General features: G+C 72.3%; 51 protein-coding genes (2 of these 51 cut by a window edge). 38 read left to right on the forward strand and 13 right to left on the reverse strand.

Annotated elements, in window-relative coordinates; all coding sequences use genetic code 11:
• The 21 genes from WMF45_RS09255 to dnaJ form a co-directional block, all read left to right on the forward strand.
• Positions 1–555, forward strand: the end of a protein-coding gene (locus tag WMF45_RS09255) for a sigma-54-dependent transcriptional regulator (protein WP_437716571.1). The gene continues 801 nt to the left of window position 1, outside the view; 555 of the gene's 1,356 nt are visible here — the last part of the coding sequence; the start codon falls outside the window, past its left edge; it ends in the stop codon at positions 553–555.
• Positions 556–950: 395 nt separating this feature from the next.
• Positions 951–1,358 carry a response regulator gene (locus tag WMF45_RS09260; protein WP_437716572.1) on the forward strand — a complete coding sequence of 136 codons (408 nt, stop codon included), beginning with the start codon at positions 951–953 and terminating at the stop codon, positions 1,356–1,358.
• A 9-nt stretch (positions 1,359–1,367) separates the two neighbouring features.
• Complete coding sequence (gene queA, locus WMF45_RS09265) at positions 1,368–2,492, forward strand: tRNA preQ1(34) S-adenosylmethionine ribosyltransferase-isomerase QueA (protein ID WP_437716573.1); 1,125 nt, start codon at positions 1,368–1,370, stop codon at positions 2,490–2,492.
• Positions 2,489–3,664: a tRNA guanosine(34) transglycosylase Tgt gene (gene tgt / locus WMF45_RS09270; protein ID WP_437716574.1), complete on the forward strand. Its 1,176-nt coding sequence runs from the start codon at positions 2,489–2,491 to the stop codon at positions 3,662–3,664. Before queA ends, tgt begins: the two co-directional genes overlap by 4 nt.
• A 325-nt stretch (positions 3,665–3,989) precedes the next feature.
• A complete protein-coding gene (locus WMF45_RS09275; RefSeq protein WP_437716575.1) occupies positions 3,990–5,672 on the forward strand; it encodes a response regulator in 1,683 nt (560 codons plus the stop codon).
• Positions 5,673–5,743: 71 nt separating this feature from the next.
• Positions 5,744–7,897 (forward strand): GYF domain-containing protein, encoded by a 2,154-nt coding sequence (locus tag WMF45_RS09280; protein ID WP_437716576.1) that lies wholly within the window; start codon positions 5,744–5,746, stop codon positions 7,895–7,897.
• Positions 7,898–7,995: 98 nt separating this feature from the next.
• The gene (locus WMF45_RS09285) at positions 7,996–8,400 is read left to right on the forward strand and encodes a cobalamin B12-binding domain-containing protein (protein WP_012234290.1); all 405 of its coding nucleotides are present in this window, start codon (positions 7,996–7,998) and stop codon (positions 8,398–8,400) included.
• Positions 8,401–8,937: 537 nt separating this feature from the next.
• Positions 8,938–9,396 carry a division/cell wall cluster transcriptional repressor MraZ gene (gene mraZ / locus WMF45_RS09290; protein ID WP_012234291.1) on the forward strand — a complete coding sequence of 153 codons (459 nt, stop codon included), beginning with the start codon at positions 8,938–8,940 and terminating at the stop codon, positions 9,394–9,396.
• 20 nt (positions 9,397–9,416) lie between these two features.
• Complete coding sequence (gene rsmH, locus WMF45_RS09295; protein ID WP_437555344.1) at positions 9,417–10,340, forward strand: 16S rRNA (cytosine(1402)-N(4))-methyltransferase RsmH; 924 nt, start codon at positions 9,417–9,419, stop codon at positions 10,338–10,340.
• Positions 10,337–10,690: a hypothetical protein gene (locus WMF45_RS09300; protein ID WP_437716577.1), complete on the forward strand. Its 354-nt coding sequence runs from the start codon at positions 10,337–10,339 to the stop codon at positions 10,688–10,690. The genes rsmH and WMF45_RS09300 overlap by 4 nt, the downstream gene beginning before the upstream one ends.
• Entirely contained in the window at positions 10,687–12,774 is a 2,088-nt protein-coding gene (locus WMF45_RS09305) for a penicillin-binding protein (protein ID WP_437716578.1), read from the forward strand. Before WMF45_RS09300 ends, WMF45_RS09305 begins: the two co-directional genes overlap by 4 nt.
• The gene (locus WMF45_RS09310; RefSeq protein ID WP_437716579.1) at positions 12,771–14,375 is read left to right on the forward strand and encodes a UDP-N-acetylmuramoyl-L-alanyl-D-glutamate--2,6-diaminopimelate ligase; all 1,605 of its coding nucleotides are present in this window, start codon (positions 12,771–12,773) and stop codon (positions 14,373–14,375) included. Before WMF45_RS09305 ends, WMF45_RS09310 begins: the two co-directional genes overlap by 4 nt.
• Positions 14,372–15,502: a phospho-N-acetylmuramoyl-pentapeptide-transferase gene (gene mraY / locus WMF45_RS09315; protein WP_012234296.1), complete on the forward strand. Its 1,131-nt coding sequence runs from the start codon at positions 14,372–14,374 to the stop codon at positions 15,500–15,502. The genes WMF45_RS09310 and mraY overlap by 4 nt, the downstream gene beginning before the upstream one ends.
• A 4-nt stretch (positions 15,503–15,506) precedes the next feature.
• Positions 15,507–16,877, forward strand: a complete 1,371-nt coding sequence (murD, locus tag WMF45_RS09320; protein ID WP_437716580.1) for a UDP-N-acetylmuramoyl-L-alanine--D-glutamate ligase — start codon at positions 15,507–15,509, stop codon at positions 16,875–16,877.
• Complete coding sequence (ftsW, locus tag WMF45_RS09325; protein WP_437716581.1) at positions 16,874–18,199, forward strand: putative lipid II flippase FtsW; 1,326 nt, start codon at positions 16,874–16,876, stop codon at positions 18,197–18,199. The genes murD and ftsW overlap by 4 nt, the downstream gene beginning before the upstream one ends.
• On the forward strand, positions 18,193–19,410 hold the full coding sequence (gene murG, locus WMF45_RS09330; protein ID WP_437716582.1) for an undecaprenyldiphospho-muramoylpentapeptide beta-N-acetylglucosaminyltransferase: 1,218 nt from the start codon (positions 18,193–18,195) through the stop codon (positions 19,408–19,410). The genes ftsW and murG overlap by 7 nt, the downstream gene beginning before the upstream one ends.
• Complete coding sequence (gene murC / locus WMF45_RS09335; protein ID WP_437716583.1) at positions 19,410–20,819, forward strand: UDP-N-acetylmuramate--L-alanine ligase; 1,410 nt, start codon at positions 19,410–19,412, stop codon at positions 20,817–20,819. The genes murG and murC overlap by 1 nt, the downstream gene beginning before the upstream one ends.
• Positions 20,816–21,832, forward strand: a complete 1,017-nt coding sequence (locus WMF45_RS09340) for an FtsQ-type POTRA domain-containing protein (protein ID WP_437716584.1) — start codon at positions 20,816–20,818, stop codon at positions 21,830–21,832. Before murC ends, WMF45_RS09340 begins: the two co-directional genes overlap by 4 nt.
• A gap of 129 nt (positions 21,833–21,961) precedes the next feature.
• Entirely contained in the window at positions 21,962–23,284 is a 1,323-nt protein-coding gene (gene ftsA / locus WMF45_RS09345) for a cell division protein FtsA (RefSeq protein ID WP_437298720.1), read from the forward strand.
• A gap of 245 nt (positions 23,285–23,529) precedes the next feature.
• A complete protein-coding gene (gene ftsZ / locus WMF45_RS09350) occupies positions 23,530–24,798 on the forward strand; it encodes a cell division protein FtsZ (protein WP_437298721.1) in 1,269 nt (422 codons plus the stop codon).
• A gap of 151 nt (positions 24,799–24,949) precedes the next feature.
• Entirely contained in the window at positions 24,950–26,035 is a 1,086-nt protein-coding gene (gene dnaJ / locus WMF45_RS09355; protein ID WP_437716585.1) for a molecular chaperone DnaJ, read from the forward strand.
• 130 nt (positions 26,036–26,165) lie between these two features.
• On the opposite strand, the gene WMF45_RS09360 is transcribed toward dnaJ, so the two are convergent.
• The 5 genes from WMF45_RS09360 to WMF45_RS09380 all read right to left on the reverse strand — a co-directional run bounded on the left by WMF45_RS09360 (position 26,166) and on the right by WMF45_RS09380 (position 31,250).
• Complete coding sequence (locus WMF45_RS09360) at positions 26,166–27,332, reverse strand: PrsW family intramembrane metalloprotease (protein WP_437716586.1); 1,167 nt, start codon at positions 27,330–27,332, stop codon at positions 26,166–26,168.
• 40 nt (positions 27,333–27,372) lie between these two features.
• Positions 27,373–28,251 carry a hypothetical protein gene (locus WMF45_RS09365; protein WP_012234306.1) on the reverse strand — a complete coding sequence of 293 codons (879 nt, stop codon included), beginning with the start codon at positions 28,249–28,251 and terminating at the stop codon, positions 27,373–27,375.
• Positions 28,248–28,487, reverse strand: a complete 240-nt coding sequence (locus WMF45_RS09370; RefSeq protein WP_437716587.1) for a DNA gyrase inhibitor YacG — start codon at positions 28,485–28,487, stop codon at positions 28,248–28,250. The genes WMF45_RS09365 and WMF45_RS09370 overlap by 4 nt, the downstream gene beginning before the upstream one ends.
• Before the next feature lie 212 nt (positions 28,488–28,699).
• On the reverse strand, positions 28,700–30,124 hold the full coding sequence (locus WMF45_RS09375) for a trypsin-like peptidase domain-containing protein (RefSeq protein ID WP_437716588.1): 1,425 nt from the start codon (positions 30,122–30,124) through the stop codon (positions 28,700–28,702).
• 127 nt (positions 30,125–30,251) lie between these two features.
• Positions 30,252–31,250: a hypothetical protein gene (locus tag WMF45_RS09380; protein ID WP_437716589.1), complete on the reverse strand. Its 999-nt coding sequence runs from the start codon at positions 31,248–31,250 to the stop codon at positions 30,252–30,254.
• Positions 31,251–31,375: 125 nt separating this feature from the next.
• Between WMF45_RS09380 and tsaB the strand changes: the two genes are divergently transcribed.
• From tsaB to recO, 5 genes are all read left to right on the forward strand, one after another.
• On the forward strand, positions 31,376–32,197 hold the full coding sequence (gene tsaB / locus WMF45_RS09385) for a tRNA (adenosine(37)-N6)-threonylcarbamoyltransferase complex dimerization subunit type 1 TsaB (protein WP_437716590.1): 822 nt from the start codon (positions 31,376–31,378) through the stop codon (positions 32,195–32,197).
• Positions 32,194–33,042 (forward strand): Crp/Fnr family transcriptional regulator, encoded by an 849-nt coding sequence (locus tag WMF45_RS09390; protein ID WP_437716591.1) that lies wholly within the window; start codon positions 32,194–32,196, stop codon positions 33,040–33,042. Before tsaB ends, WMF45_RS09390 begins: the two co-directional genes overlap by 4 nt.
• A gap of 216 nt (positions 33,043–33,258) precedes the next feature.
• Positions 33,259–34,128 carry a tetratricopeptide repeat protein gene (locus tag WMF45_RS09395; protein WP_437716592.1) on the forward strand — a complete coding sequence of 290 codons (870 nt, stop codon included), beginning with the start codon at positions 33,259–33,261 and terminating at the stop codon, positions 34,126–34,128.
• Between the two features lie 108 nt (positions 34,129–34,236).
• A complete protein-coding gene (locus tag WMF45_RS09400) occupies positions 34,237–34,671 on the forward strand; it encodes a helix-turn-helix domain-containing protein (RefSeq protein ID WP_044964367.1) in 435 nt (144 codons plus the stop codon).
• Positions 34,672–34,730: 59 nt separating this feature from the next.
• Complete coding sequence (gene recO, locus WMF45_RS09405) at positions 34,731–35,450, forward strand: DNA repair protein RecO (protein WP_437716593.1); 720 nt, start codon at positions 34,731–34,733, stop codon at positions 35,448–35,450.
• 32 nt (positions 35,451–35,482) lie between these two features.
• Here recO and WMF45_RS09410 read toward each other — a convergent pair whose 3' ends face one another.
• Complete coding sequence (locus tag WMF45_RS09410; protein ID WP_437716594.1) at positions 35,483–36,655, reverse strand: UDP-2,3-diacylglucosamine diphosphatase; 1,173 nt, start codon at positions 36,653–36,655, stop codon at positions 35,483–35,485.
• 245 nt (positions 36,656–36,900) lie between these two features.
• Here WMF45_RS09410 and WMF45_RS09415 point away from each other — a divergent pair, with 245 nt between their 5' ends.
• Together WMF45_RS09415 and hemH are read left to right on the forward strand one after the other, a co-directional pair.
• A complete protein-coding gene (locus tag WMF45_RS09415) occupies positions 36,901–37,332 on the forward strand; it encodes a hypothetical protein (RefSeq protein ID WP_437551164.1) in 432 nt (143 codons plus the stop codon).
• Positions 37,333–37,412: 80 nt separating this feature from the next.
• Positions 37,413–38,315, forward strand: coding sequence for a ferrochelatase (hemH, locus tag WMF45_RS09420; RefSeq protein ID WP_437716595.1), 903 nt, complete (start codon positions 37,413–37,415; stop codon positions 38,313–38,315).
• Positions 38,316–38,331: 16 nt separating this feature from the next.
• Here the strand turns inward: hemH and WMF45_RS09425 are convergent, their stop codons facing one another.
• Positions 38,332–39,147, reverse strand: coding sequence for an SDR family oxidoreductase (locus WMF45_RS09425; RefSeq protein WP_437716596.1), 816 nt, complete (start codon positions 39,145–39,147; stop codon positions 38,332–38,334).
• Between the two features lie 259 nt (positions 39,148–39,406).
• Here WMF45_RS09425 and WMF45_RS09430 point away from each other — a divergent pair, with 259 nt between their 5' ends.
• Positions 39,407–42,220, forward strand: coding sequence for a tetratricopeptide repeat protein (locus tag WMF45_RS09430; RefSeq protein WP_437716597.1), 2,814 nt, complete (start codon positions 39,407–39,409; stop codon positions 42,218–42,220).
• A gap of 609 nt (positions 42,221–42,829) precedes the next feature.
• Here the strand turns inward: WMF45_RS09430 and WMF45_RS09435 are convergent.
• From WMF45_RS09435 to WMF45_RS09445, 3 genes are all read right to left on the reverse strand, one after another.
• The gene (locus tag WMF45_RS09435; RefSeq protein ID WP_437716598.1) at positions 42,830–43,420 is read right to left on the reverse strand and encodes a hypothetical protein; all 591 of its coding nucleotides are present in this window, start codon (positions 43,418–43,420) and stop codon (positions 42,830–42,832) included.
• A gap of 44 nt (positions 43,421–43,464) precedes the next feature.
• Complete coding sequence (locus WMF45_RS09440; RefSeq protein WP_437716599.1) at positions 43,465–44,805, reverse strand: AAA family ATPase; 1,341 nt, start codon at positions 44,803–44,805, stop codon at positions 43,465–43,467.
• A 353-nt stretch (positions 44,806–45,158) separates the two neighbouring features.
• Positions 45,159–46,541, reverse strand: coding sequence for a sigma-54-dependent transcriptional regulator (locus WMF45_RS09445; RefSeq protein WP_437716600.1), 1,383 nt, complete (start codon positions 46,539–46,541; stop codon positions 45,159–45,161).
• Between the two features lie 151 nt (positions 46,542–46,692).
• On the opposite strand from WMF45_RS09445, the gene WMF45_RS09450 reads away from it, so the two are divergent.
• The 4 genes from WMF45_RS09450 to WMF45_RS09465 all read left to right on the forward strand — a co-directional run bounded on the left by WMF45_RS09450 (position 46,693) and on the right by WMF45_RS09465 (position 50,990).
• Positions 46,693–47,823 carry a hypothetical protein gene (locus WMF45_RS09450; protein WP_437716601.1) on the forward strand — a complete coding sequence of 377 codons (1,131 nt, stop codon included), beginning with the start codon at positions 46,693–46,695 and terminating at the stop codon, positions 47,821–47,823.
• Positions 47,824–47,853: 30 nt separating this feature from the next.
• Positions 47,854–49,248 (forward strand): metallopeptidase family protein, encoded by a 1,395-nt coding sequence (locus WMF45_RS09455; protein ID WP_437716602.1) that lies wholly within the window; start codon positions 47,854–47,856, stop codon positions 49,246–49,248.
• Between the two features lie 146 nt (positions 49,249–49,394).
• A complete protein-coding gene (locus WMF45_RS09460) occupies positions 49,395–49,928 on the forward strand; it encodes a hypothetical protein (protein WP_437716603.1) in 534 nt (177 codons plus the stop codon).
• A 33-nt stretch (positions 49,929–49,961) separates the two neighbouring features.
• Positions 49,962–50,990: a peptidyl-prolyl cis-trans isomerase gene (locus WMF45_RS09465; protein ID WP_437716604.1), complete on the forward strand. Its 1,029-nt coding sequence runs from the start codon at positions 49,962–49,964 to the stop codon at positions 50,988–50,990.
• Positions 50,991–51,076: 86 nt separating this feature from the next.
• On the opposite strand, the gene WMF45_RS09470 is transcribed toward WMF45_RS09465, so the two are convergent.
• Complete coding sequence (locus WMF45_RS09470) at positions 51,077–51,883, reverse strand: hypothetical protein (protein ID WP_437716605.1); 807 nt, start codon at positions 51,881–51,883, stop codon at positions 51,077–51,079.
• A gap of 103 nt (positions 51,884–51,986) precedes the next feature.
• Positions 51,987–52,616 carry a hypothetical protein gene (locus tag WMF45_RS09475; RefSeq protein WP_437551186.1) on the reverse strand — a complete coding sequence of 210 codons (630 nt, stop codon included), beginning with the start codon at positions 52,614–52,616 and terminating at the stop codon, positions 51,987–51,989.
• A gap of 111 nt (positions 52,617–52,727) precedes the next feature.
• Here WMF45_RS09475 and WMF45_RS09480 point away from each other — a divergent pair, with 111 nt between their 5' ends.
• Genes WMF45_RS09480 through WMF45_RS09490 form a run of 3 tightly spaced genes read left to right on the forward strand, consistent with a single transcriptional unit; the run spans position 52,728 to position 54,291 of the window.
• The gene (locus WMF45_RS09480) at positions 52,728–53,021 is read left to right on the forward strand and encodes a 4a-hydroxytetrahydrobiopterin dehydratase (RefSeq protein WP_437716606.1); all 294 of its coding nucleotides are present in this window, start codon (positions 52,728–52,730) and stop codon (positions 53,019–53,021) included.
• Positions 53,022–53,047: 26 nt separating this feature from the next.
• Positions 53,048–53,875: a ribonuclease III gene (rnc, locus tag WMF45_RS09485; protein WP_437716607.1), complete on the forward strand. Its 828-nt coding sequence runs from the start codon at positions 53,048–53,050 to the stop codon at positions 53,873–53,875.
• Positions 53,872–54,291 (forward strand): hypothetical protein, encoded by a 420-nt coding sequence (locus WMF45_RS09490; RefSeq protein ID WP_437716608.1) that lies wholly within the window; start codon positions 53,872–53,874, stop codon positions 54,289–54,291. Before rnc ends, WMF45_RS09490 begins: the two co-directional genes overlap by 4 nt.
• A 78-nt stretch (positions 54,292–54,369) precedes the next feature.
• On the opposite strand, the gene WMF45_RS09495 is transcribed toward WMF45_RS09490, so the two are convergent.
• The gene (locus tag WMF45_RS09495) at positions 54,370–55,467 is read right to left on the reverse strand and encodes a hypothetical protein (protein WP_437716609.1); all 1,098 of its coding nucleotides are present in this window, start codon (positions 55,465–55,467) and stop codon (positions 54,370–54,372) included.
• A gap of 246 nt (positions 55,468–55,713) precedes the next feature.
• On the opposite strand from WMF45_RS09495, the gene WMF45_RS09500 reads away from it, so the two are divergent.
• Positions 55,714–56,232, forward strand: coding sequence for a tRNA (cytidine(34)-2'-O)-methyltransferase (locus WMF45_RS09500; protein WP_437716610.1), 519 nt, complete (start codon positions 55,714–55,716; stop codon positions 56,230–56,232).
• Positions 56,233–56,354: 122 nt separating this feature from the next.
• A protein-coding gene (locus WMF45_RS09505; RefSeq protein WP_437716611.1) for a hypothetical protein crosses the window boundary here: on the forward strand, positions 56,355–56,455 show its beginning. Its footprint extends 415 nt past the window's final position; the window shows 101 of its 516 coding nt (coding positions 1–101); its start codon is at positions 56,355–56,357; the stop codon falls past the right edge of the window.

Consider the following 56,455-nt stretch of genomic DNA (forward strand, 5'->3'; position numbering starts at 1 on the left):
GAGAACAAACCCATCAACGTCGACGTGCGCATCATCGCCGCGACGAACCAGGAGCTCCTGACAGCGGTGTCGGAGAAGCGGTTCCGCCAGGACCTCTACTACCGGCTGAACGTCGCGCGCTTCGTGCTCCCGCCGCTCCGCTCGCGTCGCGAGGACATCCCGATCCTCTGGGAGTTCTTCCTGGAGAAGTACAACCGCAAGATGAGCTGCCGCGCCCGCGCCGCGGACGGCGTCGTCGAGGCGCTGACGCAGTACGATTTCCCCGGCAACATCCGCGAGCTCGAGAACATGGTCGAGCAAGCGGTGGCCCTCTCCGGCGGCGGCCTCATCAGCGTCGACGACGTGCTGCCCGCCGCGGTGCAGCCGAAGCGCGCGCCCGAGGCCGGTGGCAGGCTGCTCGCCGACGTCGTCGACTGCGCCGAGCGCCAGGCGATCGAGGCCGCGCTGCGGGAGTGCGACGGCAGCCGGGAGCGCGCCGCCGAGGTGCTCGGGATCAGCGCGACCACGCTGTGGCGCAAGATGACCCGCCTGACGATCACGTATCCCCCGGGCTGAAACGGCGCCCAGATGCCGGGCGCCTGCCATCGCCCACCGGCCGGGCTCAGCAGCTCGCTCCCATGGCACACAGCGACCTCAGGCGGACCGCGCTCGACGGGCGCTGCTCCCCGCGCACCGCGACCTGCTGCCCGTCGAGCTCAGCCTGCATTCCTCCGTTGGGGTCATATGGATGCGGCCGCTCGATCCGAGCAAACCATCTGACTCAGCAGTAAATCGAGGGAGCTAGCCTACGCGAGATTGCATCTTTGCAATGATGCAGCGTCGGGATTTGCCTTAGTGCAATGAGGCGTCTGATGTAGACTGTGCTCTTCTGTTTCACTTTAGCGTCGGCAACCGCAACGCGTCGATTCGGGAACTTGGCCCGGTGATTGCTAGACAGGTAGGCGTATTGGATGGCGGCGATCGCCGCAGGAGGACGCTTAATGGCCCGCATGCTGATCGTGGACGGTGAGAATTCCCAGCGTCGCGCTCTTTCGGCAGGGCTAAGCGTCGAGGGGTTCGAGGTCGTGTTCGCCGCCTCGTTCCAGGATGCGCTTTTCACCCTCGGCTCGTCCCCGATCGATGTGGCGATGATCGATCTGATGATGCCGGACCTGAACGGCCTCGAGCTCGCGCGCCACATCCGGCATGCGTTCCCGAGGGTGCGGGTCGTGCTCTCCAGCGCGTATCACCTCTCCGCGCGCCAGGTCGAGCGCGCCGACTGCGGCGCGGTGGCCTTCGTCCCCAAGCCTTACCAGGTGGGCGAGATCTGTCGCTTCCTCCGCGCCAAGACGAACGTGCTCACGCCCGCGTCGTGCTAGTAGCGCGGCGTGCGCTGCGAGCTGCTCGACTACGAACTCCCTGAGGCGCTGATCGCCTCGCGGCCCCCCGAGGAGCGCGACGGAGCGAGGCTCCTCCTGGTCGATCGCGGCCGCAGAGCGGGCGAGGTGGAGCACGCGGCGATCCGCGAGCTCGACCGGTACATCGAGCGCGGCGCGCTCGTCATCGTCAACGACACGAAGGTCGTCCCCGCTCGTCTGTTCGGAAGGAAGCGCGGCACAGGCGGGCAGGTCGAGCTCTTCCTGCTGCACCGGCTGGACGGGCCGCCGGCCGGCGCGGAGGACCTCGGCGGATTGCCGCAGGAGAGCGCGCCGCGGTCCGAGCGCTGGCGGGCGATGGGGCGCGCCTCCAAGCCGATACGCCCGGGATCGGTGCTCGATATCGAGCGCGACGGCGCGCTGGTCGCGGAGGTGCTGGAGCGCGCCGAGGACGGCGTGCTCACGGTGCAGCTCTCCTCGCCCGCGGGGCTGTCCGTCGCCGCTGCGATCGATGCGTACGGGCACGTCCCGCTCCCGCCCTACCTCGGCCGCGGCGACGACGCGTCCGATCGCGAGCGGTACCAGACCATCTTCGCCCGGGTCCCAGGAGCGGTCGCCGCGCCCACGGCGGGCCTCCACCTCTCTGCCGGCCTCGTCGAGCGGCTCCGCGCGAACGGGGTCGAGATCGCGAGCGTCACGCTGCACGTCGGCCTCGGCACCTTCCAGCCGGTCACGGTCGACGATCTCGACCTGCACCCGATGCACGCGGAGGTTTACTCGATCCCGGACGCGACCGCGGGCGCGATCGCGGGGGCGCGCGAGCGCGGCGCGCCGGTGTTCGCGATCGGCACCACCGTGGTTCGCGCGCTGGAGTCGGCCGCCGATCCGGCCCGCGCAGGCCTCGTGCGGGCGCAGTCCGGGGAGACGCGCCTCCTCATCCAGCCGGGCTATCGGTTCCGCGTGGTCGACGCCCTGCTGACCAACTTCCACCTGCCGCGCTCGACGCTGCTCGCGCTGGTGTTCGCCTTCGCCGGCCGCGAGCGCACGCTCCTCGCGTACCGCGCGGCGATCGACGCCGGCTACCGCTTCTACTCGTATGGTGACGCCATGTTGATCCGTGGGGTGGACGCGCCATGAGCCGGACGCCTGGCTTCTCCTTCTCCGAGCTCGCGAGGGACGGGCATGCCCGGACGGGCGTGCTGTCCACGCCGCACGGCGACGTGCTGACCCCGACGTTCATGCCCGTCGGCACCCAGGGCAGCGTGAAGACGTTGACCCCCGGCGAGGTCGCCGCGACCGGCGCGAGGATCGTCCTCGGCAACACGTACCACCTGTGGCTCCGCCCTGGCCCCGAGCTCGTCGCGCAGCTCGGCGGCCTGCACGCGTTCACCCGCTGGCCGCACGCGATGCTCACGGACTCCGGGGGCTTCCAGGCCTTCTCGCTCGCCGAGCGGCGCACCCTCGTCGAGGACGGCTTCGTGTTCCGATCGCACCTCGACGGCGCTCGCAAGGCGCTCACGCCCGAGGTCGCGATGGAGGTGCAGGGGCTGCTCGGGGCCGACATCGCGATGCAGCTCGACGTGTGCCCGCCGGGCGGCGCGCCGCGCCCGGAGGTCGAGGAGGCGTGTCGCCTGACGACGCGCTGGGGGAAGCGCTGCCTCGCCGCGAAGCACCCGAGCCAGGCGCTCTTCGGCATCGTGCAGGGCGGCACCTCGGTCGCGCTGCGCATGGCGCACGCCGATGAGCTCGGCGCCTTGCCGTTCGACGGGCTCGCCCTGGGCGGCTTCTCCGTGGGCGAGCCGATCGCGATGATGCACGAGGTCGTCGCTCAGATCGGGCCGCACCTCGACCCGACGCGCCCCCGCTACCTCATGGGCGTGGGGACGCCGCTCGACCTCGTGCACGCCATCGGCGCCGGGGTCGACATGTTCGACTGCGTGCTCCCCACCCGGAACGCGCGGAACGGGCAGGCGCTCACGCAGTACGGCAAGATCGTCATCAAGCAGGCCCGCTACAAAGAAGATCGTTCGCCGCTCGATCCGACCTGCGCTTGCCCGACCTGCGCCGGCGGATACAGCCGCGCGTACCTGAGGCACCTCTACATGGCCGGCGAGATCCTGGTGCTGCGCCTGCTGACGGAGCACAACCTCCACCTCTATGGCCGCCTGATGCGAGAAGCGCGCGCGGCGATCGCCGAGGGGAGGTACGCGGCGTTCGCTCGCGCGTGGCTCGGCGCGAGCGGCGCCGGTAATGCCAACGACGCGAACGACGCGAACGAGACGGTGGCCGCTACCGAGTCGACCGAGTGACCCTACATCGTCGCCATGGCCTCTTCGATGCGTTCGCGGAGCGCGTGCAGCGGGCGCCGTCGTGCCGCCGGCGCATCGCCTGCGCTGCCCGGAGGGTTCCGGAGTACCATGGGCGGATGGTGAGCTCTCGCCTCTGGCGTCGGGACGCGCGCTCGGATCCGCGCGCATCGGGCGGCGTCCTGGCCGCGCTCGACCCGGCCGTATGCCCGAGCCGCCGGCGCACGAGCCCGAGCCGGTCGTGTAGGTCGGATGGCCGCCTTCGCGCGCGGGTCGCGTGCTTGCCCGCGCATTCCTCGTCCATTAGCCTTCGAACTCGGCCCGCGGAATGACGCAAGACGCCAACAAGAAGCCGCTCGGACGCATCCTCCTGCAGCAACGGGCGGTCACCCAGCCCCAGCTCGAACAGGCGCTCCTCGACGCGCGCGCGAAGGGGGTGCCCCTCGCCACGAACCTCATCGAGAGCGGCACGGTCTCCGAGGTCGCTGCGCTGAAGGCCCTCTCCGAGCAGAGCGGCGTTCCTGGCATCGATCTCAACCAGGTCTGCATCAAGCTGAGCGATCTCTCCATCCTCCCCCGCGAGATCGCCGCCAAGCACAAGCTCCTTCCCGTGCTCGTGCGCGAGGATCGCATCCTCGTGGCCATGGCCGCGCCCGCCGACAAGAAGGTGATCGACGAGCTCGAGTTCGTGACCGGCAAGCGCGTCTTCCCGTACATCGCGCTCGCGGGCCCCCTCGTGCGGACCATCGCGGCCGCCTACGACATGAAGGAGCAGGGCGAGCCGTTCTACGTGGGCGCCAAGTGCCCGCCCGAGGTGCTGAAGCGGGCCGGGCTCGGCTCCACGGCGTCGTCCGCCTCCGAGGCGCCGCCCGCGCCACCGCCAGCCCCTGCGCAGCCCGCGCCGCGCCGGCCCGCGTCCGCCGTGCCCCCGGCGACGGCGGCCCAGGCCCCGGTGGCCCAGGCCCCTGCGGCGCCTGCTCCCAGCGCCGCCCCGCCGCCGCCGCGGCCCGCGCCGGAGCGCCCGCGCGACGACGCGGAGATCTCGTTCGCCGATCTCACCGACGAGCCGAGCCCGCCTGCTGCCCCGTCGCCGGCCCGCCTCTCCTCGGCGGGGCCGCCGCTCGTCGTCGACGACGCCATGCGGAGGGCGGCGGCGGCCGACGAGCTCACGGACACGGATTTCGGCACCGCAGACCGCGATCTCTCCGTCGTCGAGTCGCTCCCGGGCGCAGGCAAGGCGCCGCAGGGCGATCAGACGACGATCCTGGTCGTCGACGACGAGCCGGAGATCCGGAAGCTGCTCCGTCGCATCTTCGAGGAGCGCGGGTACCGCGTGGAGGAGGCCGATCGCGGGCTCCTCGCGCTGCGCATGGTCAAGGAGAATCCGCCCGACGTGATGATCCTCGACGCCATGCTGCCGGAGGTGCACGGCTTCGACATCGCCCGCCGCATGAAGGGCACCCAGCGCTACGGCCACATCCCGATCATCATGATCTCGGCCGTCTACCGCGGGTGGCGGTTCGCTGAGGACCTGAAGTCGAGCTACGGCGTGGAGGCCTACATCGAGAAGCCCTTCCGCGTCGCCGACGTCGTTGCCGCCGTGGAGAACGCGCTCCAGGCGCGCTCGATCCGCGGCGATCAGGACCGGATCTCGGCGGAGGCGGAGCGCCTCCTCGCCGCGGGGATCGCGGCGTATCGCGCGGGCGATTTCGACAAGGCCGTGCGGCACCTCCGCGAGGGCACGGCGATCGACCCGCTCGCGTACCGGCTGCACTTCCACCTCGGCCTGCTCTACGGCAAGCAGGGGCAGCTCTACGACGCCATCCAGGAGCTGGAGACGGCGCTGCACATCAACGGCAAGCACTTCCCCGCGCTGAAGAACCTCGCCGTGCTCTATCAGAAGGCCGGGTTTCGCAACAAAGCCATCGAGACCTGGGAGCGCGCGCTGGGCGTCGCCCCCGATGACCCGACGCGGCAATCGATCAAGGAGCACCTGCTCGGGCTGCTCTGACCGCCTACCCCATGTCGTCTGGGGCCAAGCTGTCGTAGACTGCGCCATTCCACCGGCAGGCGCGTCCTTGGATGAAATTCATCTGCGATAACTGCAAGGCCAAGTACCAGATCGGTGACGAGAAGGTCGCCGGCAAGATGGTGCGGATGCAGTGCCGGCGATGCGGGCACCTCATCCAGGTCAGCGCGAGCGTCACCGAGAGCTCCGTGGCGCGTGCTCTCCCGGTCGAGCCGCCGCGCGAGGCGGGCGACGATGCGCACGTCGCCCCTCCGAGCGACGAGGCGCCGGCGGCGAACGGGGGCGCGGCGAGCCCGTTGAAGCCGCCGCTGGCTTCGTCTCTGGGTCACGGCGCCGCGCCTGCGCCGCCCCGGCCGGCATCGCAGGCCCTGCCGCGCCCGGCGGGCGCTCCTCGACCTCCGGTCGCGCCGCGCGCCGTCCCCGGACCGGCGTCGAGCCCGCGTCCGGCGACCGCACCGCAGGCCTCCCCGGCAGCCCGGGCTGTCCAGCCGGCGCCCGCGGCGCCGGCTCGTTCCCCTGCGCCTGCCGCCAGGGCGGCGGAGCCCACGCCGCCGGCGGGGGCCGCCGGCGCGTTCACGCGCGCGATGTCCAATGACCGCCCGCTCGGGAAGGCGCCGGCCGTGCGCACCACGGCGAGCGAGGACTGGTACGTCGGGGTCGGCGGCGTCCCGCTCGGCCCGGTGCGGCTCTCGGTCATTCGCGACAAGGCGCTCGCCGGCGCGGTGGACGGCGAGTCGCTCGTCTGGCGCGAGGGCTTCGATGAGTGGCTGCCTCTCAAGAATTTCCCGGAGCTGCTCGAGATCGTCACGCAGGCTCAGTCCACCCGCCTGTCCCCGCCCGCGCGCCGCATCAGCACCACGGGCTCCTCTGTCGGTCAGCCGCAGGCGTCTCCGTCGGCGAAGGCGCCCTCCTCGTCGAGGGGCCCTGCGCTCGCGGGGGCCGTGCCCGCGCGCCCGGCGACGCGCGAGCCGGAGCCTCCTGGCCTGAACGAGCAGGCCCCGGCGGTCGCCGCCTTCACCGCGGCGGGGACGCCCGCTGTGTCGGCCCCGCTTCCCGTGCCGGTCGCGTCGGCTGCGTCGGTTACGTCCGTTGCGTCCGTTGCGCGCGTCACCCCGGTTGCGCCAGCAGCGAGCGCGCCGGCCGCATGGCCAGGCGCGCCGGCAGGCGCCGGGCGGACCCACGCCGCGGGCGCTGCGCCGGTCGAGGTGCTCACCGATCCCTTCGCGGCCGATCGGACGGCCCCCGTCGCGTTCGCGCCCGGACCCGAGCTGGCCGCGTCCGCCTCGACCGAGCTCGCTCGTGGGGCCGGCGGCCTGGCCGCGGGCGGGTCGCCCTCTGCGGCGGCGCCCGCGGGTGGCCTGGCCGCTGGGGTAGCGCGCTCTGCGACGGCGCCAGCAGGCGGAAGTTTGACCGCGGGGGGCTCGCCCGCCGCGCCGGCAGGGGCCCTCTCCGCCGCGGAGCCCGCACCTCTGGTGGGCACGCCTGGCAGCCTGGTGGAGACGGTCGCGCCAAGGCGGAGATCGGGCATGAGCCCGCTCGCATACGCCTTCATCGCCATGGCAGCGGCGTTCGGTGGCGTCTCCGCTTTCGTCCTGCTCTCCCCGAAGCCGCAGCCCGTGCAGGTCGTGACCGCCGCCCCGCCGCAGAGCCAGCCGGCCGATTTGCCCACGGCGGCCCCGCCGCCGCCGCCGCCCGTCGAGCCGGACGCACCTGCGCCGGCCGAGACGGCTTCCGCCCGGCCAGAGGTCGCTTCGACGGGCAAGGCGGGCGGCGTCGCGAGCCAGCGCCCTCCGCCGGACAAGCCGGTCGCTCCATCGGCCTCTGCTCAGCTCGACCGGTCCGGGTTCGGCGCCGGGGTCCCCGGTCCCTCGTCAGGGCCGGGCAGCCAGGGGACCAGCGCCGCTTTGACCCCGCTTTCCCAGGGGGAGATCTCCGGCGTCGTCGAGTCGAACCGCCCCAGCGTCCGCCGCCACTGCTGGCAGCCCGCCCTCGACGCGCGCGCCAGCAACGCGGCCAGCACCGCCAGGGTCTCCGCTTCGGTGGTCATCGCCGCGTCGGGCGCCGTCCAGTCCGTCTCGGCCGGCGGGTCGGAGAAGGATTACCCCGGCCTGTCGAGCTGCATCGCCTCCCGGATCAAGTCCTGGCGGTTCCCTCCTTCCTCGGGTTCGACCCCCGTGACGATTCCGTTCGTCTTCGCCGCGCAGTAAGCCGGCTGCTCAGCAAGGATGCACCCCTGCGGAGCGAAGGCCGCTCGATCGGGCGCTTCGCTTTACGTCTGCCCAGGCAGGCGGTAATCGACGCGCTCATGGCAGAGCGCAAAGTCCGAATCCTCGTGGCGAAGCCCGGCCTGGACGGCCACGACCGCGGCGCCAAGGTGGTCGCCAGGGCACTCCGCGATGCGGGCTTCGAGGTGGTCTACACGGGCCTGCACCAGACCCCCGACATGATCGCCTCCGCCGCCGTGCAGGAGGACGTCGACGCCGTGGGGCTGTCGATCATGTCCGGAGCGCACAACACCCTCTTCCCCGCGGTTATCGAAGCGCTCCGGAGCCGCGGGGCCGAGGACATCGTGGTGTTCGGTGGGGGCATCATCCCGGACGAGGACATCGCGCGGCTCCAGAACGCCGGCGTGAAGGGCGTCTTCACCCCCGGGACCACCCTGAAGAGCATCGTGGAGTGGGTCCAGACCAACGTGACCCCCCACAGCTGACCGCCGCCGCGGGGCGCCTCCCCACTCTCCCCCACCGCGGGGCGCCTCCCCACTCTCCCCCATCGCGGGGCGCCTCTCCGCTCTCCCCCACCGCGCGCCTCCCCCGCCCGGTCTCACCCCAGCCACAGTCTCGCTGAGCCCGCCCGGTAACACGGCTACGCACCCGTTCGCCCGACCGCGAATCGACGTGCTCAGGGCGGCGATCCGTCTTGCTTGCTTTCCGTCTTGCCAGCGTCCGCCCGACGCGTTCCAGCCCACCTCCGAGCGGCTCCCCACTTCCTCCCACGGCCCTGCCGGTGAGCAATTTATCGATAAATCGCGCTGTTTTGTGGGGTGCGACCTTGGGGGTTTATGTCCTACATAGGTGGCGGATGAGGTCCAGAAATCTCCCAAACTGTTGACACTCGGCACCTCACTCCGTAGCGTGGCGGAGCTTCGTGGGAAGAAGTGGCAGAGAATGTCACGACGCGGCGTGCGCCCGGTGGAGCAACGCGTCGCCAACCCCTCGGCGGGACGGACCAGCCGGAGCTGGGGTCGATGAGCACGATGTTTCGCGGTCACTTCGAGCACGCGATCGACGCGAAGGGGCGCACGAGCCTCCCTTCGCGCTTTCGGGACGTGCTCGCGGCCGCGAACGACCTGCGGATGGTGATCACCCCGGCCCTCTTCGACCCCTGCCTGCACGCGTATCCGATGAAGGCCTGGGAAGAGCTGGAGGCGAAAATTGCAGCACTTCCGCAATTTGATTCGAACGTTGTCGCCTTCCGGCGCCGTTACCTGTCCGCGGCCGTCGAGTGTGACCTTGACAAGCAGGGCCGGATCCTCATCCCGCCGTCCCTCCGCGAGCACGCGGACCTCACGAAGGACGTGCTGTGGGCGGGCATGGGCCAGACGATCGAGCTCTGGTCGCAGGAACGGTGGAAGGCCGCTCAGCAGATGAGCGAGGTCGAGCTTCAGAGCTTCAAGAACGCAATCGCGGAGCAGTTCCGCCTATGAACGTCGTCAATGTAGTCCCCATGCACCTGCCTCCTCCGCCGCCGCGCCCGCGCGGCGAGCAGCACGTCTCCGTCCTCGGCCGCGAGGTGCTCGCCGCGCTCTCGCCGGTCAGCGAGGGCGTCTATGTCGACGCCACGCTCGGCGCCGGCGGCCACACCGCGACGATCCTCGAGACGCCGGGCGCCCGGGTCATCGGGATCGATCGCGACGAGCGCGCCCTCGCCATCGCGCGCGCCCGGCTCGCCCGCGCGGGGGATCGGGTGACCTACGTTCACGGCGAGTTCTCCGAGATCGAGCGGCACCTCGCGGCCCTCGGCGTCCCGCAGGTGGACGGCCTCCTGGCCGACATCGGCGTGAGCTCCATGCAGCTCGACGACCCGGGCCGCGGCATGAGCTTCCGCGCGGAGGGGCCGCTCGACATGCGGATGGACCCGAGCCGCGGCGAGACGGCGCTCGAGCTCATCGAGCGGCTCAGCGACGAGGAGCTCGCGGATCTCATCTACCGCTACGGCGAGGAGCGCCGCAGCCGGAGGGTCGCGCGCTGCATCAAGCAGGCGGCGGACAGCGGCGAGCTCGTGACGACGCTCGACCTGCGGCGCGCCGTGGTGCGCGCCGTCGGGCCGGCGCGCATCGGCGGCGTCGATCCGGCGACGCGCACGTTCCAGGCGCTGCGCATCGCGGTGAACGGAGAGCTCGACCAGCTCGAAGCGCTGCTCGAGGCGGCGCCCAGGATCATCGCGCCGGGCGGCGTGCTCGCCGTGATCTCGTTCCACTCGCTCGAGGACCGCATCGTCAAGCGCGCGCTGCGCGAGCCCGAGGTCTGGGAGCCGCTGACGAAGAAGCCGGTGACCGCGGGTGACGACGAGGTCGAGGGCAATCCGAGGGCCCGCAGCGCAAAGCTCCGCGCCGCGCGGCGCGTGGGCGGGGCGGAGGCGCTCGCGTGACGCAGCAGCGTCCGTTCCTCATCCTGTGGACGCTCGCGGTGGCCGCGACGGTGGCGGCCTTCGTCGTGCACCTCGCGCTGCGCGGGCGCACGGTCGACCTGGGCTACAAGCTCGGGCGGGCGCGCGCCGAGCAGGCGCGGCTGCGTGAGGTCAAGCGGGTGCTTTCGCTCGAGGCGGCCAGCTACGAGACGCCCCAGCGCGTGGAGATGGTCGCCCGCTCGCTGCTCGGCATGACGCCGCCCCCGCCCGAGCGCGTGATCCCGGTGCGGGGCTACTCGGCGCCGCCCGGCGAGCGCGAGCCCGAAGGCGAGGAGTCCGGCGGCGCGCCGCCGAGCGGAGCGCAGCCGTGAAGAACCTCGATCCCCGGCGCGCGCGGTGGATCCGCATCCGCATGGGGCTGCTCTGCGGCCTCATGGCGCTCGGCCTGGGCGGCGTCGTGTCCGGCGCCTACCGCATCGAGGTCGAGGACGGGGACGCGTGGTACGACCTCGCCGAGCGGCAGCGCCAGCGGCGGCTCCACATCACGCCGAAGCGCGGCACCATCTACGACCGGAACGGCGCGCCGCTCGCGGAGAGCGTGGAGGTGCCCAGCGTCTCCGTGGACGCGGTCGAGATGCTCCGCGGCATCGAGGAGAAGTACGTCCCGATGCGGATCCAGCAGTACGCCGAGCGCATCGCGCAGGCGCTCTCGCTGCCGCTCGAGGAGGTCGTGGAGAAGCTCAGCCGGAGGCGCCGCTTCGCGTGGCTCAAGCGCCGCATCTCCGAGCAGGAGGTCGAGAACGTCCGCGCGCTCGGGGACAGGACGCAGCGCTACCCGGTGCGCGGGCTCGTGATCGAGGGCGAGGGGCGCCGCTTCTACCCGAACCGCGAGCTCGCCGGCCCGCTGCTCGGCTTCGTCGCCACCGACGGCGAGGGCAAGGAGGGGATCGAGCTGAGCCTGGAGCACGAGCTCCGCGGCAACGCGTCCGAGGTGCGCGGGCTCCGCGATCGCTCGGGCCGGCTCATCTTCTCCGAGGGGATCGAGGACGAGCAGGCGCTCGCCGGGCACAACGTCCACCTGACGATCGACAAGGGCATCCAGTTCACCGCCGAGCGCGAGCTCGAGGCGGCGATGAAGACCTACGAGGCGCTCGGCGGATCGATCGTGGTCGTCGATCCGGAGAGCGGCGAGATCCTCGCCATGGCGAGCGCTCCGGGCTTCAACCCGAACGACTACTCGCAGAGCGATCCGGGGTCCCGGCGCAACCGCTGCGTCGTCGATCGCTTCGAGCCCGGCTCCACGATGAAGGTGTTCGCCATCGCGAGCGCGATCGCGGCGAAGAGCGTCTCCCCGAGCGCGACCATCTACTGCGAGGAGGGGAACATGGCGATCGACAACGTCGTGATCCACGACACGCACATTCACAAGTGGCTGTCGGTGCCGCAGATCCTCGCCCAGTCGTCCAACATCGGCACGGCGAAGATCGCGCTCGGGCTCGGCGAGCAGCGGCTCTACGAGGGCTTCCGGCGGTTCGGCTTCGGGGACCTGACCGGCGTGCCGCTGCCGGGCGAGTCCGTGGGCGTGCTGCGGCCGCGCGGCCGCCCGTGGGTCCAGGTCGAGACGGCGGCGGCCTCGTTCGGGCAGGGGATCAGCGTGACCACGCTCCAGCTGGCGATGGCCGCGGCGGCGATCGCCAACCACGGGCGGCTGCTCGAGCCGATCCTGATCAAGCGGGTCACCGACGGCACGGGCGTCACGCTGTCGGAGCCGTCGCCGCGCGTGCGCCGCGACGCGGTGCCGGCGCCGATCGCGCGGATGATGTCGGAGATGCTCGTCGCGGTGACGGAGGGGGACGGGACCGGCGTCGAGGCCGCGATCCCGGGGTTCCGCGTCGCGGGGAAGACGGCCACCGCGCAGAAGATCGATCCCGCGACGGGCAAGTACACCGACACCCACTACGTCGCGTCGTTCGTCGGGTTCGTCCCGGCCAAGCGGCCTCGGATCGCCATCGCGGTGGTGCTCGATGAGCCGATGGGCGGCACGTACGCCGGCGGCTCGGTCGCGGCGCCCGTCTTCCGTCGGGTCGGTGAGATGGCGCTGCGCTACCTGGGCGTTACCCCGCGCGGGAGCGTGCCGATGAAGCTGTCGGAGATCAGCGAGCAGTCGGGGGAGGACCTCGCGGCGAGCACCTACCAGGTGCTGAGCGAGGCGCGCGCCGCGGCCGCGCCGATCTCGACGGGGGTGGTCACGCCGTCCGCGCCGCTCAAGGCGGGGGAGCTGCGCGTCCCCGATCTGACGGGGCTGCCGCAGCGCGAGGCCGTGAAGAGCGCCGCCGCGCTCGGGCTCGATCCGAGCGTCGAGGGCACGGGGCGGCTCGCGCGCCAGGAGCCTCCGCCCGGGACCGTGCTGCCCAAGGGATCGCCCCTGAAGCTCATCTTCGAGCCCCCCACATGACGGAGCACGATCACAAGGAAGCCAGCCTGGCCGAGGTCGAGCTCGCGCTCCGCCTCGGCGACGTGCTGCTCGAGATCCCGGGCGCCGCGCTCTCTCCGGCGGGCGCCGCGGACATGGTCGTGACGGGCGTGCACCTCGACTCGCGCAAGGTGGGGCAGGGGGACATCTTCGTCGCGCGCGCGGGCGCGCGCGCTCACGGCGAGCGCTTCATCCCCGAGGCCGTGGCGCGCGGCGCGCGGGCGGTGATCGTCGCCCGCGGGAGCGCGGCCGACACGCTCGGCGCCGCGCGCGTCGAGGTCCCGGACGTGCCGCTCGCGCTCGCCCAGGCTGCCGCCGTGGTCTACGGACACCCGACCTTCACGCTCGAGGTCGTCGGCATCACCGGTACGAACGGCAAGACGACGACGGCCCACCTCGTCCAGGCCTGCATCGATCGGTGCGGCGGCCAGGCCGGGATCGTCGGGACGCTCGGCTACCGCTTCGGCGATCTCGACGTCCACGCCTCGCACACGAGCCCCGAGGCGGACGAGCTCGCCCGCGTAGCCGCCGCGATGGTCGCCCGCGGCGCGACGCACCTCGTGATGGAGGTGTCATCGATCGCGCTCGCGGCGAAGCGCGTCGACGCGGTCCGGTTCCGGATCGCCGTCTTCACGAACCTCACGCAGGATCACCTCGACTACCACGGCACGATGGAGGCGTACGCGGCGGCGAAGGCGCGCCTGTTCGTGGATCTCGGCCCCGGCGCCGCGGTCATCAACGTCGACGATCCCTTCGGGCGGCAGCTCGTCGAGATGCTCGCCCCCAGCGGGCTCTCGCGCCCGACCGCGGCGACGCTCGCGCGCTACTCGGCGGAGGTGGGCGCGGGCCCGGACGCCGCGGAGATCGCCCCCGTCGAGCTCGCGCACAGCGCGAGCGGCACGTTCATCCGCGCCCGCACGCCCGTCGGCGAGGTCACCATCCGCTCCCACCTGCTCGGCGCGCACAACGCGTCGAACCTGCTCGCCGCCCTCGCCGTGGCCTACCTGCTCGGGTTCGACGTCGGTGACGCCGCCGCGGCGCTCTCGTCTCCGATCCAGGTCGCGGGCCGCCTGGAGCGCTGTGACACCCCCGGCGCCGACGATGTGATCGTGCTCGTCGACTACGCGCACACGCCGGACGCGCTGGCGCGCGTGCTCGCGAGCGTGCACGCCCTCGGCGGCGGGCGCGTCCTCTGCGTCTTCGGGTGCGGCGGCGACCGCGACCCGCTGAAGCGGCCGCAGATGGGCGAAGCGGTCGGCCGCGCCGCCGACGTCGCCATCGTCACCAACGACAACCCGCGGAGCGAGGACCCGCGCGCGATCGCCGACGCCATCCTGCCGGGGCTCGCCGCCGGGCGCGCGCGCGTCGTCGTCGAGCTCGATCGGGCGCGCGCGATCGAGCTCGCGGTGCTCGACGCCGAGCCGGGGGACGTGGTCCTCATCGCCGGCAAGGGCCACGAGCCGTACCAGATCATCGGCGGCGTCACGCTGCCGTTCGACGATCGCGACGAGGCGCGGCGCGCGCTCGCCGCGCGCCGCGCGCGGGCCCTCGGCGAGCGGCCGGCGCACGGAGGTGCGGGGTGATCTACGAGCTCTTCTACCCGCTCAAGTTCCACTACGGCTGGCTGAGCTGGCTCAACGTCCTCCGCTACATCCCGTTCCGCACGATCATGGCGACGATCACCGCCATGGTGCTGACTTTCGTGCTCGCGCCGTGGTTCATCCGCGAGCTCCGGCGCAAGCAGATCGGGCAGGTGGTCCGCGCCGAGGGGCCGGAGACGCACAAGATCAAGGCGGGCACGCCGACGATGGGCGGCGCCCTCATCCTGCTCTCCCTGCTGCTCCCCACCGTGCTGTGGGCCGACCTCAGGAACCCCTTCGTCCTCGCGACGACGGCCGTCACCGCGGGCTACGGCGTCATCGGCTACCTGGACGACTTCCTCAAGATCAAGCGGCGGAACAGCGGCGGCCTGCCCGGGCGCTACAAGCTCATCGGCCAGGTGCTGATCGGCGGCGCGGCCGTGGCCTACACGTTCCTGCTCGCGTCCAAGCTCCCGCCGGACTGGGCGGAGATCAGGACGCGGCTCGCGATCCCGTTCGTCGCGTTCTCGAAGTACCCGATCGAGCTGCCGCTCTACGTCTACATCCCGTTCGCCGTCTTCGTCGTGGTCGCCACGTCGAACGCCGTGAACCTCACCGACGGCCTCGACGGCCTCGCGATCGGCCCGGTGATCATCAACGCGGGGACCTACCTCATCCTCGCGTACATCGTCGGCGCCTCCATCGCGAGCTTCTCGCTCGCGACCTACCTCGACATCCCGGCGATCGCGTCGGCCGGCGAGCTGTCGGTGTACTGCGGCTCGGTCATCGGCGCGGGGATCGGGTTCCTTTGGTACAACACGTACCCCGCCCAGGTCTTCATGGGGGACGTCGGGTCGCTCGCCCTCGGAGGCGGGCTCGGGATGCTCGCCGTCTTCACCAAGAACGAGCTCCTGTCGATCATCCTCGGGGGGATCTTCTTCATCGAGACGGTCAGCGTCATCACGCAGGTCCTCTCGTTCAAGCTCACCGGCAAGCGCGTCTTCTTGATGGCGCCGATCCACCACCACTACGAGAAGAAGGGGTGGGCGGAGCCCAAGATCATCGTCCGCTTCTGGATCATCTCCATCCTCCTGGCGCTGGTGTCCCTGGCGTCGATGAAGCTGCGGTGAGGGCATGATGGACGTCCGCGGGCGAACAGTGATCGTCGTGGGTCTCGGCCGGAGCGGCGTCGCGGCCTCGCGCCTCCTGAACGCGCGCGGCGCGCGCGTGATCGCGAACGACGGCGCGCCGCGCGAGCGGCTCTCCGCCGCGGCCGCGGCCCTCGAGGGCGAGGGCGTCGTCCTCGCGCCGGGAGGGCACGATCCGGCGCTGTTCGACGGCGCCGACCTCGTGGTCGTCTCGCCGGGCGTGCCGTCGTTTCCTGCGCTCGACGCCGTCGATCGCTCCGGGCGCGAGGTCATCGGCGAGCTCGAGCTCGCGTCGCGCTTCGTATCGGCGCCCGTCGTGCTCGTCGGCGGGACCAACGGCAAGAGCACGACGACGGCGCTCACGGGCGCGATGCTCGAGCGGGCCGGCCTCCGCACGTTCGTCGGCGGTAACTTCGGGACCCCCCTCGCCGAGGTCGTCGACGAGACGTGGGACGTCCTCGTCCTCGAGATCTCGAGCTTCCAGGCGGAGCGCGTGCCGACGCTGCACGCGCGCGCCCACGCGCTGCTGAACATCACGGACGATCACCTCGACCGCTACGCGAGCTTCGCGGCGTACGCCGACGCGAAGGGCAACCCGTTCGAGCGCATGACGTCCGACGATGTCGCGGTCGTTCCGTTCGGCGACGAGCTCGTCGCCCGCCAGGCGGCGCGCGGGCGCGCCCGCGTCGTGACGTTCAGCGCGCGCGACGCCCGCGCGGACGTGAGCGCCGCGGGGGACGCGATCGTCGATCGCGTCGCCGGCGCCCGCTACCCGCTGGATCGCGTGCGGCTCACGGGCGCGCACAACCTCGCGAACGCCTGCGCCTCCGTCGCGCTCGCCGCAGCGCTCGGCGCCCCCGCGGCGGCGATCGGCGACGCGCTCTCGATCTTCGAGGGGCTCGCGCACCGGACCGCGCTCGTCGCGGACGTGGACGGGGTCCGCTATTACGACGACTCGAAGGGGACGAACGTCGGCGCCTCCGTCGCCGCGCTCTCCGGCCTGCGCGAGGCGAAGGCCGTCCTGATCGCGGGCGGCCGCGACAAGCTCGGCGACTACGCCCCGCTCGTGTCCGCGCTGCGCGCGCGGGGGCGCGCCCTCGTCGTCCTCGGCGAGGCCGCGGACCGCATCGCCGGTGCGGCCGCCGGCGTCCTGCCGATCGCGCGGGCGGGCTCGATGGCGGAGGCGGTCCTCGCGGCGCGCTCCCTCGCCCGGCCGGGCGACGCGGTGCTGCTCAGCCCCGCGTGCTCCAGCTTCGACATGTTCCGCGACTACAAGGACCGCGGCGACGCCTTCGTCCGCGCGGTCCGCGAGCTGCAGGGAGCTGGCGGCGGGGCCGCCGGGGAGGTGGCGTCGTGACGTCGTGGAGCAGCGCGTTCGGCGCGCGCGCCGACGCACCCAAGAACCGGCACGTCGGGCCCCCGGACCAGGAGAAGGCGGCGCCGGGCGGGATCGCGGCGGCCGCCGAGGCCTTCTGGAAGGTGCGATCGAGCCCGTCGGGGCCGGTCGACGCGCTCCTCGCGGCGGTCGTCACGGCGCTCATCGGCTTCGGCGTGGTGATGGTCTACAGCGCCAGCGCCGTCGAGGCGACGGTCCGCTACAAGGACGCGCAGTTCTTCCTCAAGCGTCAGGCGGTCTACGCGGTCCTCTCGATCGCCACGATGTGGATCACGAGCCGCATCGATCACCGCCGCCTCAAGGTCCTCACGTACCCGGTGCTCATCACCGTCACCGGGATGCTCGTCGCCTGCGTGGCGGGGCTCGGCCACAAGGCCGGCAACGCCTACCGCTGGATCTCGCTCGGCCCTGTCCACGTGCAGCCGGCCGAGGTGGCGAAGCTCGGGATCGTGCTCTGGCTCGCCTATTCGCTGTCGAAGAAGGCCGAGCGCATCAAGTCGTTCTCCGTCGGCTTCCTCCCGCACCTCCTCGTCGTCGGGCTCTTGATGCTCCTCTGCCTCAAGCAGCCCGACTTCGGCAGCGCGGTCGTGCTGCTCTTCCTGACGTTCACGCTGCTGTTCGTGGCGGGCGCGCGCGTCCCGTACATCGCCGCGTTCTCCATGCTGCTGGCGTTCGCCGGCGCCGCGCTCGTTCGCTTCAGCGGGTACCGCTACGCGCGCTACCTCGCGTGGATCGACATGGACAACAACCGCGCGGACCTCGCCTACCAGCCGTTCCAGTCGGTCATGAGCTTCGGCTCGGGCGGGCTCTTCGGCCTCGGCCTCGGGCGAGGGCTGCAGGTGCTCTACCTGCCGGAGGCGCACACCGATTTCGTGTCCGCGATCGTCGGCGAAGAGCTCGGCTTCATCGGCATCCTCGGCCTGTGCGCGGCCTACCTCGTCATCGTCTCGCGGGGCGTGAAGATCGCCCTCGAGGCGGCCGACGACTACGGCAGCTTCATGGCGTTCGGCATCGCGACGCTCTTCGGGGTGCAGGCGATGACGAACCTCGCCGTCGCGATGGCGATCCTCCCCACGAAGGGGCTCACGCTGCCGTTCCTCAGCTATGGCGGCTCGTCGTTGCTCGTGAACGCCGCGGCCGCGGGCATCCTGCTCAGCATCAGCCGATCGCGGACCGTCGTGGCCCCCGAGAAGCGCGGCGAGGCGGGCGCTTCGCCCGTCCCGCACGCGCCGAGCGCGTCGGCCGTGGTCGCCGCGTCGGCCGAGGAGGGCGGCGCATGGTGACCGTGCTCATCGCCGGAGGCGGCACAGGCGGCCACGTCTTCCCGATGATCGCCGTGGGCGACGCCGTCCGCGCCGCGGCGCGCGACGAAGAAGCGCGCGTCGTCTACGTCGGCACCGCGCGCGGCATCGAGGTGCGCGTGATGGGCGAGCGCGGCGACAACCTCGAGCTGCTCCACGTCCTGCCGCTCCGCGGGGGCGGCCTCTCCGGCTTCGTGCGCGGCGCTGCCCGCGCGGGCAGCGTCCTCCCGGAGGCGAGGCGGCTCGTCGAGCGGCTCGACGCCCGCGTGGCGCTCTCGCTCGGCGGGTACGCCGGCGGACCGGTCTCCCTCGCGGCGCGCTCGCTCGGCGTTCCGGTCGCGATCCTGGAGCCGAACAGCGTCCTCGGGCTGTCGAACCGGCTGCTCGCGCCGATCGTCGATCGCGCGTACGTCGCCTTCCCGGAGACGGCGCGCGCGCTGCGCCCGAGCACCGTGCGCCTCTTCGGCGTCCCCCTCCGGCGCGCCTTCGCCCGCGCCCCGTACGCGCCGCGCGAAGGCGCGCTCCGCCTGCTGGTCCTCGGCGGCAGCCAGGGCGCGCTGGCGCTGAACGACGTCGTCCCTCGCGCGATCGCGCGAGGCCGCGAGCGCGGCGTCGACCTCGAGGTGGTGCACCAGACGGGCAGGGATCGCGAGGCCGCGGTCCGTTCGCTCTACGCCGAGCTCGGCCTCGAAGGCCGCGCGCGCGTCGTCCCGTTCATCGACGACGTGGCGGAGGCGCTCGCCGCGGCCGACGTCGTGATCGCCCGTGCGGGCGCGTCGACGCTCGCCGAGCTCTGCGCTGTCGGGCGCCCTTCAATCCTGATTCCGTACCCGTTCGCGGCCGACAACCACCAGCTGAGGAACGCGCAATCCCTCGAGCGGGCCTCCGCCGCGGTCGCGATCGCCCAGGGCGACGCCACCGAGATGCGCCTCGCCGACGAGATCGGCCGGCTCGCGGCCGCGCCGGCGCACCGGGCCCGCATGGCGGACGCGGCGGCGGCCTTCGCCACGCGGGACGCCGCGGCGCGCGTCGCCGCCGATCTGCTCGAGCTCGCGCGGGCTCCGCGCCACCGCGCGCTGCGCTTCCCCACCCTCGGAGGGCGCGCGGCGCGCGCTGGCGACGCGCAGCGCGGCGCCGTGACGAACCAGGCGGCGCCGCCCGGCGCTGGCCTCGGCTGGGAGGAGGCAGGCTGATGTTCCGCGGTCGCGTTCGCCACGTCCATTTCGTCGGCATCGGGGGCGTCGGGATGAGCGGCCTCGCCGAGATCCTGCGCTCGCTCGAGTTCGAGGTCTCCGGCTCGGATCTCAAGGAGAGCTCGACGACGCGGCGGCTCACGTCGCTCGGCGTCCGGATCGACATCGGCCACCGCGCCGAGAACGTCCGCGGCGTCGATGTCGTCGTGTACTCGAGCGCCATCCGCCCCGAGAACCCGGAGCTCACCGAGGCGCGCGCGCTCGGCACCCCGGTCATCGGGCGCGCGGAGATGCTCGCCGAGCTGATGCGCGTGAAGTACGGCGTCGCGATCGCGGGCTCGCACGGCAAGACCACCACGACCTCCCTGGTCGCCACGGTCCTGCGCGCCGCCGGCCTCGATCCCACCGTCGTCGTCGGCGGCAAGATGGCGGCGCTCGGCACGAACGCGCGGCTCGGCGCCGGTGACCTGCTCGTCGCCGAGGCCGACGAGAGCGACGGATCGTTCCTGCGGCTCACCCCGACGATCGCGGTGGTCACCAACATCGACCCCGAGCACCTCGATCACTACGGCACGCACGAGCGCATCAAGGACGCCTTCGTCGAGTTCGCCGCGCGCGTCCCCTTCTACGGGCTCGCCGTGCTCTGCCTCGACCACCCGCACGTCCAGGATCTGCTCCCGCGCATCCCGCGCCGCCACGTCACGTACGGCGTCTCGCCGCAGTCGGACTACTCGGCGCGCGGCATCCAGTTCCGCGGCCTCGAGACGAGCTTCAACGCGTACCGCCGGGGGGAGCCGCTCGGCGGCTTCACGGTGAAGATGCCGGGCGCGCACAACGTCCTCAACTGCCTCGCGACGATCGCGGTCGCGGACGAGCTCGAGGTGCCGCTCGACGTCACCAAGCAGGCGCTGGCCACGTTCGGCGGCGTCGCTCGCCGCTTCACCGTCGTCGGGTCGATCGGCGGCGTCACGATGATCGACGACTACGGCCACCACCCGGCCGAGATCCGCGCCACCATCGACGCGGCCCGCCGGGCGTTCCCCGGCGAGGATCACCGCGTCGTCGTGGCCTTCCAGCCGCACCGGCACACCCGCACGCGCGATCTCTTCGACGAGTTCACGCGCGCCTTCAACCAGGCCGACGTCCTGCTCGTCACGGACATCTACGCCGCGGGCGAGCCGCCGATCCCCGGCGTCACCGCGGAGCGCCTCGTCCAGTCGATCCGGGAGCACGGCCACCACGACGCGCGCTTCATCGCCGACAAGGCCGACCTCCCGGAGGCCCTCGAGAAGATCGCCCGGCCCGGCGACGTCGTCATCGCGCTCGGCGCGGGCGACGTGAACGCGTGCGTGCGGGGGCTCAAGGCGCGGCTCGAGGCGAAGTCGCCGCCGCAGGAGGGCAGCTCATGACCGAGCGTCCCAGCGCGCCCCCGCCGAACCGCCGCCGCTCGCTGCCGTCGGTGCCCGCGGCGCCGCCGGTCCGGGCGGCCTCGCGCGGCTCGAAGCCCGAGCCCGTGGCGGCGGTGCCGCCGAAGAACGAGCGCGTGCGCGCGTCGACCCCGCCGGCACACGAGTCGCCGGCCCCGCCCGCGACCAGCGTCTCCGTGCGCCCGCCGCGCCCGACGGCGAAGGAGGGCGCGCCCCCGGCGGCGCGCCCTCGGCGGCCCATCGCGCGCCACCTCCGCGCCCTGCAGCTGCTCGCGGGCGCCGCCGTCGTGCTCGTCGCATCGACCGCCGTCGCGTGGGGCGCGCGCCGCTACATCGTGTCGAGCCCTCGCTTCGCCGTGCGCACGGTGCTCGTCGACGGCGTCCAGCGCCGGACCGCTGAGCAGGTGGCCAGCTCCGGCGGCATCGAGGTGGGCAAGAACATCTTCACGCTCGATCTCGAGCTCGCCGGCGCCTCGATCGCCACCGACCCCTGGATCGAGAAGGCGACGGTCACGCGGAGGCTCCCCTCGACGATCCACGTCGACGTCGTCGAGCGGGAGGCGCAGGCCCTCGTCGCCATCGGCGGCGATCTCTACCTCGCGACGCGCGACGGCGAGCTCTTCAAGGAGCTCGCCGGCGACGACCCCGTCGACCTCCCGATCGTCACGGGGATCACCGGCGAACAGGTGGCGCGGGATCGCCCCGGCGTCGTCATCGCGGTCCGGCGCCTGCTCGACGTGGTCGAGGACCTGGAGCGCGCCGGCGTCGCGCGCCGCTATCCGACCCAGGAGCTCCACGTCGAGCGGGACGGGTCGATCGTCGTCACCATCGGGAAGGAGGCGATCTCGCTCCACCTCGGGCAGCCGCCCTACCGGGACAAGATCGCCCAGGCGTCGCGGGTGCTCACCGAGCTCGCCCAGCGAAAGGCGAACGCGTCGGTGATCTTCCTCGACAACGACGCGCACCCCGAGCGCGTCGTGGTGAGGATGAGATGAGCGCCGTCGCGCCCGCTCTCCGCGCCGGCGATCGCCGAGCAAAACTTGGCCGGTGTTGCTGGCTCATGGCAGCGTCGTGCCCGCCTTACACGCGCATGGGGCTCGTCCCCGCATGAGGTGGTGCACGCAATGAAGAGCCGGATGGAGACTACTGAGATCGTCGTCGGACTCGACATCGGGACGACCAAGGTCTCGGCGGTCGTTGGCGAGATCGACGCTGATGGGATCACCATCCTCGGGGTGGGCAACGTCCCGTGCCGCGGCCTGCGGAAGGGCGTGGTGAGCAACATCGACTGGACGGTGCGCTCGATCGCCGAGGCGATCGAGGCCGCCCAGACGATGGCGGGCGTCGAGATCCGCACCGTGTATGCCGGCGTCGCGGGCAGCCACATCCGCTGCCAGCAATCCGACGGCGTCGCCGCGGTCTCCGGCGGCGAGGTCACGCGGCTGGACGTCGAGCGCGTCCTCGAGGGCGCGCGGGCCATCCCTGTCGACGCCGATCGTCAGATCCTGCACGTCCTGCCGCGAGAGTTCACGGTCGACAACCAGGACGGCATCCGCGATCCGGTCGGGATGAGCGGCGTCCGGCTCGGCGTGAAGGTGAACCTGATCACGGCCGCGACCTCGTGCGTGCAGAACGTCGTCCGCTGCGCGGAGCGCTGCGGCCTCACCGTGGCCGACGTGGTGCTGGAGCCGCTCGCCAGCGCCGAGGCGGTGCTCTCCGAGGACGAGAAGGAGATCGGCGTCGCCATCATCGACATCGGCGGCGGTACGACGGACCTGCTCCTCTACGTGGACGGCGGAATCGCGCATGCCAGCGTGATCCCGGCGGGCGGCAACAACGTGACGGCCGACATCGCCGCCGGGCTGCGCACGCCGATGGGCGAGGCCGAGCGCCTGAAGCGAAACGCCGGCTGCGCCCTGGGCCGAATGGTGGGCGACGAGGAGGAGATCGAGGTCCCCGGCGTCGGCGGGCACCTGCCGCGCAAGGCGGCGCGCCGCGTCCTGTCGGACATCATCGAGCCGCGCGTCGAGGAGATCTTCGCGGTCATCCGCAAGCGGATCGAGGACACCGGGATGCTCGAGCAGCTCTCGGCCGGCGCGGTGGTCACCGGCGGCGGCGTCCTCATGGAAGGGATGACAGAGTTCGCCGAGGAGATCCTCGGGATGCCCGTGCGCCTCGGCGTGCCGGTCGGCGTGCGAGGCATCACGCAGCTGGTGGCCGGCCCGCAGTACGCGACGGGCGTGGGCCTCGTTCAGTACGGCGCCAACGCACTCGCGCAGGCGCGCGCGCTCACGCCGGTGACGCTCGACGCCGGCCACGCCGGGCGCGCGGAGATCCGTCGCGAGAAGCTCCGCGAGCGCGAGTCGCGTCGAGATGTCGTCGAAGAAATGGCGATTGAAAAGAGGTCGAGCGGGAGGTTCTGGAACTGGCTTCGAGCAGCATTCTAGGCATGACGTGGCCAGAGAAAGTTGTTAGAGAATTGGGTTTGAGAGGGTCCGATAGCGCACTGGCGATCCCTCTTGAATTCGAAGTCAAGAGGGTTTGAAGCGCGGTGTTCGAAGGGGAAGAGGCGCCCCTTCGAATGCCGTCCAGAGCGAGGACGTCCTCGCGCACTGAGGGTTCCGCGCCGCTCGACCTCCGTAGGGGTCGGCGCCGGGCCGAGCGGCTAGCTGTACTTCCCCGGGAGGAGTTCATGAGTTTCTCCATCGAGTTTGCCGACGAGCACACCGGGTACGACGCCCGGATCAAGGTCATCGGTTGTGGCGGTTCTGGCGGCAATGCAGTCAACACGATGATCAACTTCGGCCTCGAGGGCGTGGAGTTCATCGTCGTCAACACCGACGCCCAGGCGCTCGGATCGAGCCTCGCGCCGACCAAGCTCCACATCGGGGCGAGCGTCACGCGCGGTCTCGGCGCGGGCGCCGATCCCGAGAAGGGCCGCAAGGCGGCGCTCGAGGACGTGACGCGGGTGAAGGAGTGCCTCCAGGGCGCGGACATGGTGTTCGTCACCGCGGGGATGGGCGGCGGCACGGGCACGGGCGCCGCGCCGGTCATCGCGCAGCTCGCGCGCGAGGAGGGCTGCCTCACCGTCGGCGTCGTGACGAAGCCGTTCTTCTTCGAGGGCAAGCAGCGCTCGCGCCGCGCCGAGCTCGGCCTAGCGATGCTCGCGGAGCACGTCGACACGCTCATCACGATCCCGAACCAGAAGCTCCTCTCGCTGGGCGACGAGGACCTCTCGTTCGTCGAGGCGTTCCGCAAGGCGGACGAGGTGCTCTATCAGGCGATCAAGGGCATCAGCGATCTCATCACGCAGAACGGGATCGTGAACGTCGACTTCGCGGACGTGAAGACGGTGATGTCGAACATGGGCCGCGCGCTCATGGGCACCGGCTGCGCGAAGGGGCAGGGCCGCGCTCGCCTCGCCGCCGAGATGGCCGTCAGCTCGCCGCTGCTCGACGACATCTCGGTCGAGGGCGCGACCGGCGTGCTCATCAACATCGTCGGCGGCCCCGACATGCGGATGCGCGAGATCGAGGAGGCCGCGACGCTCGTGCAGGAGCAGGCGCACGAGGACGCGAACATCATCTTCGGCGCGACGATCGACGAGAACATGGGCGAGATGATCAAGGTCACGGTCATCGCGACCGGCTTCGACCACCTCGTCGCCGAGGTCCCGCAGCAGCTCGCGAGCGCCGCGCAGCCGCGCGCCACCGCGCACTCCATCGGAGCGTCGCTGGCCGCGGCGGCCGGGCCGATGTCGGGCCGCTCCGCCCCGAGCGCTCCTCCCATGCCCATGACGCAGCGCCAGCCGCACCGGCACGAGGAGGTCGCGTATCCGACCACCCGCCGGCCCGCGCCGCAGGTCCAGGCGGCAGGCGGCAGCCCGCGCGACCGCGCGAGCTTCGTCCCTCCGCTCGACTCCGACTGGGACACGCCCGCGTTCCAGCGCCGGGGCCAGTAGCAGCGCCGCAACCCGCACGGAAGAAGTCCCGGTGCTCAGCCACTGCGGGCGTTCACGCTGTATTACGCGTTGACAGGCGCGCACGACGACTTATGGTCTGCCGGCGCCTGTGCCCGCTGTCGGGCAGGATCGACGCGGCGGTCCACGATTCATGAGTGAAAAGCGCGACTTCTACGAAGTTCTTGGCCTCGCGCGAGACGCGACGCCTGACGACATTCGCAAGGCCTATCGTCAGGCTGCGTTGAAGAACCACCCGGACCGGAACCCCGGCGATGCGTCGGCGGAGGCCCGCTTCAAAGAGGCCACCGAGGCGTACCAGGCCCTCTCCGATGAGGAGAAGCGCAGGCGGTACGACCAGTTCGGGCACGCCGGTCTCGAGGGGATCGGCGGCGCGGCCGACGGCGACATCTTCTCCCACTTCCAGGACATCTTCTCGGAGTTCTTCGGCGGCTTCGGCGGCGGGCAGCGCCGGCGGCGCGGGCCCGCGCGTGGTCAGGACATCCGGGTCCAGCAGCGGCTCTCGCTGCGGGACGCCTTGCTCGGCTGCAAGCGGGAGGTCGTCCTGCGGACGCCGGTGGCGTGCGACGACTGCTCCGGCTCGGGGGCGAAGCCAGGGACGAAACGCAAGCCGTGCGGTACGTGCGGCGGCGCCGGGCAGGTCTCGACCTCGCGCGGGTTCGTGATGTTCACCCAGACGTGCCCTGAATGCTCGGGCGAGGGGTCGGTCATCAAGACGCCGTGCGCCACCTGCAAGGGGTTCGGGGCGGTCGAGAAGACGCGGAAGGTCGTCGTCAATTTCCCGGCCGGCATCGACGGCGGCCAGCGGCTCAGGGTGCCGGGCCAGGGCATGCCGGGCGCCCAGGGCGCGCCGCCCGGCGATCTGTACGTCGACGTCGATCTCGCCGCGGACGAGCGCTTCGAGCGCGACGGGCTCGACCTCATCACGCGGGCGCCCATCTCCTTCGCGGACGCGGCGCTCGGCAGCACGGTCAAGATCGACCTGCCGGACGACACGGTCGTCGACGTCGAGGTCCCGGCGGGCGTGCAGCCCGGCGAGGTGATCTCGGTCAAGGGCAAGGGCGCGCCTCGGATCGATGGTCGCGGGCGCGGAGCGCTCCAGGTGGTCATCCAGGTCGAGGTGCCGCGGAACCTGTCGCCTGCAGCGCAGGAGCTGCTCCGCAGGTTCCAGGACGAGGTAGCCAAGCATCCGCCGGCGGCGAAGGCGGCGACCGCGTAGGTCTGCTGGTCGCACGAGCTCCGGCCAGCGCTGCTGCGGAGACGAGGTCGGGATCGCGCAAGCTCGTCGCGGCGCCGACGCCCAGCGGGCTGGCAGGATTTCTGGCGCCAGGCGTGAGCCGGCGCCGCGTTCAGCGGGTCGTGCCGATCCAGGCGCCCGCGCACGCGAGGCTGAAGGCGATGGGGGCGAGCGCGGCCGCGAAGACGACGGCGACGGGCGCCGCGAGGCCGAGCAGCACCAGAGAGCCCAGGATGGCGAGCGCCGCCGAGGCGGCCGGCTCCAGGACGCTGCCCGTCGACGAGGCCCGGGCGACGAGATAACCAGCGAAGGGGAAGGCCGCGATCGCCGCTGCGACGAGCAGGAGGAGCGGCGCTGCTGCGGCGGTCGAGGCGTCGCCCCGGTCCACCGCCGCGAAGTCGACGCCGAAGCGGTGGCCGAGCGCGATCGCGATCGCGAGCGCGGTCGTCATCACCCCGACCGTGACGAGCGCGCCGAACGCGATCCACGTGAGCGTCACCGGTCGTTCGGTGCGCCTGAGCGCCTCACGCAACGTTCCGAGCGAGGGCGGAGCGATGCGCGGAAGGAAGCGGCGTTCCCTGCGCTGCGAGCTGTGCGGCGACGCGCCTCGGCGGAGCAGGTCGCGGGCGGCGAGGAAGGTCACGAGGCCGGTGCCGAGGAGCACCGGCGCCGCGATGACGAGCGCTACCGGGCGGCACGCAAAGACGATGTAGTCGTAGGCGCCGTTGAGCACCATCGCGCCGAGCCACGCGGCGTTGAAGCGACGGCCGCCCAGCGGCCGCGTGCGCTCGCGGCCCAGCGCGTAGCCCCAGAGCGAGGCGAAGAAGAGGTGCGCCGGCACGGCGAGGAGGGCCCGCGCGATGTCGAGCGGCTCCAGCGGCCGGCCCCACAGGTACAGGGCGTTGTGGGCCGACACGAACCCGAGCGCCGCGGCGGCCGCGTACACGAGCCCGTCGAACGGCTCCTCCACGGCGCGCAGCCGCGCGATCGGCGCGACGGCCGCCACCTTGAGGCCCTGCTCCAGCGGCGCCGTGACCACGAAGATGTAGACGAGCGTGACGGCGTCGAGCGCGCTGGCGACCTTGTCAACGCCTTGCCAGCGCTGGAGGAACGTCTCGATGAGCAGCGCCGGCACGAACGCGAGCGCGCCGAGCAGCGCGGTCGCCACCGCGAACCGGCGCCTGCCATAGAGGCGCTGCGACCAGACGAGGAGCGCGGCCAGCCCTCCGAGCGGCGCTGCGACGGTGGCGAGCCAGAGGAGCGCGGCGGCGGCGTTCATGGGCGCGAGGGGCGGGGCGGTGGAGCTGGCTTCGCTGCGGCTAGAAGTGGAGCCCGGCGACCGCGGTCAGGGCGAGCGCCGAGCCCACGCTGGAGCCCTCGGCCGCGAGCAGATCGGCCTTGGCTTGCTGGGGCGCGGCGGCTCCGCCCTTGATCCCTTCGATCGCGGCCGCGGAGAGCCCCGGCCTTGTCAGCGCCAGGAGCTCCCAGCTCGCGTTCGCGCCGATCGAGAAGACCGGCGACAGGTAGAGGTCGAGCCCCCCGGAGACCCTCCCGTAGAAGCCGCGGATCGCGATGGCGTCGGCCGCGCCGCTCACCGCGCTCTTGACGCTGCCGAGGCCGGCGTAGCCGAAGCCCAGATCGACGTGCGGGTCGAGCTTCCCGAGCGGCAGGTGCATGCCGACCTCGCCGCCCAGGGTGAAGAGCTGCCAGTCGCTGAAGAACCCGACCCGTCCGCGGGCGCCGAGCGTGAAGTACAGGAGCCGGACGCCGGCCCCCGCGCCGATGACGCCCCCGTTGGCCGCGCTCGAAACGAACCCGGCCGTGAAGTCGTCCTCGTCGATGTTGAACGTCTGGAGACCGACGTTCTCGTAGCCTCCCTCGACGTTCAGCCAGACGATCTCGAGGCCGCGCCCCGAGTCCCGCTCCTTGGCCTCGTCGAGGCGTTGCTCTGTGCCGTCGGGGGCGGCGGGCTCCGGCTCGGGCGTGGTCATCGGAGGGGGCGGCGCCAGGCCTCCGGCCTGCATCGATGGATCGTACGGGTTCGGCTGCGCGGCCGCGGCGCCGGCGGGCGAGGCAGCGCTGGCGCCGACGCTCGGCGAGGTCCCCGGGAGCGGCTGCCCCTGCTGAGCCAGGGCCGCGGACGTCATGGAGGCCGACGTGAGAACGGTGAGCAGGCAAAGCGCGCGACGAGCGATCATTCGTCCTCTTCCTGGATGTTCCCGTCGAGCCCGTCGGCTCGTCCCTTCGATTCCAGGGTCTCGGCGTCCCCTGTGGATGAAACGGGCGGGCCAGGCACCCTGTAGCCACCGTCGAGCCAGCGGCCGAGGTCCACCAGCTTGCACTGGGGCGAGCAGAACGGAAAGACCGGGTTCTCGGGCCTGGGCCCCGCCGACTTGCGGCAAATCGGGCACCTCGCGCCTGCCAAAGCTCCCATGCGGCGTAACGTAGCAGCGTCCATTGCGGGCATGTAGGCCGCGCTCGGTGAGCGGTGGGCCCGCGCTCTCCAGCATGTAGCCCGCGCTCGGTGAGCCGTGGGCCCGCGCTCCCCAGCATGTGGCCCGCGCTCGGCGGGCGTGTGGCCAGCGCTCGGTGAGTGTGTCGCCCGCGCTCAGCGCGCTGGACCGAGGTCGCTGGAGCGATGCCAGCTCAGCGCGCCGGGACCGCGAGGTAGCGGGGCGCCCCGTGGCGCCGTACCCGCAACAGGAGATCCTGGTGTGCCGCCGCGCCCAGGCGCGCGGTCAGGTCGGCGCCGCCCCGCACCGGCGCGCCGTTCAGGTCGAGCACCACGTCGCCCACCTCCAGGCGGCCAGCCGCAGGGCTCCGAGGCGCGACCGACTCGATGCGCGCTCCTTCCAGGGCGTCGCTCGCCAGCACGCCGAACGGCGGCTGTTCGGCGTCCCTCGGCGCGCGATCCTCCAGCGCGCGCCAGCTCGACGACGGCTCGTGGGGGGCCGAGGGATCGAGCTTCATCGTCGCGCGCCGGTCGGCGCCGTCGCGCTTGTAGATCAGCTCCACCTCGTCTCCCGGCTTGGCTCGCCGGAGCATGCGCGCGAGCTCGCGCGCGTGCTCGACGCGGCGCCCCTCGACCGACGTGATCACGTCGCCCGGCCTGAAGCCCAGCCGCGCTCCGGGGCCCTCCGGCTCGACCTCCGTGATCAGCGCGCCCATCCGCCCTGGCAGCCGGAGCACCCGCGCGAGCTGCGGGGTCACCTCCTGGAAGCTGATCCCGATGCGCCCTCGGTCCACGCGGCCCGTCTCCCGCAGCTCGGGCAGGATCTCGAGCACCTCGTCGATCGGCAGGGCGAAGCTGATGCCGCGGCCATCGGCGTGGATCGCCGTCGCGATGCCGATCACCTGCCCCGTGGCGTCGAAGAGCGGCCCGCCGCTGTTTCCCGGGTTGATGGCGGCGTCGGTCTGGAGGAAGCCGTCGAGGCTCCCCGTGCCCATGGGCCTCGACGTCGCGCTGATGATGCCCCGGGTCACGGTCGGTCCGAGCCCGAACGGGCTCCCGATCACGATGACGCCGTCGCCCGGCCGGACCGGCGCGCTCGATCCGAGGGAGGCGACCCGCAGCGACCCCGCTCCGAGCAGCTTCAACAGCGCCACGTCGAGCGTCGGATCCCGCCCGACCACGGTCGCCTCGAAGGCGCGCTCGTCCGAGAGCTGCACCTCGATGCCGAACGCGTCGCCGATCACGTGATCGCTCGTCAGCACGAGCCCTTCTTGGGCGATCACGAACCCGGATCCGATCGCCCGCTCCACCCGCTGCACACGGCCCTCGAACGGGAGCGCCGGGCCCGCGCGCCCGTCTGGAAACGAGGGCGCGCGCAAGGTGGTGATGGTCACCACCACCGGCCGCACCTGCTCGATCAGCGCAGGCAGGGTCATCGCGCCGCGGGCCGCTGGCGGCTCGGGCGGCGATTCCGCGCGCAGGACCGAGCACGGCGCGCTCGCCGCGCCGCGGAGCGATGGAGGGGGCGAGAGGGCGGCTGCCCGGTCGTCGCAGGCAGCGAGCGGTGCGGTCCCGAGGAACCCGACACACGCCCATGCGGCAGCGCGGAGCCGTCCCACGGGCCGGACGTAGAGCCTCGAGGCGCGACCGCAAGCGCGCAAGGACCGCCGCTGGAAAGTGCTCCGCGCCGCGGCCGAGCTGCTCCGTGGGCCGGACGAGGAGACGCACGCGCGGTCCGCTGGCCGCTCAGCCAGGAGGCGCGCCTCGCGCGGCCTCCGTGCGCACCACCTGGACGACGACCTCCACCAGGCGACCGCCGGGCTGGACGAACGATGCCTTGCCGCGCCCCCCTTCGAAGCGCCACGCCAGATCGGCAGGGGCGCCTGTCTCTCCCGCGCCTTCGCCGACGCGGACGACGGCGCTCACCTCCAGCGTCTGCTTCCCTGCCGTCACGGCGCCCCGCGCCACCGCGAACGTCCCGCCGCCGAGCAGCGCGATCGTCCGCTTCGCCAGGTTGCTCAGGTGTCGCGCGGGCTCTTCCCCTCCGGGCTCCGGACGCCACGTCGCGATGTGCCCGGCGTCGTCGATGTCGATCACGAAGCGCGCCTTCCCCGCGCTTCCGGGCGGGAGCGTCGCCCAGCTCGGATCCGCCTGGCACGCGGGCGGGATGGCCCTCGTGAAGGCGCGCCCGAGGTTGCGCACAGCGCTGACGCCGGCCGCCCCGAAGTCGCCCTCGCCGTCCTCTCCGGCGCCAGCGCTCGTCCGCGCGGCGGCGGAGCGCGCCGGTGCGCCGGCTTCCCCGTTCGCCGCGGGCTCCCGGCGTCGCTCTGCGGGCCGGGGCGTCGCCTTGGGCCGGGGCGTCGCCTTGGGCGGGGGCGCTGCCGGGCCGCGCGACGCGGCCGCCATGGGCGGCGCCGGCTCGCCGCCGGCCTCCGCGGTGCGCTCTGCAGGCGCCGTGGGCCGGCTGGCATCGGCCGGAGCGCGCGCCGTTGGCATGCTCGTCGGCTCGCCGCGCTCGCCGGTCTCGTCGCGCCCGCCGCGAGCGTCGCTCGGGCGCGCCGCGCCGCCGCTGCCCGGCAGCGCGGCCGTGAGCCCGGTCCAGAGATCGATCGGCTCGCGCTCCGCCGCTGGCCCGACGGGATCGCTGGCAGGCACCTCCGGCCCGAGCCGCGCCGAGCTCCACGCGCCCAGATGGACGAGCGCCGATACGAGGAGCGCCGGCAGCATCGCTCGTTGATCGCGCATCGGCTCGCACCCCGCCCTTCGGCCCCGTCGGACGGACAGCGGCCCCAGCGCCTCGCCGAAGCTCGTTGCCCTTGGCCCGAGGTTCTGCCAGACAGCATCGCGGCTGCAACGTTCCCGAGCGCGCCTTGAAGCTCCTCGCCCTCTCGACCTCGACCCCGCGCGGCAGCGCCGCCCTCTTCGAAGCAGCGGACGTGGACCTGCACGCCGAGGCGGCGGCGTCGCGGGGCGGCGCGCTTTCCACCGCCGGCCTCGCCGCGGCGCCGGCGGCCGGCGCGCGGCTGCTCGCGGCGACGACCTACGCCGACCTGCACGGGCACGCGGAGCGCATCTTCGGCGCCGTCGACGAGGTGCTCGCCGCGGCAGGCCTACCGGCCGCGTCGGTGCAGGCGCTCGGCTGCGACGTGGGGCCCGGCTCGTTCACCGGGGTCCGGGTGGCGGTCGCGGCGGCCAAGGGCGTCGCGCTGGCGCTGGACGTCCCGGTCGCCGGCGTCACCTCGCTCGAGGCGATGGCCGCCGCCGCCTTCGCCGCCGGCGCGGCGAGCCCCGGCGATCTCCTGGTCCCGCTGATCGACGCCAAGAAGGGGGAGGTCTTCCTGGCCGCCTTCGATGCGCCCGCGGCGGCGCCTTCGATCCCGCCGCGCCACCTGCCGCGCGACGCGGCGTTCGATGTCGTGGCCGGGCTCGCCGCGGGGCGCCGCATCGTCGTCGTCGGCGCCGTCGCCGAGGAGATCGAGGCGCTCCGGCCGCTCGCCGCGCGGGGCGACGCCCTGGATTTCCCCGACGCGACATGGATCGGACGCCTCGCGATCGACCGTCTCCGGGCGGCCGCCGCGGGCGGCGAGCGCGGGCCCGCGGCGGCCCCGCACGATCCAGCGCTCCTGGAGCCGCTCTATGTGCGCGCGCCGGACGCGAAGCCGGCCGAGCTGGGATACACTCCGCCCCGATGATCAGCTCGCCTGAAGGGGACGGCGTCGCACCCGACGCGGAGCGCGAGGCCTCGAGCCCCAGCGACGCGGAGCGCGCTCCGCCGCCCGCCGCGGCAGCGGAGCCTGCTCGCTCTCCCTCCGTCCCCGCCGCGTCGCGCGAGGAGCCCGCCGCGCTGTCCGCCCGCGTGGAGTCGGCCGAGCCGGTGCCCGATCCCGAGCGGCTCCGCGCCCGGTTCGGCCGCCCGTTCGAGGCCGGCGACGTCATCTTCCGCGAGGGCGAGCCCGGGACCGAGGCGTACCTCCTCGAGGAAGGGCGGGTCCGGCTCATCAAGAAGGTCCGCGGCGCCGAGCGCAGCCTGATGGTCCTGAAGCCCGGCGATCTGTTCGGCGAATCCGCGCTCCTCGGCGGCGCGGCGCGCTCGTCGACGGCGATCGCGCTCTCCCGCGGGGTCGCGCTCGCGCTCGATCAGGGCACGCTGCAGAACCTCGTCGAGCGCAACCCGGCCGTCGCGATGCGCATCATCAAGCAGCTCGTCGGTCGGCTCCGCGACGCGGAGGACCAGATCGAGATCATGATGCTCACCGACACGCAGTCGAAGGTCGTGAACGCGCTCCTCAAGCTCGCTCAGCAGTCGCGCGCCACCGGCGGCGCCGCCTCGAACGGCGCCTCGTTCGCGATCTCGCCGATGGAGCTATCCACCCGCGTCGGCCTCGACGTGGACACGGTGAAGCGCGCCGTCCAGCAGCTCCGGGAGGGCCAGTACCTGCGCGTCGCTGACGAGCGCCTCGAGATCCCCGATATCGAAGCGCTGCGGAGGTTGTTCGGCCTGCTGGGTCTCAAGGACGAGATCCGTGGCGAACAGTGACGAGCAGGAACCGCCTGCGCCACCATCCTACGCCGACCCGACAACTGCTGGAAGCCGAATCGGGATCCTGAGAACGCGCCGCGTCTTCCAGGGAGATTCGCAGGTTGACGTGACAAGCGGCCTGGTTTACTCAGGGGTCCCCGCAGGGCAGGCGAAGTCCCGTCCTGACAATGTGCCGCGCCGCGGCATCGTTCGGCAGCGGATTCAAGATCGCACATGACCTCGCAGCGACACAGGACAGCAGCGACCCGCGCGGGGTGCATCCGCGGCGCGGCTGCTGTCGTGTCGATGGGGTCGCTGTTGTCGTTTGCGTCGTTTGCGTCCGTTGCGCTGCTCGCGTCGTGCGGCGGCGCGCAGCCCTCGGCGCAGACGAGCGACGCACGGTCGCTCGCGGAATATGATCTCGCGCGCGACTCGTTCCAGCGCGGCCGCCTGCGCGAGGCGCTGGCGCACGTCGAGCAGGCGCTCTCGCACGACGAGGACAACGCCGAGGCGTCCTATCTAGGCGCCTTGATCCTCCTCGGCTTCTGCGCGGGTGATGCTCACTCCAGCGACTGCCGCTTCGACAGCGCCGAGAAGATGGCGCGGCGGGCTCTCGAGGCGAACCCGGAGATGCGGGACGCGAAGAACGCGCTGGGCGTCATCCTCGTGCATCAGCGGCGCTACGACGAGGCGATCGCGGTGCTCAAGCCGCTGACCGAGGACATCCTGTACGCCTCACCGGAGAAGTCGTGGGGCAACCTGGGCTGGGCGTACCTGCTCAAGGGCAGGAACGACGAGGCGATCGACGCGCTACGCCGCGCGATTGCCGCGCAGCCGCTCTTCTGCGTGGGGCAGTACCGGCTCGGCCTCGCCTACGAGAAGCGCGGCGAGCTCGATCTGGCGCGCGAGGCGCTGACGAGGGCGGTCGAGACCGACCAGCCGGAGTGCACGCGGCTGCAGGACGCGTTCGACGCGCGCGCCCGCATCGCCGAGAAGAGGGGGCTCGTGGACGACGCGCGCGCCGATCTCGAGCGGTGCCGGGAGATCAACGCGACGACGCCCGTGGGGCAGCGCTGCGCTGCACAGTTACAGACGTTGCAATAGGGCCTCGGCGCGCCGCTCTCCGAGAAGTACCGCGGGGTGCGCTAGGGGGTTGAGCAACGGTTCTCAGGGTGAGTAGAGTGACGACCGAATGACGATGGGTGGAATGGGATGGAGTCGATCGGACGCTACCTGAGACGCACGCGTGAGGCCCGGGCCATGAGCGTGGAGGAAGTCGCCCGCGCCACGCGCATCCCGGTGATCTCCATCGAACGAATCGAGGCAGATCATTTCGACGACCTGCCTGGCGAGGTGTTCGTCCGGGGGTTCTTGAAGGCGTACGCTCGCGCGGTCTCGCTCCCGATGGAGGAGGTGTTGGCCCGATACACGGCGAGCCGCCGGATCGCGCTGGTGACACCGCTGCCCATCGCGGCGCCCGCGCGCCGCACCCAGAGCAGGCGCTTCGGGGTCGCGATCGCGTTCGTGTTGCTGCTCATCCTCTTCACGCTGGCGCTCAGCATCGTGCTCAGGCCCCGCGGCCACGACATGCCGCCGGAGCTGTCGGAGGGCACGCTCGCGAGGGCTCGTACCTCCCTCTCGGCCTGAGGGCCAAATTTTCGCCGGGCGCTCGCGCGCGGTTCGCGCCATAACCGCCGGTACCTGCCATGCCTCGATCGGTTCGCCCGCGGACGGAGCGCCTCCGGACCGGGGCGCTTCTGGTCCGGCGTGTACCTTTCGGTGAGGCCGACCTCCTGGTCGGGCTCTTCACCGAGCAGGGGGGGCTCATCTCTGCCACGGCGCGCGGAGCGCGCCGCTCGGCCAAGCGCTTCCCGGCGCTCGAGCCGATGCACCTGCTCCGCGTGAGCCTGGAGATCCGTCCGGGCGCGGAGCTCGCCCAGCTCACGGAAGCGGCGATCGAGCGCCCGCGCCTGCGCCTCGCGGGGGATCTCGGGCGCCTCGAGGTGGCCGGGCGCGCGCTGCGCTGGGTGCGGGAGATCGCGCCGGCGCACACCGCCGAGCAGGCGGCGTGGAGCGAGCTGAACCAGCTGCTCGACCGCCTCGACGAGGTGTCCACGGCCCCTCCCCAGGCGCTGCTCGCGGAGACCGGCCTTCGCCTGCTCGTCGCTTTCGGCTGGGGCCTCGAGCTCATGCAGTGCGTCCGTTGCGGGCGCGCCTGCGACACGACGCAGTCGGCCTGTGCCGACCCGGCGCGCGGCGGCCTCGTCTGCCGGGCCTGTGGCGGCGGTCCTGTCCTGCTGCGGCCGGAGCCGAGGGAGCGGCTGCTGGCAGCGATGCTCGGCGGCGCGCCGATCCCGGAAGAGGACGTCCCGCTCGCGCTCGACCTCGTCGAGGGCGCGCTCACCGCGCACGCGAGTGGCGGCTAGAGCCGCGGGCACCCGCGTCTAGCGGGTCGGAGTCACGCCACGGCTCGCCAGAAGCGGGTCATCGCGCGCGGCGCTTCGGGCGGCCCCTCGATCTCCACGTAGGGCCGGCCGGGCGCGGCGCGAGGGAACGAGAAGCTCCCGGTGTTCGCGTAGCCGTCGCCGAGCGCCTCGCGGTGCGTGTGGCCGAAGACGACAAGCTTCGCGCCGGTCGTCCTTGCGACGCGGCCGGCGCTCTCGGCCAGGCGCTCAGCGACCGTGCCGGCGTAGCGGTTGTGCCCGCTCGCCCAGCTCGTGCCCATCAGCAGCGCGCCGAGCCCGAGCGCCGCGGCGCCGGTCCCCCGCGCGCCGAGCCCGAGCGCCGCGATCCCGGCGCCCATCGACAGCGTCGCGATCACGCGATCGAAGTACAGCCGCGTGAACGTGCGCGCCGCGCTCTCCAGGGTCGGCGTGGCCCCGAGCCCGACGAGCGCGTCCGCCATCGCGCGCGGCACCCCGAGCTCGTGCGCGAAGCGCTCCATGGCCGCGGCGCCCACCGTGGCCTCGCCTCCCGCGCGGTAGAGCGGGCCGCTCTTCAACATCGCGCCGATCGCCGCGTGGAAGTAGCGGTAGATGACGTAGGGCGCGCGAGGGCCGTACCAGGTGAACGCCGACAGGAACAAGCTGAGCGGCGTCTGATCGTTCGCCTGCAGATAGCGGTGCGCGCCGGTCGGCGCGATGAACTCCTCGACGAAGTGAACGCCGAGGCTGCGCTCGCCGACCACGAGCGGGTGAGCCGGGGCGTTGTCCGGATCGTACAGGTGGCCGTGCTCCAGATGGATCGCCCCCTCGCGGAAGAACCAGGGCGTCGTGCGGATCCGCGACCGGGCCTCGCCGGTCACCTCGAGGGCCTCCGCCAGCGCCACCGGGAAGTCGGGCGCCCCGACCTCGGCGTCGTGGTTGCCACCCGCCAGCCAGAGCTCGCCGCCGCGGTCGAGGTGCTCGGCGAGCGCCGCCCGCGCGGTCGGGTGCGCGAGGAGCGCCTCGCGCAGCGCACGCGGCCGGGGCATCCAGGGCGACTCGGAGGAGAGATCGAACAGATCGCCCGCGACCACGATGCGTGCCCCCCGGTGGGCCTCCACGAACCGGGCAAGATCGGCGGTCACGTCGCGCGGCGTCTGGCGCACGAGATGGAGATCGGCGAGCACGACCGTGCGGCGCTGCGTCATAACCTTCCTTATTCATCACGTCCGTCCTGGCGCTGCAACTCGCCGCCAGCCGCGCGATCTCGGCGGGTAGCCATGTGGAGGAGGGCTGCCCACCGAGCTCAGCGCTCGTCTGTCACATCCGTAACGCTCGCGTCGCGGCCCGATCTCGCTGCCGGGATGCGGTGCTTCATCGCTTCATCGCTTCATCACCGTCATCGTTGCCGCGCGGCCCTGGCACGGGCTCGACGCCTGCGCCGCTGCGTCCCATGCAAGCAGGCATGGAAGGCTCGGCGCGGACGCGACCCTCGGCCCAGCGGGTGAACGGTGGACTGCTCGCAGAGATCACCCGTGCCCTGAGGGGCAAGGACATCGAGGCCCTCTCCCGGATCTACGCGGAAGACGCCGTGATCGAGGAGGTGAGCAGCCGCGATCCGCCGGCCCACCCCAGCGTCACCAGCGGCAGGCACGCGATCCTGGAGCGGCTCAAGAGCGACCTCTTCCGCGATCCGGTCTCGGGCTGGGAGCGCCAGCTCGACTCGACGGAGATCCTGGACGGAATCGAGACCGACGAGGGGCTGGCGTACATGGAGGTGCGCGTCTATGCGGCCGGCGATCGGGTCGTCGCCCAGCACCTGGCCCGCAAGAAGAACGGCCTCATCGGCCACGATCGCGTCGTCGTCGCCTGGGACGCGGACTGAGCCAGCGCCAGCGAGCGGCGGCGCCCTCACGCGCCGGCGAGGGCTGCGCTGCGCGCGCGGCGCCGATGTAGAGTAGCGCCGTGACCACCGCCGTCCTCCTCAGCTGCCACGGCACCGTCGAGCGGCTCGACGATCTGCCCGCATTCGTCACCAACATCCGCCGCGGCAGGCCCGCCCCGCCGGAGGTGATCGACGAGGTCCGCCGCCGCTTCCAGGCGATCGGCGGCTCGCCGCTCATGCGCATCACGCAGGCCCAGGCGGACGCGCTCGCCGCGAGGCTCGGTCTCCCGGTCGCCATCGCCGGGCGCCTCTGGCACCCGTATCCGGCCGAGGTGCTCGGCGCGCTCCATCGCAGCGGCGTGAAGCGCGTCGTCTCGCTGCCGCTCGCGCCGCAGTCCGTCGACGTCTACCACGCCGTCGTCCGCGAAGCGGCCTCCGAGCAGGGCGGCATGGAGGTCCGGTGCGTGCCTGCGTGGGGGCTCGAGCCGGCGCTGATCGACGCCTTCGTCGAGGTGATCGACGAGGCGCTCGCGCGCATCCCCGAGGAGGGCCGGGCGAAGGTGGCGGTGATCCTCTCGGCCCACAGCCTCCCGCAGCGGATCATCGCCGCCGGAGATCCGTACGAGCGTCAGTTCCGCGCGATGGCCGCCGAGGTGGAGCGCCGCATCGCCGCCCGCGGAAACCCGGTGCTCGTCGCCTTCCAGAGCCAGGGCATGACCGGCGACGCCTGGCTCGGTCCGGATCTGCGGTCGACGTTCGACGGCCTCGCCGCGCGCGGCGTGCGGGAGGCGCTGATCGCGCCGATCGGCTTCGTCGCGGATCACGTCGAGACCCTCTACGATCTCGACGTGGAGGCGCAGGTCTTCGCCCGTGAGGCGGGCCTCGCGCGGCTCTCCCGGGCGCCGGCCGTGAACACGCGGCCGCGCTTCATCGACGCCCTGGAGGCGCTCGTCCGGCGCGAGCTCGCGCCGGCCGCGCCGTAGGCGGCGCCGCGGCGGTTCAGCCCCCGGCGGCGCGGCGCTTTCGCGGGAGCCTCGACACGGTCGCGCGGAGGAGCCCCGGGGCGTGCCTCGAGAGCGATACCCCGAGCTTGCCGTGGGCGGTGACGATCACCTCGGCGCGCCCCGCGGCGATGCCGTCCATGATCTGTCGCGCCGCCGTCTGCGCCGGCATGACGAGCCAGGGCGGCACGGGATCCGGGGCGCCCTCGTGCAGGTTGCCCGCGTTGTCGATCTGGCGGATCTCGCTCGCCACGTACCCCGGCGCGACGTGCGTGACCGCGACGCCCTCGGCCTGGAGCTCCGCGCGCAGCGTCTCGGCGAGGGCGCGCACCGCGAACTTGCTCATCGTGTAGGCGCCCACCGCGGGGACCGCGAGGTAGCCGAGGACGCTGCCGACGAGCGCGACGCCGCCGCGCGATCGCTTGAGCTCCGGAAGCGCGGCCTTCACGGTGCGCAGCGCGCCGAACACGTTGGTCTCGAACTGCCGGCGGAAATCGTCGAGCGCGAGCTCCTCGACGCGCCCCGCCACGCTGAACCCGGCGTTCGCGATGGCGATGTCGAGCCGCCCGAACGCCTCGCTCGCCTGCGCGACGGCGCGCTCCACGTCGCCGTCGCGCGTGACGTCGCACGGGGTCGCGAGCGCCTCGCCGCCGGACCGCCGGATCTCCGTCGCGAGCGCCTCGATCCGCTGGGCCCGCCGCGCCGCGAGGACGACCCGGCCGCCGCGCCGGGCGACCTCCCGGGCGAGGGCCTCGCCGATCCCCGACGACGCGCCCGTGATGAGAACGACCCGCCCGGCGAGCTTGCTTGCCATGGACGCCCGCATACCACGATCGCGGGAGCGCGCGCCCTGGCGCGCCCTCGCGCGCTCGCTCATGCTCGGCCTTTCGCCGTTCGGTCGCGCCGGTGGCGTCGGTTACGATGGCCTCACCCGGCTCGACCGGGCGCCGCGTCTCAGCGTAGGTTTGCGTTCGTTTTGCGTAGATTGCGTTCGTTTTGCGTAGGTTTGCGTTCGTTTGCGTGCGGTCGTGCACGATTGACGAACGGTCGCGCACGGTTGCGCACGGGGTGACATGCGAAGCCACTCGATCCGCCGCTCTCTTGCCGCTCTCCTCGTCGCCGCCGCCTGCGCGGCCCCCGCTCCCGCCTCCGGCGAGCCGTCCCCCTCGCTTTCACGCGCGGAGGCGCTCCTCGCGCAGGGCGACTACGCGGAGGCTGAGAAGGTCGTCCTCGGCCTCCAGGGCGGGAAAGAGCGCGCCGCGGCGCTGCTCGCGAAGGCGCGGATCGAGCTGCTCACGGGCCGCTACGACGACGCGGCGAAGACGGCGAAGGCCGCCGCGGCGCTCGGCAAGGAGGCGCGGATCGCCGCCGCGCCGCTCCGGGCCCAGGCGCTGGCGCGCCGCGGGAAGATGGCCGAGGCGATCGCGGCGGTGCGCGAGGTGGAGCGGGAGGACGAGGCCCGCCGCGCGCGGCTCGTGCTCGGCGAGCTCCTGATCGAGTCGGGCAAGCGGGGCGAGGCGCGCGCGCCGCTGATGACGATCATCGACGACTACAACGACGACAAGATCACCGCGAGCGACGCGGAGGGGCTGTCGCTCGTCGGGCGCGCGGCGCACCTGCTGCGGAGCGCGCGCGACGCGAACGACGCGTTCAACGCGGCCGAGAAGGTCGGCGGCAAGCAGCGGGTCGAGACGTTGCTCTGGCGGGCCGAGCTGTTCCTCGACAAATACGACCCCGGCCACGCCGGGCAGGTCGTGAAGGAGTCGCTCAAGCTCGCCCCGAAGGATCCGCTTTGCCGCGTCGCCATGGCGCGCGTCAAGCTCGAGAGCGCGATGGACTTCGGCGGCGCCGACAGCGAGGTCGCGCAGGCGCTCTCCGTGAACCCGAACCTCGCGGAGGCGTATTTCGTCCGCGCCGGGCTCGCGCTCCGCGACATGGACATCGACGCCGCGGACGCCGCGGCCGACCGCGGGCTCAAGGTGAACCCGAACGACCTCGCGCTGCTCTCGATCAAGGCGGCGGGCCGCTTCCTCGCCGACGACGCGGCCGGCTTCGAGGCCATCAAGGCGAAGGTGCTCGGCCTGAACCCGGAGTTCTCGCGGTTCTTCCAGATCGTCGGCGAGTTCGCGGAGTGGGAGCATCGCTACGACGACATCGTCAAGATGATGGGGGAGGCGACGCAGGTCGATCCGAACGACGCGAAGGCGCACGCCACGCTCGGCCTGAACCTGATCCGCGCCGGCGACGAGAAGAGCGGCGTGCTCTCGCTCCAGAAGGCCTGGGACAAGGACCGCTTCAACGTGCGGGTCTTCAACACGCTGAACCTCTACGAGAAGGACATCGCGGCGCAGTACGTGACCGTGGAGGGGCAGACGTTCCGCGTCCGCTACCACAAGCAGGAGCGCGCGATCCTCGAGCGGTACGTGCCACGCATGCTCGAGGAGGCCTGGGGCTCGATGGTGAAGCGCTACGGCTTCACGCCGAAGGTCCCGGTCTCGATCGAGCTCTACGCGTCGACGGAGAACTTCAGCGTCAGGACGAGCGGCCTGCCCAACGTGGGCATCCAGGGCGTCTGCTTCGGCCAGACGCTCGCGGCGTTGAGCCCGGCGGCGGGGGAGTTCAACTGGGGGAACGTGCTGTGGCACGAGCTCGGGCACGTCTTCGCGATCCAGATGTCGAAGAACCACGTCCCGCGCTGGTTCACCGAGGGGCTCAGCGAGTACGAGACGATCGTGCGGCGGCCCGAGTGGCACCGCGAGGAAGATCCGGCGCTGTTCGCCGCCCTGAAGGGCGGGAGGATCCCGGCGGTCGACGGGTTCAACCGGGCGTTCACGCACGTCGACGACATCGAGGACGTGACGATGGCTTACTTCGCGGCGAGCCAGATCGTGGTCTTCATGGCGGGCGAGTTCGGCTTCCCGAAGGTGGTCTCGATGCTGCCCCGATGGGCCGCGGGCAAGCGGACGCAGGAGGTGGTGAAGGAGTCGCTCGGGATCAGCGCGGAGGAGCTCGACCGGCGCTTCCGTGCGTGGCTGAAGCCCCGCCTCGAGCGCTACGAGAAGCAGTACGTCCCGGATCTGCACGCGCCGCCGCTCGACGAGGCGCGCAAGGCGGCGGCGCGCGCTCCGAAGGACGCGAAGCGGCTCGTCGAGCTCGCGCTCGCGCTGTTCGATGACGGGCAGCGCCAGGAGGGCGAGGCGGTGCTCGCCGAGGCGCTCCGGGTCGACCCGAAGCAGCCCGACGCGACCTACCTCAAGGTGCGGGCCGCCTTCGCCGAGAAGAAGCCCGACGAGGCGGCGAGGCTCTTGAGCAAGATGATCGCCGACGGGAACGACGGCTACGTCGTGCGGATGAAGCTCGCCGATCTCGCCGAGCTGAAGAAGGACGCGGCGAAGATGAAGGCGAACCTCGAGGCAGCGTCGCGCCAGGATCCCACGCAGGCCGAGCCGCTCCAGGGGCTCTACGACCTCGCGCGCCGGCAGAAGGACGCGGCGGGCGAGCTCTCGGCGCTACGCCGGCTCGCGCTCCTCGACCAGCACGATCGCCGGGTCTGGCGGCGGCTGCTCCGGCTGCTCGTGGAGCGCGGCGCGTGGGAGGAGGCGCGCAAGGTCGGCGAGGGCGCGATCTTCGTCGACGTGGCGAACCCGGAGATCCACCGGCTCTATGCGCGGGCGCTGGCGCGCACGGGGCGGCACGTGTCGGCGATCTACGAGCTGAACAGCGCGCTCCTGTCCGGGCCGAAGCCGGGGGACGCGGCGGAGATCTATGGGGAGCTCGCCAAGGCGTACGCGAAGATGAAGCGGGACGACTTCGCGAAGCAGGCGATCGAGTACCAGAAGACGATGAAGGGCGCGTCGCCGCCTGCGCCGCGGGCGATGCCGGATTGAGGCTCGGGGCTCGGGCTCGGGGCGAGGGGAGGGGTGGGGATCCCGGCTGCACGCGCCGGAGGGGGTCTCCGCGCGGCAGGGTGCGGGTGGGCGCTCGGCCATCCGTCGAGGCGGGAGCGCGGAGCTTGCGCATGGACCACCGCCCGGCATGTCTCCCGTCGGGTTTTGCCTCCTGGGACGTTTCGTCGCGCGCCACACAAGGCGCGCCTGAGACGTAGAGCCCTCCGGGACCTTATGGCACCTCGGTCGGTGCTCGCCGCGCCCACCCGCACCCTGCCGCGCGGAGACCCCCTCCGGCGCTCGCGTGGTGCCAGAGCAAATCGCCGCGCGCTGGGTGAAGATGCGCGGGGTCCGGCCCCGCAGGCGGACCGGAAACGGTTACGGGGACGCAGCTGGGAGCCCTCGCGAACCGGAAACGGTTGGGAGGAGGCAGGGAGCCTTCGGCGAACCGGAAACGGTCGCCAGTACCGCCTTACTTGATGGCACAGCGCCTTCTGAAGCCTGGCTGGCGATTTATGCGACAGGCTCTGGTGTGTCGTCTGCCGCTCCGGGGCAGACGCTGCTGGGCGAACATTTCTCCACGGCCGATTCTCACCGCGCGGCAAGCAGTCATGCGCTCGACGCTTCCTCTTGCGCGGAGCGCGGGGCACCGTCGCTTGCCGCCGGCTCGGCGGTTGCTTGCTCCCGCTGCTTCCGCACCGCGCGCGCGATGAGGGGCGCCCAGCGCGCGAGGCCCTCCAGGCTGAGCTCTCCCTCGCAGTACATCCGGTACCACTCCTGCCGGACGGAGACGATCTCCTCGCCATGGCCGAGCTTGAGCCGCTTCAGCATGGTCTGCGCGCGATCACGGAGCTCGGGCGGACAGCGATCGGTCAGCACCATCTGGCACGAGGGGAGGATCACCTCGAACCAGCCGTCTCCGACCTCGAATGGATCCAGCACATGGTCGGAGCGGAGCGCGCTCTTGCTGCTGTTGATCCACGCCGCCGCGTAGCGGAAGTTGGCCCATTCGTACGCGAGGCTGGGATCTTCATCGCGCGAGATGAAGTGGTCAACGGTCCCCGGGGTCGAGAGCCACATCGCGGTGTAGCCGCACAAGCCCTTGAAAGCTGCCCGGAGGTCGCGCGCAGCGCGCCGCCAGTAGTCCGGCATCCTCTTGGCGCCGCCCTCGGCGAGCCGCCGCTGGCCGGGCTTTCGCACTCTGACATCGAAGTCCGCGGGCTCAGGCGTGCGCTCGAACGGGATCATGCGCCCGCCCGCTCCCGGCGCACGATCCAGCGCGGCCAGAAGCGATCCTGATCCGGCAAGAGGCGCATGAGCTCCCGATGGATCTCCTCCTCGGTCCTGAGCCCGTCCGGCAGAGCGCTGGTCTCGCCGCGCATGAGCGCCTCTGCAGCCTCGATGGCCCGCTCCGCCTCAATCGAGCGCGCCTGCTCCAGGCCGAACACCGGGGACGTGAGCCACCCGATCGCGTCGCCGCGCTTCGCCCAGGGGAGCTCGCGCACGGTCACGTCAGTGCCGTTGAGCTCGAACACGAACAGCTTGTCCCTGGCCGGCTTGAAGTGCGGCTCCATCGACGCGAGCACGAGGGGCGAGTGCGTCGTCAGCAGCACCTGCGGGCGCATCGACGGGGAGAGCCCGCTCAGGGCACCGAGGAGCGCAGGGACGATGTGGCGTTGCCACCTGGGGTGCAGGTGCGTCTCGGGCTCCTCTATCAGCACGACGATGCGCTCCGAGGGCTGCCAGCCGATCAGGCGTGACGCCTGCACGTGCTCCGACCAGGACCACGCGATGAGGTAGGAGAGCGCGAGGATCCGCTTCATCCCGGCCGACGCGTGGATGATGGGGATCGTGCCGTACGGTAGCTCGACGGTCGGGAACTTGCGCACGTCGTCAAGGTAGAGCCGCACCGGCTTGCCGGGCTTCATCGTCTCCTCGGGATGAGAAAGCTGATCGAGCACGCGGCAGAGGAGCTCGAACGGGTGAGCCCCGTCGTTGTCCGCCGCCTCGAGCTGCCACGTCACCCAGTCCTGGACGAGCCCGTTGCAGACGGGTTTTCCCTCGTGAACGAGCCCGTCCCAGAGCTGTCTTTCCTCGAAGAGATAGGGCTGCGGATCGGGCGAAGGCGACGACGAGAGCCGGTACAGAGCGCTGCCCATCGAGGGAATATTTCGACAGGGATCCCAGACGGAGCACGCGCCATTCGTACGGACGTGGAGTACCGGGACCAGGCCGCGCACCCACGAAGATATGACCACCCCGGAAGGAGTATTGGTCCAGCTGCGGCCCGTGTCGCGACCGAACCTGTCGCGCCACTGCTGAGCAACACGATCGTACTTGCTTTCGAACTGCTCGAACTCGGTGCCCGGCTTGGCTTCCCCGGAGATGCGTGCGCTCGCCTCCTTACCCGGCTGTGGCAGCACGGGCCGCTCCGTCCACGTTCCGGTGAGCGCCCACCAGGCGACCTCCAGCACGAAGCTCTTGCCGAGTCCGTTGTCTCCTGTGAGCACGTTCAGCCGCTCGCCGAGCCCCAAGTCGAGCTGGTCGGCCGGCCCCACGCCTTCCAAGTGCAGCGATCGCAGCATCTTGGTTCCGCGTACCACACCCGTCACGGTCCAGGCCATGCGTCGTCCGTCCTGTCCTGCGTCTCCACTCCCGTAGCGCCGAGGGGAGGGTCTGCGCGGCGGCGGCGGGTGGGCGCGACGAGCACCGACCGAGGTGCCATAAGGTCCCAGCTGGCTCCACGTCTCAGGCGCGCCTTGTGTGGCGCGCGACGAAACGTCCCAGGTGGCATGGCCCGAAGGGAGACATGCCGGGCGGTGTTCTCAGCGCAAGCTCCGCGCTCCCGTCTCGGCGGATGGCCGAGCGCCCACCCGCGGCCGCCGCGCAGACCCTCCCCTCGGCGCGGCCTCCCGGAAGAACCGCCCCCCTCGGCGCCCTACTCGTCCTCCGCCTCGCCCTTGTCCCCCCGCAGACCGAGCGCCTTGAACTTCTTGTACAGGTGGCTCCGCTCGAGCCCGAGCCCCCGAGCCGTCGCGGCCATCTGCCCTCCGTGATGGCCGAGCGCCTCCTCCAGGATCGCCCGCTCCGCCTCCTCCGCGAGCACTCGGAAGGGCACCCCCGGCCGGAAGAGCCCGCCCTTCATCGCGGCCTGCTGCCCTCCGAGGCAGACCTTCACGTCGCCCTCGTCGATCGTCTCGTCGGGCGTCAGGATCACCAGCCGCTCGATGATGTTGCGCAGCTCCCGCACGTTCCCCGGAAAGCTGTAGGCGACCAGCATGCTCATCCCGCCGTCCGTGAACGCCATCCCGGGCCGATCGTTCGCCTGCGTCGCGAGCGCGAGGAAATGCCGCGCGAGCAGCGGCACGTCCTCGCGCCGCGCGCGCAGCGGCGGCAGCGACAGCGGCAGCACGTTCAGCCGATCATAGAGATCCGGCCGGAACTGCCCCTCCCGGCACGCCGCCTCGATGTCGCGGTTCGTCGCCGCCACCACGCGCACGTCGACCTTGATCGTCTCGTGCCCGCCCACGCGCTCGATCTCCCGCTCCTGGAGCACCCTGAGCAGCTTCGCCTGCATCGCGAGCGGCATGTCCCCGACCTCGTCGAGGAACAGCGTCCCGCCGCTCGCGCGCTCGAACTTGCCTCGCCGCTGCTTCGTCGCGCCCGTGAACGCGCCGGCCTCGTGCCCGAACATCTCGCTCTCGATGAGCTCGCTCGGGACCGCGGCGCAGTTCATCTTCTCGAGCGGCCCGCGCGCCCGCTTCGACGCGCCGTGGATCGCGCGCGCGACGAGCTCCTTGCCGGTGCCGCGCTCGCCCGTCACGAAGACCGTCGCTGTCGCCTTCGCCGCGCGCGCGATCTGCTCGCGCAGGTCGAGCATCGCCCGGCTCTCTCCGATGAGCTCGCCGACCTGGCCGGTCTGCGTCCGCAGCGCCTTCGCCTCGGCCTCGGCGCGGACGAGGCGCAGGGTGTTCTCGAGCACGAGCAGCAGCCGATCGGTCGAGAGCGGCTTCTCCAGGAAGTCGATCGCCCCGAGCCGCGTCGCGCGGACGGCGGCGTCGACCGTCGCGTGGCCGCTCATCATCACGACAGGCAGCTCCGAGCCGGCAACGCGTATCCGTTGGAGCAGCTCCACGCCGTCACCGTCGGGCAGCGAGACGTCGAAGAGCGCGATGTCGTAGCTCCGCTTCGCGAGCTTCTCCTCCGCAACCCCGACGCCGCCGGCGACGTCGACCGTGTAGCCCTCGAGTGACAGGGCCTTCTGGAGGGTCGTCAAGATCGCCCGCTCGTCATCGAGCACCAGCACATGTCCGCGCGGCATGTCTGCCACCGTAGCGCGGAACCGCCGCGGCCGATGCCCGCGCTCCGGCGGAGCGCGGCAGCGGGACCAAGGGCGCCTGCTCAGCTTCCGCGCCGCCGCGCGCGGAGAAAGGGGGATCCGGCTTGCGCGCGCTATGGTAGCTTGGCCCAGGATGTCTCCCGACGGTCTCGCGACGGCGGAAGGAGATCTGGAGCGGACGCCGTTCGCTCATCTTTTCGTCTATGCCGTCGAGCATCGGCTGACCGGCGCGCTCATCCTGGTGGAGCCCACGGGCGCCGAGCACACGCTGCGGATCGTCCGGGGGAACCCCGTGAAGATCCGTCCGAGCGACGGGTACGCCCGGTTCGGGGAGATCCTGCTCGAGGAGGGGGTGATCACCGCCGAGATCCTGGCGGAGGCGCTCGCGACAAGGGGCCTTCTGGGGGACGTGCTGCTGCTGTCGGGGTGCGTCGACGCCACGACCATCGACTGGCTTGCCCAGGTCCAGTTCGTGCGGCGGATGGTGCGCCTGTTCGATCTGCCCCCGGAGACGAAGTACCGCTACTTCGACGGCCTCGACGCGCTGGCCGAGTGGGGGGGAGATCCCGCGAAGGTCGATCCCCTCGCGCTCCTCTGGGCGGGGCTGCGCGATCACGGCGAGCGCTCGACGCGCCTCCAGCGGACCCTGGAGCGGATCGGGGCCGTGCCCCTCCGCCTGCACCCGGCCCTCGAGCCCGGCCGCTTCGGTTTCCGCGAGGGCGAGCTCGCGGTGATCGAGGCGCTGGAGAGCTCCACGCCCACGCTCGCCGCGCTCCTCCGAGCGGGGGTCGCGCCGGAGCCGACCGTGCACAAGCTCATCTACGCCCTGGCGATCACCCGCTACCTCGATTTCGGGACAGGCGTGCCCGTGGGCGCGGAGCTCTCGTCCAGCATGCCGCCCGCCAGCGCGGCGAGCCTGTCGCTCGGGCGCGTGCAGCTGCGCGCGACCGTCCATCGCGTGGGCGCGGCCGCGCCGGATCCGGCCGGCGACGGGGAGCGCGCGCCGGTGCTCGCGCGCGGTCGCCGCCGAGATCGCCAATCCTCGGAGCCGTCGCCCATCTCGACCGTCGCCGGCGCTTCACCGCTCAGCGGAGGCTCGCTCTCCGCGGCGGTGGCCGCCGAGCTCGCCAGCGCCGCCGGCCTCGACATCGGCCGCGCGGCGAGCGAGCCGTCCGCGACCGACAGGGATCGCGAACCGTGGGGATCGCTCGCTCCGAGCGACGAGGGCGCCGTCGGCGGTCCGCCGCGTCCCGAGGACCCCTGAGGCGAGCCACCCGCTATATAGGCCGCCGCGATGCCTGCGCCCGCGCGACGCCTGCTCCCCGCTCAGGTCCACCTCCCCTCCGGCGGCGTGGCGCGCCTGTCGGACGCCGCCGCGCGCGCTCGCGCTTCGTCCGTCTTCGGCGCACCCGCAGGCCGCGGCGGCGAGCGCGCATCCATCGGCAGGTGCGCGCTCGACGTGCAGGTCCTCGCGGGCCCGTCGGTCCTGGCCGACGCGCGCGGCGCGCCGCTGGATCCTCTCGGCCTCCCGCTCACCGACGCCCATGTCCTGCGCGCGCTCCTCGCGTCTGCCGGCGTCGTGCCCGAGGAGCCAGGCGCCTACACCTGCGAGAACTGCAGCGCTCCGTTCGAGGTCGCTCCGTCGGGCCTGCTGGAGATCGGGCCCTTCACCGATGGCGAGCTCGACGATCCCGAGCTCGATCTCCCGTTCGACTTCGGCGTGTCGCACCCGATCCCGGCGCTGCGCGTGGGTCGCGCCGTCTGCCGCGCCGTGCGGCTCGTGGAGCGCACCGTCGAGGAAGCGATGCCGCTCCTCCGCCTGCCCGACGACGGCGTCCTGCGCGTCACGCCGTCGCTGGTGGTGGCCATGGGGATCGCGGCGCTCGGCCGCGAGCGCCGCGCGCCGGTGATCGCCGACGCGCTCGCCAGAGCGCCCGACGAGGCGTGGGCGGCGATCGTCGACCTCTACCACGAGGCGCGCTACCCCGCGCGGCTCCTCGCCGTCTACCGTTGCCAGGGCTGCGGCGCCCGCAACGATCTCGACGTGCCGCTCGAGCGGGAGCTCGCGCGCGCCCCGCTGCGCGCTGCTGGAGCGGACGGAGCGGACGCGGACGAGCTCGGGGAGCTCCGCTCGACGAGGGCAGGGACGAGGGCTCGGGCGGGCGCCTCGAGCGCCTTTCCGGATCTCGACGGCTTCGAGGCGCGCGTCCGCGCCGCGGCCGGGCGCATCTACGAGGCTCGCGGCGTGCGGAACATCGATCTCTTCATCGACGCAGGGGTGCCGGCCTGCGACGACGGAGGCGAGCCGCTGCTCGGCTGCTACACGCCCGGGACACCCGCTGATGCGCTCGGGATCGCCCATCCTCCGGAGATCCGGATCTTCTATCGGACGTTCCGGTCGGAGGCCCGCGAGGATCCCGGCTTCGACATCGACGCGGAGATCGAGGAGACGATCGACCACGAGGTGACACATCACCTGCACCATCTGGCTGGCAGCGATCCGCTCGACGACGAGGAGCACGAGCAGATCGCGCGCGAGGAGCTCCGCCGGGTGGGCCACGCCGAGGCGGTGCGGCGCGCCCGGCGCGGCGCCCTGTCGGACGTCGCCGGCTTCGTGCGCGCGACGTGGCCGGCCTGGCTGATCGCGGCCGTCGGAACGGCCCTCGCGTGGTGCGCAGGTGGGCGCTGACGTCCAGCGCCGCGCGGGGCGAGCGCGACCGTGCGCCCGCCGCTTTCTTCGAAGCGGGAGGATGAGCTGTCTATACTGCCGGGACAGCAAGAAGATGTGCCGGGGAATACCGGCTCCTCGAGCGCGCTGTGCTCTTGCCGAGGATCGTGAAGACGAAGAGCTCGCCGGCCCGCACGGCCGGGTCCACCAAAGCGCCACGTCCAGCCAAGCGGGGTGGCGGCGCGCAGAACCGCCGGGGAAGTCCGGATGCGGTCGAGAAGCGCCGGGCCGCGCGCCGGTTCAACGAGCTGCTCCTGGGCGGCGGCGGTCGCGCCGGAGACGGCCGTACCGAGCGCCGGCGCCGACGCCTGCTCGCCGAGCTGGCCGAGGGCGTCGCGCGGCGAGGCAAGCGTGCGCTCAAGCCGATCGACGTGCTGTCGCGCGTCGAGGAGCTCCTTGAGCTGGGCGAGCCGCTCACCTCGATCCGCAAGGCGTACCCGCCCCCGCCCCCGGTCGAGGTGACCGCCGAGCTCGTGGAAGGTCTGAGGCACCTCCACCGCGCCTACGGTTTCTCTGCGGACGTGTACCGGTTCGTCGGGCTCGACGCGCACGCGCTGCGCAAGGCCGGGGTGCTGCGGGGCGGCGAGCGCGGAGACGAGCGCGGCGTGTCCGCCGATGCAGCGCGCCGCGGGGCAGCTTGACCTTGCCTGCTGGCGCGGGGATAACCCGCTCCGATGCGCGCGAGAACGCTGAAGCTCCCCCTCGGCGCGGCCGCCATGGCGGTCGTGTGCGCTGCGTCGACCGGCCTGTCGCTCCGCGCTGAGGCCCAGCCAGCGGCCGCTGCGGACGTCCCGGTGGCGCGCGTCGGCGACGCGGCGATCACGGCGTCGGAGGTCGAGCGCAGGCTCGCGCAAGTCCCGCCGTTTCAGCTCCAGACCTTCGGGCGTACCCCGGAAGAGATCCGGAAGAACTTCGTCAACCAGGTCCTCGTGCGCGAGCTGCTCCTCGCCCAGGGGGCCGCCGCGCAGAAGCTCACGGAGCGCGCCGACGTGCAGGATCGCGTGCGCGGCGTCCTGCGCTCCGCGCTGCTGCAGCGGATCCAGGCGGAGGCGGCGGCGAGCTCCCCGGTGACGGACGAGGAGGTCCGCGCCTACTACGAGGCCCACCGCGACAGGTTCAGCTCCCCGGCGATGGTGGCGCTCTGGCGCATCCTCGTCGCGACGCACGCGGAGGCCGAGGCGATCCTGGCCGAGCTGAAGAAGGACCCGTCACCCCAGCGTTTCAAGGAGATCGCGCGCGAGAAGTCGCTCGACAAGGCGACGAGCATGCGCGGCGGCGATCTCGGCTTCGTGGCGTCCGACGGCGCCACGTCCGAGCCGGGGCTGAAGGTCGACCCGGGGCTCCTCTCGGCTGCCGCCGGGGTGAAAGACGCGGAGCTCGTGCCCGAGCCCGTGCCCGAGGGCGATGGCTTTGCTGTGCTGTGGCGGCGCCAGAGCAGGAAACCCGTGAGCCGCTCGCTCGAGCAGGAGGCGCCGTCCATCCGTCAGATCCTCGCGCACGGCAAGGCGGAGGCGCAGGTGAAGCAGCTCCTCGATCGCCTGCGAGCGCAGGACGTCTCCGGTCACGCCCCCGAGCTCGTGGACCTCATCGACATCACCTCGACGGGCGATCTGCAGCCGAAGAGGCGCCCGGGCACCCTCGCGAGCGGTCGGCGTCCTGGCGCGCCTCCGCCCTCGCCCGTGCCGCGTCACGACATGCGCTGAGGCTGCTGGCGCGCACGGATGGGCGCTCGACACCCGCGGCGGCAGCGCCGCCGAGGGCGACACCCCCGAGGGCGCTGAACGGCGTGTCAGCTGAAGGCGACGGCGAGCGCGATGGCGGCGAAGCCGGAGGCGATGGTGAGCGCGAGCGCGGCGATGCTCCCGGCGCGTCGAGCGCGCTCCGCCGCGTCGGGGTGGAGCGCGTAGACGCCCAGGAGCAGCGCCATGGACGCCTTGCCCGGTACCCGGAGCGAGGCCGAGAGGACCTGCTCCGCTCCCTTGGTGCCGCCCGTGATGAGCATGGCCAGCGCGCCGAGCGGGCCAGCCATGAGATCCCAGCCGCACGCGTAGAGCCCGAAGCGGAGCGCGCGCCGGCGCTCTGGCCGTGCGCCCTGGCGCCGTGCCCCGAGGTCGAGCGCGGCGCCGTGCAAGGTGTGCGCGAGCACCATCCACACGGTGACCGCCGGAACGCCGATCGCGAGCCACTGGAGGGCGCTCGCGCGTGCGGCCGGATTGCGCGCCAGCTCCAGCGTGAGGCTCGGCAGCGCCAGCGCGACGAGGGGCAGGAGCGCGGCGATCATCGACAGGATCGCGAGCGTCTCCGCCAGCAGGGCGAAGCGCATGGCCGCGGGGAGCGCGCCGTCGGGGATCGTCGCGAAGAACGTCTCGGCTCCCAGCGTGGTCGCCCTCGATGTGGCCCAGAGCCGCGACCAGACCCCGCCGATCGGGCGCTCCCACGGGACGATCGCGACGACCCCCGAGCCCTCGTCGCTCGCCGCGGAGCACCCGGCGCAGTCGGGCTGTCCGCAGCACGCGCAGAGCACCGCCGCGGGGACATCGAACGTCTCGTCGTCCCGCGAGAGCTCACGGCGTACGCTGGCAGATCGCTTGGCCATTGCGCACCTTCGAGCAGCGAACAAAGGCCACTCCCATCAAGGTTACGTCGCACGGGCGAGCCTGTCGACCCGAGATGCCACCGGCCACGCGCTCCTCCGTGCCTCAGTGCAGCACCTCGTTGCCCCGCCGCCGCTGCCCCGTGGGGAGGTCGTCGATCCTTCCTCCGAAGAACGCCGCGGTGAACAGCGCGAGCAGCGCGATTGCCCCGGTCGCGTAGAGCCCGTAGCCCCACGTGAAGCGGACGGGACGGAGCAGCGTGCTGCCCGGCGTGAACATCAGGCGCATCGCGACGGTGACGAGGGCGATCGCGGCGAGGAAAGCGACGGCCACGCGGGCGCCGCGCATCTTGTGGATCGATCTCCGGGTCAGCGCGAGCGGGATCATCACGAAGAACGCGACCGCCGGGGCCCACATCCAGCCGAGCCGTCGCGCGAGCCCGAAGCCGCTGAGGTCGCGGAGCTCGGGGGCCGTCTCGTGGATCCACGGCGCGAAGAACGCCGCGAGCCCGAGGAGCGCGAGCGCGAGCAGGGCGCCCCGGCCGCGCCCGGCGTAGGTCCACGGGAGCGGTTCCATGTGCGGCGGGAGCGGCTCGTCAGGCTCTTCTTGGAGCGCGTCGTACGAGGGGGGAAGCTTCGCGAGCGCCTCCAGCCGGAGGCCGCAGGCGGGGCACGTGGACGCCTCTTTCGCCTCGAACATCTCCCGGCAGAAGGGGCAGGCGTGAAGCCCGGTCATCGAGGCGGGAGGATAGCGCACGGCGAGCGGCGCGCGCGGCGGACGCTGCGCGGGGCGGGGGCCGCATTCCGGGGTTCCACCGGGGCGGGGCTTAGCCCATAGTTGCGTCCCATGGGCAAGCGTGATCGGCTCTCGGAAGATGAGATCGCCGGGTTCGTCGCTGCTCACCCGGGCTGGGTGCGAGCGGGCGAGCAGATCGAGCGGAGCTACTCGTTTCCGGATTATGGCACCGGCGTTGGCTTCGTGATGCAGATCGCCCTCCTGGCCGAGCGGCGCGATCATCACCCGGAGATCGCGCTGTCGTGGGGCAAGGTGCGGGTCGCGTGGTCCACGCATGACGCTGGCGGCCTGACCGCGCTCGACCTGGAGCTGGCCGAGCTGACCGACCGCTTGAGCGCGGGCTGACGCTGCGCGTGGGCAAGGTGCTGGGGATGCTCCCGAGCGAGCTGCTGCAACGCCTGGATCTGGGGCTGGAGGGGGACCTGCCGCACCTCGAGGAGGCGCTGACGCATCCGAGTTTCTCGAACGAGCAGCGAGGCGGCCGGCGCGTGGACAACCAGCGCCTCGAGTTCCTGGGGGACGCCGTGCTCGGCCTGTGCGTGACGGAGCTCCTCATGGAGCGCTTTCCAGGGGCGAGGGAGGGGGAGCTCTCGATGATGCGCTCGGCCCTGGTCAACACGGACGCGCTGGCGGCGTGGGCGCGAGGGATCGAGCTCGGCGCTGCGCTCCGGGTCGGGCGCGGCGCGGAGGTCGCCGGGGAGCGCGACCAGACGAACGTGCTCGCCGACGCCACCGAGGCGCTCGTCGCGGCCCTGTACCTCGATCGCGGCTTCGAGAGCGCGCGGGCGCTGAGCCGGAAGATCGCCGCGAGCCCGCTCGCGCAGCTCGCGAGCGGCAGCCTGCTCGGGCGTGACGCGAAGAGCGAGCTGCAGGAGCGCGTGCAGGCGCGCGGCGCTGCGTCGCCGCGCTACCGCCTGATGGGCACGGAGGGGCCCGACCACGACCGCGCGTTCCTCGTCGCCGTCGAGGTCGACGGCCAGGTCATCGGCACCGGCCGGGGCCGGTCGAAGAAGCTTGCGGAGCAGGCGGCCGCGCGCGCCGCGCTCGTTTCGTGCGCCGCGCCGGAGCCCTCGGCCGCGGCATCCGATGGACGGGCAGCCGCCGAGACCCTGCAAGGTGCGCCCGAGGGCAGAGGGGGCCCGCCATCCGGCGAGGTGTCCTCCGAGCAAACCGTGAACGACCGAGGACCCAGTCGATGATCCGTCACCTGATGCTTGCTTTCACCTTCGCGCTCTGCTCGCTCTTCGTCGCGCTGCCGGCCTGGGCCGGGAGCTATCTGGACAGGGCGAGCCTGCTGCTCGACGAGGCGCGCAGGGAGGGCGACATGCTCCTGCCGCGGACCCATGACAAGGAGCTCGTCATGGTGGTGCATGCGCTCGCGGAAGCGCGCGCCCGGGTGGCGAGCAAGATGGAGTGCCCTAGCTCCGTCTCCAAGGCGCACCCGCATCTCCTGCTCGTGCTCGAGAACAGCGAGCGCGCCGCCGACGCGGCGGCCCAGGGCAACTTCAAGAAGTTCATGGAGCACCTGACCGTGGCGCGGAACGAGGACCGCGCATTCCGTGCGCTCCTCGCCGAGCTCGGCTACGCGCTGCCCGATCTGAGCTCGAAGCGCTGAGGAGCGCAGCGAGCCGCGTCCGCTCGAAGCGGGTCTGCGCCGGAGGGCCCGTGGCGGGCGTCCCCGGCGCGGCGGGTCTCAGAACATCGCGCCGAGATCGATCCCGAGGGTCCACTGCGACCCGAGCCCGGCGAACTTGTTCTCGCCGTCGATCTCGTTCGCCGCGCCCTGGTTCGCGTCCTCGGGGCTCACGATGTCGGTGATGAAGTGCGCGCCGAGCTTGACCATCTGGAACCGCAGCTGCGCGCCGAAATGGAGCCGGTGGCGGTTCATGCGCACGGCGTCGAACACCACGGTGTTGTTGAAGTCGGCCTGGGAGCCGCCCCCGCACACCGGCTGGCCGTCGTGGGGGAGCGCGTTGCCGTCCTGCCCCTGCACCGGGTTGGCAGGCGAGTTGACCCCGCGGAAGTTGCAGAAGTTCACGGCGTCGGTGTTCGGGGTGAGATCGATGAGCCCCGAGTCTCCGAAGATCCTGAGCCACTGGTAGCCGGCGTAGGGGGTGATCACGACCGTGCCGGCGATCGGCAGGGGCTTCGAGATCACTGCGTCGGCGCCGGCCACGGTCAGCTGGAACTCCTCGGTCCCGGTGACGCTCCGGACGCTGCCGCCGACGGCGAGCTCCGGGAGGATCGCGGGGAGGCCTCGGCGGAACCCCTCGAACAGCGACCAGCGCACGTCGGCGCCCGCGCTCACGAGGCTGGTGTTGGCGAGGAACCCGACGGCGCCGGTGAGCTCGAACCCGAACGGAAACCCCTTGCGGACCTTGAGGGAGTAGTGCTGCAGGAAGGAGTCCGGGCTCCGGTTCTCGATGGAGAAGTTCTTGCTCGTCGGATCCTGAGGGCCCTGCGTGCCCTGCTTCCAATAATCGGCGTCGCTGTCAATCTTCGTATAGTTGGCCTCGATGCCGATCTCGAACCCGCCGTAGCCCGTGGTCCGCGCCGCGTGCATCGCCGACGGCGCCACCGCGAAGCCGTACTGCGCGATGAGCTTGGCGAACGCAGCGTCGTCCGTCAGGCAGCGTTGATAACGGGAAGCGGGGTTGTAGTAGAGGCCACCGCCCGGCCCCGTGATGCGGCAGGGCACAGCGGCGCCGCCGAGGCTCGGCTCCGGGTCGCGCACGAGCCGCGCGAGCGCCGGATCCATGGCGTCGGCGGCCGCGAGCGAGGACGACGCCACTCCTGCGAGGGCAATAGCCGAAGCGATCCAGCACGATGCGCGCATTCCGTGTCTCCGAGGCGGGAGGCTACGTGTCCGCTCGTACAGCCGTCAAGCGAACAGAGGGGCCTCCGTCCGTTCGGTTCGCGTTTTCCGCGTGGCCACGTGGGCCGGCTATCTGTCGAGGCGGCGCTGGCGAGCCAGGCTGCGCGTACGATCCACCGCTCGGGGGTTGCGGCGCGCGGTCGCGTCGCGGAAAGAGAGGGCGTGCTCAACGATGGTCGCCCCCGGCTCCGTGCGGCGCCGCTCGATCCGCCGTTCCGGATCGTGCTGGTGGAGCCGGAGATCCCGCAGAACACCGGCAACATCGCGCGGCTCGCCGCTGCGACCCAGAGCCCCTTGCATCTGCTCGGGAGGCTGGGGTTCCGCATCGACGAGCGGAGTGTCCGTCGCGCGGGGCTTGACTACTGGCACCTGGTCACGCTCGAGCAGCAGCTCGACATCGCCCACTTTCGCCACCATCACCCGAACGCTCGGCTCCGCCTCTTCAGCGCGGTGGCTCAGCGGAGCTACCTCGACGCGGACTTCCGGCCAGGCGACGCGCTGGTGTTCGGCAAGGAGAGCGTGGGCCTCGACCCCGAACTCCTCGCCCGGATGCCGGACGACGTCTTCGGCATTCCCACGCTGGGTCCCGTGCGCTCCCTCAACCTGGCCAACGCGGTCTCCATCGTCCTGTACGAGGCGCTCCGCCAGGTGGGCGCGCTCGCCGGCGCCGCGCCGGGGTGACGGCGCGTGGGCGTAGGCGCGCGCAACATCCGGTAAGAGCGCGATCCGTCGCGACGTCATCCTGGGGCCGGCGGCCGCGCGCCGTGGACGTCGGCGACGCGTCGTTCTAAGGAGAGGGCCGCATGGTCATGCAGCGGCAACCTGCGCGACAGGACGCCCGGCGCTCGGGCGCGCGCCTCGTCCGGGCCGGCGTGGCGGTCGCGCTCACGGTCGCGGCGCTCGC

It is taken from the genome of Sorangium sp. So ce448 (genome assembly GCF_051520915.1).
GTDB lineage: Bacteria > Myxococcota_A > Polyangia > Polyangiales > Polyangiaceae > Sorangium > Sorangium cellulosum_B.

Excerpts from the sequence above, each read along its gene's own strand:
- WMF45_RS09260 (WP_437716572.1), top strand. The coding sequence starts at position 951 with ATGGCGGCGATCGCCGCAGGAGGACGCTTAATGGCCCGCATGCTGATC.
- tgt (WP_437716574.1), top strand. The coding sequence starts at position 2,489 with ATGAGCCGGACGCCTGGCTTCTCCTTCTCCGAGCTCGCGAGGGACGGG.
- WMF45_RS09275 (WP_437716575.1), top strand. The coding sequence starts at position 3,990 with ATGACGCAAGACGCCAACAAGAAGCCGCTCGGACGCATCCTCCTGCAG.
- WMF45_RS09280 (WP_437716576.1), top strand. The coding sequence starts at position 5,744 with ATGAAATTCATCTGCGATAACTGCAAGGCCAAGTACCAGATCGGTGAC.
- WMF45_RS09285 (WP_012234290.1), top strand. The coding sequence starts at position 7,996 with ATGGCAGAGCGCAAAGTCCGAATCCTCGTGGCGAAGCCCGGCCTGGAC.
- mraZ (WP_012234291.1), top strand. The coding sequence starts at position 8,938 with ATGAGCACGATGTTTCGCGGTCACTTCGAGCACGCGATCGACGCGAAG.
- rsmH (WP_437555344.1), top strand. The coding sequence starts at position 9,417 with ATGCACCTGCCTCCTCCGCCGCCGCGCCCGCGCGGCGAGCAGCACGTC.
- WMF45_RS09310 (WP_437716579.1), top strand. The coding sequence starts at position 12,771 with ATGACGGAGCACGATCACAAGGAAGCCAGCCTGGCCGAGGTCGAGCTC.
- murD (WP_437716580.1), top strand. The coding sequence starts at position 15,507 with ATGATGGACGTCCGCGGGCGAACAGTGATCGTCGTGGGTCTCGGCCGG.
- murG (WP_437716582.1), top strand. The coding sequence starts at position 18,193 with ATGGTGACCGTGCTCATCGCCGGAGGCGGCACAGGCGGCCACGTCTTC.
- murC (WP_437716583.1), top strand. The coding sequence starts at position 19,410 with ATGTTCCGCGGTCGCGTTCGCCACGTCCATTTCGTCGGCATCGGGGGC.
- WMF45_RS09340 (WP_437716584.1), top strand. The coding sequence starts at position 20,816 with ATGACCGAGCGTCCCAGCGCGCCCCCGCCGAACCGCCGCCGCTCGCTG.
- ftsA (WP_437298720.1), top strand. The coding sequence starts at position 21,962 with ATGAAGAGCCGGATGGAGACTACTGAGATCGTCGTCGGACTCGACATC.
- ftsZ (WP_437298721.1), top strand. The coding sequence starts at position 23,530 with ATGAGTTTCTCCATCGAGTTTGCCGACGAGCACACCGGGTACGACGCC.
- dnaJ (WP_437716585.1), top strand. The coding sequence starts at position 24,950 with ATGAGTGAAAAGCGCGACTTCTACGAAGTTCTTGGCCTCGCGCGAGAC.
- WMF45_RS09360 (WP_437716586.1), bottom strand. The coding sequence starts at position 27,332 with ATGAACGCCGCCGCCGCGCTCCTCTGGCTCGCCACCGTCGCAGCGCCG.
- WMF45_RS09365 (WP_012234306.1), bottom strand. The coding sequence starts at position 28,251 with ATGATCGCTCGTCGCGCGCTTTGCCTGCTCACCGTTCTCACGTCGGCC.
- WMF45_RS09370 (WP_437716587.1), bottom strand. The coding sequence starts at position 28,487 with ATGGGAGCTTTGGCAGGCGCGAGGTGCCCGATTTGCCGCAAGTCGGCG.
- WMF45_RS09380 (WP_437716589.1), bottom strand. The coding sequence starts at position 31,250 with ATGCGCGATCAACGAGCGATGCTGCCGGCGCTCCTCGTATCGGCGCTC.
- WMF45_RS09390 (WP_437716591.1), top strand. The coding sequence starts at position 32,194 with ATGATCAGCTCGCCTGAAGGGGACGGCGTCGCACCCGACGCGGAGCGC.
- WMF45_RS09395 (WP_437716592.1), top strand. The coding sequence starts at position 33,259 with ATGACCTCGCAGCGACACAGGACAGCAGCGACCCGCGCGGGGTGCATC.
- WMF45_RS09400 (WP_044964367.1), top strand. The coding sequence starts at position 34,237 with ATGGAGTCGATCGGACGCTACCTGAGACGCACGCGTGAGGCCCGGGCC.
- recO (WP_437716593.1), top strand. The coding sequence starts at position 34,731 with ATGCCTCGATCGGTTCGCCCGCGGACGGAGCGCCTCCGGACCGGGGCG.
- WMF45_RS09410 (WP_437716594.1), bottom strand. The coding sequence starts at position 36,655 with ATGACGCAGCGCCGCACGGTCGTGCTCGCCGATCTCCATCTCGTGCGC.
- WMF45_RS09415 (WP_437551164.1), top strand. The coding sequence starts at position 36,901 with ATGCAAGCAGGCATGGAAGGCTCGGCGCGGACGCGACCCTCGGCCCAG.
- WMF45_RS09425 (WP_437716596.1), bottom strand. The coding sequence starts at position 39,147 with ATGGCAAGCAAGCTCGCCGGGCGGGTCGTTCTCATCACGGGCGCGTCG.
- WMF45_RS09430 (WP_437716597.1), top strand. The coding sequence starts at position 39,407 with ATGCGAAGCCACTCGATCCGCCGCTCTCTTGCCGCTCTCCTCGTCGCC.
- WMF45_RS09440 (WP_437716599.1), bottom strand. The coding sequence starts at position 44,805 with ATGCTGCGATCGCTGCACTTGGAAGGCGTGGGGCCGGCCGACCAGCTC.
- WMF45_RS09445 (WP_437716600.1), bottom strand. The coding sequence starts at position 46,541 with ATGCCGCGCGGACATGTGCTGGTGCTCGATGACGAGCGGGCGATCTTG.
- WMF45_RS09450 (WP_437716601.1), top strand. The coding sequence starts at position 46,693 with ATGTCTCCCGACGGTCTCGCGACGGCGGAAGGAGATCTGGAGCGGACG.
- WMF45_RS09455 (WP_437716602.1), top strand. The coding sequence starts at position 47,854 with ATGCCTGCGCCCGCGCGACGCCTGCTCCCCGCTCAGGTCCACCTCCCC.
- WMF45_RS09465 (WP_437716604.1), top strand. The coding sequence starts at position 49,962 with ATGCGCGCGAGAACGCTGAAGCTCCCCCTCGGCGCGGCCGCCATGGCG.
- WMF45_RS09470 (WP_437716605.1), bottom strand. The coding sequence starts at position 51,883 with ATGGCCAAGCGATCTGCCAGCGTACGCCGTGAGCTCTCGCGGGACGAC.
- WMF45_RS09475 (WP_437551186.1), bottom strand. The coding sequence starts at position 52,616 with ATGACCGGGCTTCACGCCTGCCCCTTCTGCCGGGAGATGTTCGAGGCG.
- WMF45_RS09480 (WP_437716606.1), top strand. The coding sequence starts at position 52,728 with ATGGGCAAGCGTGATCGGCTCTCGGAAGATGAGATCGCCGGGTTCGTC.
- rnc (WP_437716607.1), top strand. The coding sequence starts at position 53,048 with ATGCTCCCGAGCGAGCTGCTGCAACGCCTGGATCTGGGGCTGGAGGGG.
- WMF45_RS09490 (WP_437716608.1), top strand. The coding sequence starts at position 53,872 with ATGATCCGTCACCTGATGCTTGCTTTCACCTTCGCGCTCTGCTCGCTC.